General features: G+C 60.4%; 51 protein-coding genes and 1 tRNA gene (1 of these 52 running past the window's edge). 25 read left to right on the forward strand and 27 right to left on the reverse strand.

Going from position 1 to position 57,671, the window contains the following annotated elements; translation table 11 throughout:
* The 5 genes from RRB22_08505 to mnmG form a co-directional block, all read right to left on the reverse strand.
* A partial coding sequence (locus tag RRB22_08505; GenBank protein MDT8384442.1) for a ParB/RepB/Spo0J family partition protein occupies window positions 1–334 on the reverse strand: 334 nt, incomplete at its 3' end.
* A 117-nt stretch (window positions 335–451) separates the two neighbouring features.
* A complete protein-coding gene (locus tag RRB22_08510; GenBank protein MDT8384443.1) occupies window positions 452–1,249 on the reverse strand; it encodes an AAA family ATPase in 798 nt (265 codons plus the stop codon).
* Window positions 1,250–1,287: 38 nt separating this feature from the next.
* Window positions 1,288–1,971: a 16S rRNA (guanine(527)-N(7))-methyltransferase RsmG gene (gene rsmG / locus RRB22_08515; protein ID MDT8384444.1), complete on the reverse strand. Its 684-nt coding sequence runs from the start codon at window positions 1,969–1,971 to the stop codon at window positions 1,288–1,290.
* 30 nt (window positions 1,972–2,001) lie between these two features.
* Complete coding sequence (locus RRB22_08520) at window positions 2,002–2,478, reverse strand: DUF302 domain-containing protein (protein MDT8384445.1); 477 nt, start codon at window positions 2,476–2,478, stop codon at window positions 2,002–2,004.
* Window positions 2,479–2,506: 28 nt separating this feature from the next.
* Window positions 2,507–4,441: a tRNA uridine-5-carboxymethylaminomethyl(34) synthesis enzyme MnmG gene (mnmG, locus tag RRB22_08525; GenBank protein ID MDT8384446.1), complete on the reverse strand. Its 1,935-nt coding sequence runs from the start codon at window positions 4,439–4,441 to the stop codon at window positions 2,507–2,509.
* Between the two features lie 617 nt (window positions 4,442–5,058).
* Between mnmG and RRB22_08530 the strand changes: the two genes are divergently transcribed.
* A complete protein-coding gene (locus RRB22_08530) occupies window positions 5,059–6,327 on the forward strand; it encodes a (Fe-S)-binding protein (protein ID MDT8384447.1) in 1,269 nt (422 codons plus the stop codon).
* 148 nt (window positions 6,328–6,475) lie between these two features.
* On the opposite strand, the gene RRB22_08535 is transcribed toward RRB22_08530, so the two are convergent.
* Both RRB22_08535 and RRB22_08540 read right to left on the reverse strand, forming a co-directional pair.
* Entirely contained in the window at window positions 6,476–7,045 is a 570-nt protein-coding gene (locus RRB22_08535) for a DUF1415 domain-containing protein (GenBank protein ID MDT8384448.1), read from the reverse strand.
* A 1-nt stretch (window position 7,046) separates the two neighbouring features.
* A complete protein-coding gene (locus tag RRB22_08540) occupies window positions 7,047–7,622 on the reverse strand; it encodes an MOSC domain-containing protein (protein MDT8384449.1) in 576 nt (191 codons plus the stop codon).
* Window positions 7,623–7,858: 236 nt separating this feature from the next.
* Here RRB22_08540 and RRB22_08545 point away from each other — a divergent pair, with 236 nt between their 5' ends.
* The 4 genes from RRB22_08545 to RRB22_08560 all read left to right on the forward strand — a co-directional run bounded on the left by RRB22_08545 (window position 7,859) and on the right by RRB22_08560 (window position 12,407).
* Window positions 7,859–8,764, forward strand: a complete 906-nt coding sequence (locus tag RRB22_08545; protein MDT8384450.1) for a MoxR family ATPase — start codon at window positions 7,859–7,861, stop codon at window positions 8,762–8,764.
* A gap of 25 nt (window positions 8,765–8,789) precedes the next feature.
* Window positions 8,790–9,833, forward strand: a complete 1,044-nt coding sequence (locus RRB22_08550) for a DUF58 domain-containing protein (protein MDT8384451.1) — start codon at window positions 8,790–8,792, stop codon at window positions 9,831–9,833.
* The gene (locus RRB22_08555; protein MDT8384452.1) at window positions 9,830–11,875 is read left to right on the forward strand and encodes a DUF3488 and transglutaminase-like domain-containing protein; all 2,046 of its coding nucleotides are present in this window, start codon (window positions 9,830–9,832) and stop codon (window positions 11,873–11,875) included. Before RRB22_08550 ends, RRB22_08555 begins: the two co-directional genes overlap by 4 nt.
* An 88-nt stretch (window positions 11,876–11,963) precedes the next feature.
* The gene (locus tag RRB22_08560) at window positions 11,964–12,407 is read left to right on the forward strand and encodes a hypothetical protein (protein MDT8384453.1); all 444 of its coding nucleotides are present in this window, start codon (window positions 11,964–11,966) and stop codon (window positions 12,405–12,407) included.
* A gap of 507 nt (window positions 12,408–12,914) precedes the next feature.
* Here the strand turns inward: RRB22_08560 and hemW are convergent.
* Window positions 12,915–14,081, reverse strand: a complete 1,167-nt coding sequence (gene hemW / locus RRB22_08565; GenBank protein MDT8384454.1) for a radical SAM family heme chaperone HemW — start codon at window positions 14,079–14,081, stop codon at window positions 12,915–12,917.
* 97 nt (window positions 14,082–14,178) lie between these two features.
* On the opposite strand from hemW, the gene RRB22_08570 reads away from it, so the two are divergent.
* Complete coding sequence (locus tag RRB22_08570) at window positions 14,179–14,823, forward strand: ABC transporter ATP-binding protein (GenBank protein ID MDT8384455.1); 645 nt, start codon at window positions 14,179–14,181, stop codon at window positions 14,821–14,823.
* Complete coding sequence (fetB, locus tag RRB22_08575; GenBank protein ID MDT8384456.1) at window positions 14,820–15,611, forward strand: iron export ABC transporter permease subunit FetB; 792 nt, start codon at window positions 14,820–14,822, stop codon at window positions 15,609–15,611. The genes RRB22_08570 and fetB overlap by 4 nt, the downstream gene beginning before the upstream one ends.
* A gap of 76 nt (window positions 15,612–15,687) precedes the next feature.
* Here the strand turns inward: fetB and RRB22_08580 are convergent.
* Together RRB22_08580 and RRB22_08585 are read right to left on the reverse strand one after the other, a co-directional pair.
* Window positions 15,688–15,761: transfer RNA gene (locus RRB22_08580), tRNA-Gly, on the reverse strand.
* Window positions 15,762–15,863: 102 nt separating this feature from the next.
* Complete coding sequence (locus tag RRB22_08585; GenBank protein MDT8384457.1) at window positions 15,864–16,127, reverse strand: hypothetical protein; 264 nt, start codon at window positions 16,125–16,127, stop codon at window positions 15,864–15,866.
* A gap of 344 nt (window positions 16,128–16,471) precedes the next feature.
* Between RRB22_08585 and RRB22_08590 the strand changes: the two genes are divergently transcribed.
* Window positions 16,472–17,893, forward strand: coding sequence for a coproporphyrinogen-III oxidase family protein (locus RRB22_08590; protein ID MDT8384458.1), 1,422 nt, complete (start codon window positions 16,472–16,474; stop codon window positions 17,891–17,893).
* A 22-nt stretch (window positions 17,894–17,915) separates the two neighbouring features.
* Here the strand turns inward: RRB22_08590 and RRB22_08595 are convergent, their stop codons facing one another.
* The 4 genes from RRB22_08595 to RRB22_08610 form a co-directional block, all read right to left on the reverse strand.
* Window positions 17,916–18,587, reverse strand: coding sequence for an ABC transporter permease (locus tag RRB22_08595; GenBank protein ID MDT8384459.1), 672 nt, complete (start codon window positions 18,585–18,587; stop codon window positions 17,916–17,918).
* Between the two features lie 67 nt (window positions 18,588–18,654).
* Window positions 18,655–19,485 (reverse strand): ABC transporter ATP-binding protein, encoded by an 831-nt coding sequence (locus RRB22_08600; GenBank protein MDT8384460.1) that lies wholly within the window; start codon window positions 19,483–19,485, stop codon window positions 18,655–18,657.
* Window positions 19,485–20,492 carry an ABC transporter substrate-binding protein gene (locus tag RRB22_08605; protein MDT8384461.1) on the reverse strand — a complete coding sequence of 336 codons (1,008 nt, stop codon included), beginning with the start codon at window positions 20,490–20,492 and terminating at the stop codon, window positions 19,485–19,487. The genes RRB22_08600 and RRB22_08605 overlap by 1 nt, the downstream gene beginning before the upstream one ends.
* 75 nt (window positions 20,493–20,567) lie before the next feature.
* Window positions 20,568–21,524 carry a DMT family transporter gene (locus RRB22_08610; GenBank protein ID MDT8384462.1) on the reverse strand — a complete coding sequence of 319 codons (957 nt, stop codon included), beginning with the start codon at window positions 21,522–21,524 and terminating at the stop codon, window positions 20,568–20,570.
* Between the two features lie 216 nt (window positions 21,525–21,740).
* Between RRB22_08610 and RRB22_08615 the strand changes: the two genes are divergently transcribed.
* The 3 genes from RRB22_08615 to RRB22_08625 all read left to right on the forward strand — a co-directional run bounded on the left by RRB22_08615 (window position 21,741) and on the right by RRB22_08625 (window position 23,939).
* Window positions 21,741–22,736, forward strand: a complete 996-nt coding sequence (locus RRB22_08615) for a GGDEF domain-containing protein (GenBank protein ID MDT8384463.1) — start codon at window positions 21,741–21,743, stop codon at window positions 22,734–22,736.
* 86 nt (window positions 22,737–22,822) lie between these two features.
* Window positions 22,823–23,023, forward strand: a complete 201-nt coding sequence (gene thiS, locus RRB22_08620; protein ID MDT8384464.1) for a sulfur carrier protein ThiS — start codon at window positions 22,823–22,825, stop codon at window positions 23,021–23,023.
* A 115-nt stretch (window positions 23,024–23,138) separates the two neighbouring features.
* Window positions 23,139–23,939, forward strand: a complete 801-nt coding sequence (locus tag RRB22_08625) for a thiazole synthase (GenBank protein MDT8384465.1) — start codon at window positions 23,139–23,141, stop codon at window positions 23,937–23,939.
* Window positions 23,940–23,978: 39 nt separating this feature from the next.
* On the opposite strand, the gene RRB22_08630 is transcribed toward RRB22_08625, so the two are convergent.
* Window positions 23,979–24,164, reverse strand: coding sequence for a hypothetical protein (locus tag RRB22_08630; GenBank protein ID MDT8384466.1), 186 nt, complete (start codon window positions 24,162–24,164; stop codon window positions 23,979–23,981).
* Between the two features lie 122 nt (window positions 24,165–24,286).
* Here RRB22_08630 and RRB22_08635 point away from each other — a divergent pair, with 122 nt between their 5' ends.
* From RRB22_08635 to RRB22_08660, 6 genes are all read left to right on the forward strand, one after another.
* The gene (locus RRB22_08635) at window positions 24,287–25,876 is read left to right on the forward strand and encodes a methyl-accepting chemotaxis protein (GenBank protein ID MDT8384467.1); all 1,590 of its coding nucleotides are present in this window, start codon (window positions 24,287–24,289) and stop codon (window positions 25,874–25,876) included.
* Complete coding sequence (locus RRB22_08640) at window positions 25,873–27,021, forward strand: carbohydrate porin (GenBank protein ID MDT8384468.1); 1,149 nt, start codon at window positions 25,873–25,875, stop codon at window positions 27,019–27,021. The genes RRB22_08635 and RRB22_08640 overlap by 4 nt, the downstream gene beginning before the upstream one ends.
* A gap of 143 nt (window positions 27,022–27,164) precedes the next feature.
* A complete protein-coding gene (gene trmB / locus RRB22_08645) occupies window positions 27,165–27,899 on the forward strand; it encodes a tRNA (guanosine(46)-N7)-methyltransferase TrmB (GenBank protein ID MDT8384469.1) in 735 nt (244 codons plus the stop codon).
* Window positions 27,900–28,129: 230 nt separating this feature from the next.
* Window positions 28,130–30,088 carry an SLC13 family permease gene (locus RRB22_08650; protein ID MDT8384470.1) on the forward strand — a complete coding sequence of 653 codons (1,959 nt, stop codon included), beginning with the start codon at window positions 28,130–28,132 and terminating at the stop codon, window positions 30,086–30,088.
* Window positions 30,089–30,185: 97 nt separating this feature from the next.
* The gene (gene nhaD, locus RRB22_08655) at window positions 30,186–31,550 is read left to right on the forward strand and encodes a sodium:proton antiporter NhaD (GenBank protein MDT8384471.1); all 1,365 of its coding nucleotides are present in this window, start codon (window positions 30,186–30,188) and stop codon (window positions 31,548–31,550) included.
* A gap of 87 nt (window positions 31,551–31,637) precedes the next feature.
* The gene (locus tag RRB22_08660; GenBank protein MDT8384472.1) at window positions 31,638–33,413 is read left to right on the forward strand and encodes a SulP family inorganic anion transporter; all 1,776 of its coding nucleotides are present in this window, start codon (window positions 31,638–31,640) and stop codon (window positions 33,411–33,413) included.
* Window positions 33,414–33,517: 104 nt separating this feature from the next.
* Here the strand turns inward: RRB22_08660 and RRB22_08665 are convergent, their stop codons facing one another.
* From RRB22_08665 to RRB22_08695, 7 genes are all read right to left on the reverse strand, one after another.
* A complete protein-coding gene (locus RRB22_08665) occupies window positions 33,518–35,632 on the reverse strand; it encodes a hypothetical protein (protein ID MDT8384473.1) in 2,115 nt (704 codons plus the stop codon).
* 271 nt (window positions 35,633–35,903) lie between these two features.
* Window positions 35,904–36,941 (reverse strand): class II fructose-bisphosphate aldolase, encoded by a 1,038-nt coding sequence (gene fba, locus RRB22_08670; protein MDT8384474.1) that lies wholly within the window; start codon window positions 36,939–36,941, stop codon window positions 35,904–35,906.
* A 126-nt stretch (window positions 36,942–37,067) separates the two neighbouring features.
* Window positions 37,068–38,531, reverse strand: coding sequence for a pyruvate kinase (gene pyk, locus RRB22_08675; protein MDT8384475.1), 1,464 nt, complete (start codon window positions 38,529–38,531; stop codon window positions 37,068–37,070).
* 83 nt (window positions 38,532–38,614) lie between these two features.
* Window positions 38,615–39,799: a phosphoglycerate kinase gene (locus tag RRB22_08680; GenBank protein MDT8384476.1), complete on the reverse strand. Its 1,185-nt coding sequence runs from the start codon at window positions 39,797–39,799 to the stop codon at window positions 38,615–38,617.
* Between the two features lie 164 nt (window positions 39,800–39,963).
* Window positions 39,964–40,962, reverse strand: coding sequence for a type I glyceraldehyde-3-phosphate dehydrogenase (gap, locus tag RRB22_08685; protein ID MDT8384477.1), 999 nt, complete (start codon window positions 40,960–40,962; stop codon window positions 39,964–39,966).
* 67 nt (window positions 40,963–41,029) lie between these two features.
* Complete coding sequence (tkt, locus tag RRB22_08690) at window positions 41,030–43,000, reverse strand: transketolase (protein MDT8384478.1); 1,971 nt, start codon at window positions 42,998–43,000, stop codon at window positions 41,030–41,032.
* Between the two features lie 428 nt (window positions 43,001–43,428).
* Window positions 43,429–43,989 carry a thioredoxin family protein gene (locus RRB22_08695; protein ID MDT8384479.1) on the reverse strand — a complete coding sequence of 187 codons (561 nt, stop codon included), beginning with the start codon at window positions 43,987–43,989 and terminating at the stop codon, window positions 43,429–43,431.
* A gap of 238 nt (window positions 43,990–44,227) precedes the next feature.
* On the opposite strand from RRB22_08695, the gene yegQ reads away from it, so the two are divergent.
* From yegQ to RRB22_08710, 3 genes are all read left to right on the forward strand, one after another.
* On the forward strand, window positions 44,228–45,580 hold the full coding sequence (gene yegQ / locus RRB22_08700) for a tRNA 5-hydroxyuridine modification protein YegQ (protein ID MDT8384480.1): 1,353 nt from the start codon (window positions 44,228–44,230) through the stop codon (window positions 45,578–45,580).
* Between the two features lie 29 nt (window positions 45,581–45,609).
* Window positions 45,610–46,023 (forward strand): MbcA/ParS/Xre antitoxin family protein, encoded by a 414-nt coding sequence (locus RRB22_08705; protein ID MDT8384481.1) that lies wholly within the window; start codon window positions 45,610–45,612, stop codon window positions 46,021–46,023.
* Between the two features lie 179 nt (window positions 46,024–46,202).
* Entirely contained in the window at window positions 46,203–46,487 is a 285-nt protein-coding gene (locus RRB22_08710; protein ID MDT8384482.1) for an EF-hand domain-containing protein, read from the forward strand.
* Window positions 46,488–46,678: 191 nt separating this feature from the next.
* Here the strand turns inward: RRB22_08710 and RRB22_08715 are convergent, their stop codons facing one another.
* Window positions 46,679–47,536, reverse strand: coding sequence for a delta-class carbonic anhydrase (locus RRB22_08715; GenBank protein MDT8384483.1), 858 nt, complete (start codon window positions 47,534–47,536; stop codon window positions 46,679–46,681).
* A 286-nt stretch (window positions 47,537–47,822) separates the two neighbouring features.
* On the opposite strand from RRB22_08715, the gene RRB22_08720 reads away from it, so the two are divergent.
* From RRB22_08720 to RRB22_08740, 5 genes are all read left to right on the forward strand, one after another.
* Window positions 47,823–50,783, forward strand: coding sequence for a spermine synthase (locus RRB22_08720; protein ID MDT8384484.1), 2,961 nt, complete (start codon window positions 47,823–47,825; stop codon window positions 50,781–50,783).
* A 146-nt stretch (window positions 50,784–50,929) separates the two neighbouring features.
* Window positions 50,930–51,445, forward strand: coding sequence for a heme-binding protein (locus RRB22_08725; GenBank protein ID MDT8384485.1), 516 nt, complete (start codon window positions 50,930–50,932; stop codon window positions 51,443–51,445).
* Window positions 51,446–51,544: 99 nt separating this feature from the next.
* Entirely contained in the window at window positions 51,545–53,719 is a 2,175-nt protein-coding gene (uvrD, locus tag RRB22_08730) for a DNA helicase II (GenBank protein MDT8384486.1), read from the forward strand.
* Between the two features lie 324 nt (window positions 53,720–54,043).
* Window positions 54,044–55,144: a TRAP transporter substrate-binding protein gene (locus RRB22_08735; protein ID MDT8384487.1), complete on the forward strand. Its 1,101-nt coding sequence runs from the start codon at window positions 54,044–54,046 to the stop codon at window positions 55,142–55,144.
* Window positions 55,145–55,196: 52 nt separating this feature from the next.
* Window positions 55,197–55,679 (forward strand): peptidylprolyl isomerase, encoded by a 483-nt coding sequence (locus tag RRB22_08740; GenBank protein MDT8384488.1) that lies wholly within the window; start codon window positions 55,197–55,199, stop codon window positions 55,677–55,679.
* A gap of 214 nt (window positions 55,680–55,893) precedes the next feature.
* Here the strand turns inward: RRB22_08740 and RRB22_08745 are convergent, their stop codons facing one another.
* The 4 genes in view from RRB22_08745 to RRB22_08760 are tightly spaced (at most 27 nt apart) and all read right to left on the reverse strand, a layout consistent with a single transcriptional unit that may run on beyond the window.
* Window positions 55,894–56,508, reverse strand: a complete 615-nt coding sequence (locus RRB22_08745) for an outer membrane beta-barrel protein (GenBank protein MDT8384489.1) — start codon at window positions 56,506–56,508, stop codon at window positions 55,894–55,896.
* 27 nt (window positions 56,509–56,535) lie between these two features.
* Window positions 56,536–57,225 (reverse strand): DUF799 family lipoprotein, encoded by a 690-nt coding sequence (locus tag RRB22_08750; protein ID MDT8384490.1) that lies wholly within the window; start codon window positions 57,223–57,225, stop codon window positions 56,536–56,538.
* Window positions 57,226–57,251: 26 nt separating this feature from the next.
* Complete coding sequence (locus tag RRB22_08755) at window positions 57,252–57,602, reverse strand: DUF4810 domain-containing protein (GenBank protein MDT8384491.1); 351 nt, start codon at window positions 57,600–57,602, stop codon at window positions 57,252–57,254.
* Window positions 57,599–57,671 carry the final stretch of a hypothetical protein gene (locus RRB22_08760; protein ID MDT8384492.1) on the reverse strand. The gene runs 251 nt beyond the window's last position, so only the last 73 of its 324 coding nucleotides appear in the window; its start codon lies beyond the right edge, outside the window; it ends in the stop codon at window positions 57,599–57,601. Before RRB22_08760 ends, RRB22_08755 begins: the two co-directional genes overlap by 4 nt.

The following is a 57,671-nucleotide window of genomic DNA, read 5'->3' on the forward strand; positions in this document are numbered from 1 at the left end:
GCACATCGCGCACCACGGCGGGGATCTCATGCAGGCCGGCGATCTGCGCCGCGCGCCAGCGACGCTCGCCAGCGATGATCTCGTAACGCCCGCCACCGATGGGGCGGATCACAATCGGCTGCACCACGCCCTGCGCCCTGATGGAGTTGGCCAGCTCCTCCAGGCTCTCGGGGTGCATGTCCGTGCGAGGCTGATACTTGCCCGGCTGCAACAGGTCCACCGGCACCTCGCGCAGCTCGGTGCCCCCGACATCCGCGGCCTCGGTTGCCGACGCCATCGAACCCCCCAGCAAGGCATCCAGTCCGCGCCCCAATCCTCGTTTTTTTGCCGCCATGTTATCTACAACCCTTGTTTATCCGTTTATCTACCAAACTGTTTCACGGCCTGTTTCATGACCTGATTTGCAACCTGCTTCACGACCTGTTTTACGCCAAAAAGGGCCGCGCCCCCTTCAGGCATTGGCGGCCAGCACCTGTGCGCCCGCCGCCTTGTCACGCCGCAGCATCTCGCCCGCGAGGGCCAGATAGGCCTGGGCGCCGCGCGAGCTGCGGTCATACATCAGCGCCGGCAGGCCGTGGCTTGGCGCCTCGGCCAGGCGCACATTGCGCGGGATCACGGTGCGAAACAGCTTGTCGCCAAAATGCTTGTTGAGCTGCGCGGTCACATCGCCGGAGAGGCGGTTGCGCGGGTCGTACATGGTGCGCAGCAGGCCGTCGATCTGCAGGAAGGGGTTCAGTGAGCCCTTCACCTCCTCGATGGTGTTCACCAGGGCCGTCAGCCCCTCCAGCGCGTAATACTCGCACTGCATGGGGATCATCACCGACTGCGAGGCCACCAGGGCATTGAGGGTGAGCATGTTCAGCGAGGGTGGGCAGTCGATGAGGATATAGTCGTAGCGGCCGATCACCTCGATAAGGGCGTCGCGCAAACGGCGTTCGCGCTGCGGCTGCTGCAACAGCTCCACCTCGGCCGCGGTGAGATCGGCATTGGAGGGCAGCATGTCGAAGCCGGCCTCACCAGTGGACACCACGGCCTCGGCCACGGTCGCCCGTTTCATCAGCACATCATAACTGGACAGCTTCACCGCGTGCTTGTCGACGCCGCTGCCCATGGTGGCGTTGCCCTGCGGATCGAGATCCACCAGCAACACCTTGCGGTGTGTTGCCACCAGTGATGCCGCCAGATTGACGCTGGTGGTGGTTTTGCCCACGCCGCCCTTCTGGTTGGTTATCGCAATGATCTTTCCCATTTTCGCTTCCGCCTAGTGTTTATCCAGCCAACGGCCTGTCAGTGAGCCACGCCATCCGGGACCCGTCGCAAACATACCACATGTCGATCTTCATCCAGCCCCGGCACCGTCACACGCTGCACCTGTTGCAGCTCAAAACCGGCATCCAGACCCACCAGCTCGGCGGTGGGGTCCGCGCCCTTCATGGCGAGGATGATGCCCCCCGGCACGCAGTGCCGCCCCGCCCCGGCGAGCATGTCCGCCACCGAGGCGAAGGCCCGCGACACCACCGTGTCGAAGCCCTGCCCCGGCTCAACCACAAACGCCTCGGTGCGCGCCTGCACCACCTGCACCGTGCCCAGCCCCAGCTCCGTCACCGCCTGCTGCATGAAGCGGGTCTTTTTACTGTTGCTGTCCAGCAGGACAAAACGGCGCCGGGGAAAGGCCTGCGCGCTCACCAGCGCCAGCGGGATACCCGGCAGACCGGCGCCGGCCCCCACATCCAGAATCCGCTCGCCCTCCCGCTCGTTATTCAACTCCTTATTAAGGAAAGGCAGCACCGTGAGGCTGTCCAGCAGGTGGCGCGTTACCATCTCGACGGGGTCGCGTACCGCCGTCAGGTTGTAGACGCGGTTCCACTTGTCCAGCAGGCGCACATAATCCAGAAGCCGGGCCTGAACATCAAGCGGACAATCCAGATTGAGGGCCTTTATGCCGGCAGCCAGTACGCGTTCCAGGGCCATAATCTGCCTGCCAGCCTCCGCCCGTGCCGGTCAGGGCTTGGTGGCGGCGTCGCTCAGGCCGTCCAGCGCCTGGGTCATTTTCGCCACGGTCTCGGCGCGATCCTCGATGCCGTGTCGCCCGGCGATATAGGCCGGATCATTGTAGGTCAGCCACACCTGGCCCTTTTCATCTTCCCAGGCCAAGGCCTTCAGGGGCAGATCGATGCCGGCGGTCTGCTGGCTGGTGAACATGTGGGAACCCAGCTTGGGATTGCCGAACATGAGCAATTCGGTGGGACGCAATGGAATACCGACAGCGTCAGCCTTCTCACTGTGATTCCAGCGCAGCGCCACGCCGATGCCCTTCTTTTTCAGCACCGCCTCCAGGCGATCCAGGGTGTCTTTCACGCTGTGCGCGCTCTTCTTGCTGATCATGCCATTGGCGGTGTGGTCATCTGCGACAGCGATACTCGCACCCGCTACCCACAAGATCACCAGCGCCGAAAGAATGTGCTTCATTGAATTCATAAGAATCCCTCCTGTAAACATGCCCGTTTTATGATTGATTGGTGCGCCGCCCTGCGGCGGGATCGGTAGACCCGCCCGCCTGGGGCCGCGCCAGCCCCTGCTTTTTCAGATGTACCAGCAGCAGCGAAATCGCCGCCGGTGTCACGCCGGAAATTCGTGATGCCTGCCCGATGGTGGTCGGTCGTTGCGACGTGAGTTTCTGACAGACCTCGATGGAGAGGCCAGTGACCTGACTATAGTCCATGTCGTCGGCCAGGGGCATCCCCTGCTTCTGTAACTGGCGGGCGATCTCGTCCGTCTGGCGGGCGATATACCCGGAATACTTGACCTGGATCTCCACCTGCTCGGCGACAATCGGGTCGGCCACGGCCTGCCCGGCGCCGGCCAGGGTCATCAGCTCGGCGTAGCGGGTATCGGGCCGACGCAGCAGCTCGTCCAGGCGCGCCTCGCGGTTGAGGGCCTGACCCAGCACCCGCTCCGCCGCCAGCGCATCTACCGTCGCCGGGCGCAGCAGGGTATCACGCAATCGCTGACTCTCGCGCTCGATGGCCTCGCGCTTGGTCTCAAACGCCGCCCAGCGCGCGTCGTCCACCAGGCCCAGCTCACGGCCCACCGGGGTGAGACGCAGGTCGGCGTTGTCCTCGCGCAGCAGCAGGCGGTATTCGGCACGCGAGGTGAACATGCGATAGGGTTCCAGGGTGCCGCTGGTGATGAGGTCGTCCACCAGCACGCCCAGATAGGCCTCGTCGCGGCGCGGGCTCCAGGCCTCCTGCTGGCGTGCCTGGCGGGCCGCGTTGATGCCGGCCAACAGCCCCTGCGCCGCCGCCTCTTCATAGCCGGTGGTGCCATTGATCTGCCCGGCGAAAAACAGCCCCGGCAGGTGTTTGGTCTCCAGCGACGGCCGTAGATCGCGCGGGTCGAAGAAGTCGTATTCGATGGCGTAGCCCGGCCGCGTGATGTGCGCGTTCTCAAATCCCACCATGGAGCGCACCAGCGCGTACTGCACATCAAAGGGCAGGCTGGTGGAGATGCCGTTGGGGTAGACCTCGTGGGTGGTCAGCCCTTCCGGTTCGACGAAAATCTGGTGCGAGGTCTTGTCCGCAAAGCGCACGACCTTATCCTCGATGGAGGGGCAGTAGCGCGGCCCCACGCCCTCGATGACGCCGCTGTACATAGGCGAACGATCCAGCCCGGCGCGGATGATGTCGTGGGTCTGCTCATTGGTGTGGGTGATGTGACAGGGCACCTGGCGCGGGTGATCGGCCGCCGAACCCATGAAGGAAAACACCGGCCGCGGGTCGTCGCCCGGCTGCGCCTCCAACTGCGAATAGTCGATGGTGTTACCGTCGATGCGCGGCGGGGTGCCGGTCTTCAGCCGATCAACCCGGAACGGCAATTCACGCAACCGCTCAGACAGGGCATTGGCCGGTGGGTCACCGGCGCGGCCCCCGGCGTGACTCTGCAGGCCGATGTGAATGCGGCCGCCGAGAAAGGTGCCCACCGTCAGCACCACCGTGGGGGCCTGAAACTTGAGGCCCATCTGGGTCAGCACGCCGGTGACGTGGCCGTCCTCCACCAGCAGGTCATCCACCGCCTGCTGGAACAGGGTCAGGTTGGGCTGATTCTCCAGCACCGTGCGCACCGCAGCCCGATACAGCACACGATCGGCCTGCGCGCGGGTGGCGCGCACCGCCGGGCCCTTGCGGGCATTGAGGCGGCGAAACTGGATGCCCGCCTGATCCGCCGCCCTGGCCATCAGGCCACCCAGCGCATCCACCTCTTTCACCAGATGGCCCTTGCCGATGCCGCCGATGGCGGGGTTGCAGGACATCTGTCCCAGGGTCTCGAGATTGTGCGTCAGCAACACCGTACGCGCACCCGAGCGCGCCGCGGCCAGGGCTGCCTCGGTGCCGGCATGGCCGCCACCCACGACAATCACATCAAAACGATCCTGGAAGAACATGGTTTCTCTCTACACCAGGGCAGACCCGCATCGCCGGGGCCACCCAAAAACGAACCGCGTATTCTACTGCCTGGCGAAAAAGTATCCAATGGGTTTCGCCGGACCGTCCGGGCCAATGTTAGGGTCGAGTCAGAACCTGACTGCCCGCACGTCCTACCGCAGTGATGGACGATCCCCTACTACCCCATGACCTACCCCATTGGGCGCAATGGCTGGCGCAAGACGCCGATGGCAGTTGGTGGGCATTCGAAGCCGAGCCCAACGAATACGATTACGCCAGGTACGAAAACGAGGTGGGCCGCTGCCGGCGATTGGGGGATGGGGCGGCGAATCCCCGCTGGCGCGCGTACATTTCGGAATACATCTTGCAACAGACGGGAAGATTGTTTATGCGGGGATGTCACAATGCGAGAACTGACCCTCTCGCTCCTCTCGCTCCATATCCCAATACCCATTGTAGTAAACCCAACAAACCCACCCATAAGCAACCACGCCTACACCTATAACCCATTGAAATATCAATGCTCTCACCCCTGGCACACCCCTTGCACTCACTATAAATATAAAGAACCAACCAACACCTATACGTCGACCACTTGATACAGGCAATGTAGTTAATGTCTTATAGCTTTGATCTGAATGATTCCTTTGCGGGCTTTACACCGCCAACCCCGCCAGATGGCTGTACCCAGTGTGGGATCTGTCTCTCCAGCTGCCCCACCTTCGCCAAGAGCGAAGATATGGAACAGTCACCCATGGGCCGCATCCGGCTGATGCGGTCGCTGGAGAACGACAGCAGCGAGGGCATGGCCCCGGAAAAATTGGATAAGCTGGAGAGTTGCCTCGGCTGTTACAGCTGCGAGTCCGTCTGCCCCTCCAGGGTCAACTACGGCACGTTGCTGGATGAGTCGCTGGCGCGGCTGCGCGAGCAACGGCCTCTGCCGCGCATCACCCGCATGATGCTGTGGCTGGCGTACAAAACCTCGTTTATAAGGCCCATCGTGCAAGTTACCTGGCTCGCACAGGTCATGGGCCTGCGCACGCTGTTGGCAAAGCTGGGACTGCTCAAGCTCATGGGCATGCAACGGGCCAATGCCCTGCTGGGTGAAGTGGTTTATCCCACAAGGTTAACAAACCGCGTCCAGCAACCCGGTCAGCGCGTTGCCCTCTTTACCGGTTGCTTCAGCTCGGTGATGGAGCAGGAGATCCAGCAGGCGGCCATTGATGTGTTCAACGCTCTCGGCCTGGAAGTGGCCCTGCCCAAAGGACAGTGCTGTTGTGGTGCACTGCACCGCCACAACGGCGAGCCGGAGACCGCAGGGAAACTTGCGCGGAACAACATCAAGGCTTTCTCCGCCGACCAGGCCGACGCCATTATTACCACCAGTAGTGGTTGCGGTGCCAGCCTGAAAAAGTACGGCGAGTGGCTGGAAGGCGAAGAGCTGGCAACGCCGGTGATGGATGTGAGCCACTATCTCGCCAATGCCTTAAGGCAGCACAAGTTGGAGTTCGACCATCTGCCTTTGAAAGTCGCAGTGCATACCCCATGCACCTTGCGCCCGGGCGAGGATCAGGAAGAGGCCGTTGCCGAGCTGTTGCAGAAAATCCCGGGGCTGGAGATCGTACCGTTGTCGGGAGCGCCGCGTTGTTGCGGCGCTGGCGGCAGTCAGATACTGAGCCAACCGCAGATGGCCGATGCGCTACGCGACGATATCGTCGACGAGATCAGGGCGACGGGGGCCGAAATACTCATCAGTTCCAATCTGGGTTGTGCGATGCATCTCAGGGAAGGGCTGGCGCAGGCGGGAATCGATATTCCTCTGCAACACCCCGTGCAGCTCATTTCTCAAGCAATGGTCAGAGATGAATGTGTATGGACTAATTGAGAATTATTCTTGGGATTGACGTCACAGTCACTTGTTATTGCAAAGCGCAGCTGGCTGCGACATTTGCTGAAGCTGGCCTCGTTTTCACCCCATGTGTTTTTAAAAGGTTAAATCTATTCGTGCCGGGATTTTTAGAGTAATCGTACTGCTAAAAAAGATAACCAAACAAACGACGCTTTTCGTCCTCACTCAGCGCCTTCAGCTTCTCGATGTTGCGCGCCGGAATACCCTCCGGATCGGTGAAGTGTTCCAGCGCCGCCTCGATGCTCGCTTCACGAATGATGTGCAGTAACGGATAAGGCGCTCGATTGGTAAGGTTCTCCGGCGACTCGGGCGAGACTCCGGCAAAACAATACTGGGGATGAAAACTGGCGACCTGGTATTCCCCCGCCCATTCAAAATCATCCAGCAGGGCGTCCACCAGATCGAGAAACTGGTTGTAGTCATCAAAACTGGCCAGCAGGTTGGGAATCACCAGCACGGTGGTTTCGATGCCCGTGCCGGCATCCGTCACTGGGCTCTCATCAATTAACCGCAACTCGTCTTGCAGTGTCTCCAGCAAGGCCAGCTCCGTGTCCGCGTCGCAGACCTGAATACGTACCTGTTTTTCTCGATAGGGTTTGGCCGCGAACGGACACAGGTTGAGACCGATGACCACCTGTTCCAGCCATTGCTCAACCGCCTTGATTGGCGAAACCTCACTTTCTGTATTCACGATTTCAACAACCCTCATCTACTGAATCGACACTTAATTTGCGGATGCTGTCACCCACGCCCACCTCGCCCGCCGACACGATTCTGGCGTAGACGCCGCGCAGCCGGTGGCGGTCACCCAGCGGCGAATTCACCACCGCCAGGGCCTCGGGGCCGAAACGCTGCCGGAATTTACCACAGCCGCGATGCGGCTCGGCGGTGATCTCCAGCAGCGCGTCCCCCACCTGCAATTGCTCGCCCACTGCAAGGTTGCCCACACTCAAGTCGAAGTCCACAAACAACTGGTCACCGGCCAGTGGCCAACGCGATTTGTCCTGCGTCAGCACCTCGATCATCCGCGCGTTCATGATCGCCACCTGCACCTCCGGGTCGGGCCCGCCGTCGGGCAAGCTTTTCCAGCAACTTGTCAGCCAGTTGTCACCGACCACACCCTGCTGGAGTGAAAACATCGCCCTCTCAAGCGACTCGCGCCGGTCGGTCGCCGGTCGCACCACCAGGGCCTCGACCCGGCCGATATCCGCGGGCGCCGCCAGCACCCAGTCCAGGCGGGACTCTATGACCGATAATGTCTGGTATGTCATGGACTTCGGATTCCACTTTGTATAGGTTCTAGGCATCTCATGCCTGACTCATGCGCAGCTCAGGCTTTGGGCGGCACCCGCCGCTATCTTAGCAAGACAATCAGCATGACAATCGATGCCAGCGTTTTATTCAGCGGGTGTCTCTACAAACAGATATCTCAATCAACAACACCACACCGATGAAAACCATGCCCGATAGCACGCCTGCAAGCACGCCCAACGCCACCCCCAAGACCATGCTCGACGCCATCATTGCCCACGCCAGCCGGATTGTGCTGGGCAAGGAGCGAGAGATCCGCCTGGCCCTGGCCTGCCTGCTGGCGCGCGGCCATCTGCTGATCGAGGACCTGCCCGGCGTGGGCAAGACCACCCTGGCCCACGTGCTGGCGCAGACCCTGGGCCTGCACTATCAGCGCATCCAGTTTACCAGCGACCTGCTGCCCGCCGACATCCTCGGAGTCTCCATCTTCGATAAGTCTGACAGCGGTTTCCATTTTCATCCCGGGCCGATCTTCGCCCAGCTGATCCTCGCCGACGAGGTGAACCGGGCCACCCCCAAGGCGCAGAGCGCCCTGCTGGAGGCGATGGAAGAGGGCCAGGTGACCACCGAGGGCGAGACCCGGCCACTGCCGACGCCCTTTTTTGTCATCGCCACCCAGAACCCCACCTACCAGATCGGCACCTTTCCCCTGCCGGAGTCGCAGCTCGACCGCTTCCTGATGCGCATCTCGCTGGGCTATCCCGACGCCAGCGCCGAGCGCACCCTGCTCAGCGGACAGGACCGGCGCAGCCTGCTCAAGACCCTGCCGGCCTGCATTGACCCGGCACAACTGACCGGGCTGCAGCAGGCCGCCGATCAGGTGCATGCCTCGGAGGCCCTGCTCGACTACATCCAGGCCCTGCTGGCGTTCAGCCGCCAGTCCCCGCAGTTTGCCGCCGGCCTGTCGCCGCGCGCCGGGCTGGCCCTGCTGCACAGCGCCAAGGCCTGGGCCCTGCTGGCCGGCCGCCAGCATGCCCTGCCGGAAGACGTGCAGGCGATCCTGCCGCAGGTCGTCGGCCATCGCCTGCGCAGCGCGGTCGACGGCAACGACCCGCATTCCGACGGCCTCAGCGCTCTGCTGCAGGGCGTGGCGATTCCCTGAGCGTCCGCCCCCGCCGCACGCCGCCATGCCAGCACCTCAACGCCCCGTGCACACCGCCCCCTCCCAGCCACCCGGCCGCCTCAGTCTGCAACGCTTTTTGCGCGGCGAGGGCCCCGAGGCCGGACCCATCCACCTGGGCCAGCGGCGAGTCTATATCCTGCCCAGCAAGATGGGCGTCTACATTGGCGTGATGCTGCTGGTGATGTTGCTCGGGGCCGTCAACTACAACAACAATCTGGGCCTTGCGCTAACCTTCCTGCTGGCCAGCATCGGCATCGTTGGCATCCTGCACAGCTATCGCAACCTGCTGCACCTGCGCCTCGACGTGGGACCGGTGCCCAGCGCCTTTTGTGGCGAGACCCTCGGCGTGCCGGTGCACCTCGACAATCGGGGCCAGGCCGCACGCTATGCCCTCAAGTTCTATTTTCCCCAGCAGGTCGCCCGCCAGCACAGCCTGCCGGCCTCGACCCGCACCAACACCATCACCGACCTCGGCGCCGATCACTGGCAGCGCACCACCATCCCGCTCACCACCCGGCAGCGTGGCCTGCACCCCCTGCCGCGCTTGAGCCTGCGCAGCACCTTTCCACTTGGGCTGTTTCAGGTGTGGGCCCATGTGCACGGCGATGCGCAGCATCTCGTGTATCCCGCCCCGGACCGCGCACACGGCCTGTTCACCGCGCCCAGCTTTCATCTCAACCAGGACGGTGACCGCGGCCAGGGGGCAGACGACTTTGCCGGGCTGCGCAGCTATCACAGCGGCGATTCACTCCGCCACGTGCACTGGAAAACCGTGGCCCGCGAACAGGGCATGCACACCAAGCAGTTCGGTGGCGACCGGGCCGAAGAATTATGGTTAGACTGGGAGGCCCTGCCCGGGCTGGATACCGAGGCCCGCCTGTCACGCCTGTGTCGCTGGGTGCTGGATGCCGATGCCGCCGCACTCCGCTACGGCCTGCGCCTGCCCGGCACCCACATCGCACCCGACAGCGGCCCCGCTCATCGCCACCAGTGCCTCAAGGCATTGGCCCTGTATCTCCCGCCACCGCCCATGTCGGATCAGTCATGAGCCGCGCAACCACCGCCTCTCACCGCCCCGCCGACCGCCGCCTCTTCCGCCAGCGGGTACGTCAGGCCCGGGCGCAAAATCTGTGGCTGCTGGCCGGGCTCAGCCTGGCACTACTGCCCCACTTCATCCGCCTGCCGTTGTTGATAATGCTGCCCAGCCTCATCCTGCTGGGCTGGCGGCTGCTGTTCGAGCTGGAGTATTGTTCCCTGCCCGCCCGCTGGCTGCGCTGGCTATTGACCCTGATCGCGGTCTCCGCCACCTTCGCCTCTTTTCATACCCTGGTGGGCCGGCAGGCCGGTGTGGGACTACTGGTGGTGATGCTCTGCCTCAAACTGATGGAGATGAACAGCCTGCGCGACGTGGGGGTGGTGATCGGGCTGGGGTTCTTCACCATCATCACCGTGTTCCTGTTTGACCAGTCGCTGTTTATCGGCGTGTACATGCTGGGCGTCGTCAGTCTGTTCACCGCCGCCCTCATCGCCTTCAGCCGCGAGCAGTCCGCCGCCCCCCAGTGGCAGAATTTTCGCCAGGCGGGCCTCATCATCGCCCAGGCCGTGCCGCTCACCCTATTGCTGTTTCTATTATTTCCCCGCCTGCCCGGGCCCCTGTGGAGCCTGCCCGCGGATGGCGGCGGCGCCTCCACCGGGCTGTCCGATTCCATGAGCCCCGGCAACATCAGCCAGCTCAGCGACAATGACGCGGTGGCCTTTCGCGTGCAATTTGACGGCCCGCCCCCCGCCGTGGAAAGCCGCTACTGGCGCGGGCCGGTGCTGACCCACCTCGACGGCGCCACATGGTCGAACCCCCAAAACGCCACCACCCACCGCGCCGGCACGCCGCTGCGCTACCACGCCAGCGGTGAGGCGCTGCACTACAGCGTCACCCTCGAACCCCATCAGCAACACTGGCTGTTTGCCCTCGACCTGCCGGCCGAGCTGCCCCGCAACAGCCACCTCAGCCCGGATTTTGAACTGCTCAGCGCCCAGCCGGTGCAGCAACTGGTGCGTTACGCCATGAGCTCTCATCTCGAGTATGGCCTGGCCATCGACCGCGCCCCCGACCCCGTGCGCTACCTGCAACTTCCCACCGACCGCGCCCCCCGCGCCCGAGACCTGGCCCGGCAGTTTCGCCACGCCGCCGGCGATGACGCCCGGACCGTCAGCCTCGCCCTGCAATATTTGCGCGAGCAGGCCTTTTATTACTCCCGCCAGCCGCCGCTGCTAGGCGCCGATCCGGTGGACGAATTTCTGTTCGACACGCGGCGGGGCTTCTGCGAACACTACGCCTCGGCCTTTGTGTTCCTGATGCGCGCCGCCGGCATCCCCGCCCGCGTGGTCACCGGTTACCAGGGCGGGGAGATGAACCCGCAGAGCGATTATTTCATCGTCCGCCAGTCCGACGCCCACGCCTGGGCCGAGGTGTGGCTGCCGCAACAGGGCTGGCGGCGAATCGACCCCACCAGTGTGATCCCCGCCGCGCGCATCGAGCACCAGCAGGATCTGGCCCGCATCCTGCCCGCACTGGCGGGCCTGGGCGAGGCACCCGGCTGGGCCACCGCCGCCTGGCGTCAGCTGCGCTTCGGCTGGGACCGCGTCAACCACGCCTGGAATCAGTGGGTGATCAATTACAGTGACCAGCACCAGCGGAATCTGCTGGGCCGACTGTTCTCTTCGTTGGGCCTCGGTGAATTTGACTGGCGCAAGATGGTAAGCCTGCTGCTGGCCGGCATGGCCGTGGTGGTGCTGGGCATTGCCGTGTACACCCTGCGATCCCGGCCGCGCGGCTCGCAGGACCCGGTGGTCCGCGCCTACCAGCGCTTTTGTCGCCAGCTGGCGCGGCGCGGCATCCCCCGCAGCGCAGCGGAAGGCCCGCTGGACTTCTCCCGACGCGCACGCCAACAGCGACCCGACCTCGAGGCCGCCATCGCCCACATCACCTCGCTGTACCTGCGGCTGCGCTACGCCCCGCCCAGCGGCAGCGAGCAGATCCAGCAACGCCAGCTACAGCAACTCCAATCCGCAGTGCGCCGCTTCCGGGCCTGAAGCGTATCCGCCCCGGCAACCACGCCATCCACCATTCTGCACGGCGCCCCTCGTGACCTCCGCCGGAAAGCGTGTATCATTCCATCCCATGAAAACACACACCCAAGCCACCCCGACCTCCACCCCGCGCGGCCTCCTGCTCGGCCTCGGCCTCTGCCTGCTGCTCAGCCTCGGCGCCTGCACCACCACGCCGGTCGATTCAGCGGCGGATAACGCCGCCAACCTGCTGGAACGCCAGCAGCAACAATTCGCCCAGGGCAAGCAACTGTTTCTCGACAAACAATACCTCGAGGCCGCCAACCTGCTACTACCACTCGCGCAACAGGGACACATCGAGGCCCAATACACCATCGGCTACATGTATCACTACGGACACGGCCTACCGCGCAACGAAAAAGAATCCCTCCGCTGGATCACCACCGCCGCCGCCCGCGGCCACCCACTGGCCCAACAGGCGCTGGCAATCCTCGACGCCTCGCGGGAGGAAGACGCCGCAGCCATCGCACCCACCGCACCGGTGAGCAAACCCTAAGGCGGATGTCCTGTTCGGCACTGCTGTACAACATCAAGTAATCAGGCAGGATTGGCACGTCTTCTGTGCCCGCGCGGCATAGATGGATTGCTGAAGGTAATTCAACGCCGCCGGATTTTTGGTTCCAATGGTTTTATGCTTAAAGGGCTTTGACCCCTTTAACTTTCCTTTAACTGACCCCTTTAACACGAAGCAATGGTGGGCAATGGCCCACCCTACGAAAAATGCGTTGTAGGGCGCAATAACCGAAGGGCATTGCGCCGTATGCCAGTCGCCACGGAAAAAAAGAACAAAGGGGTCAGGTATGAATGGCACTTACTTAAGGCATGGGTCCGTATTTTTCGTCATTCCGGCGCATACCCTCGGGGCATAAAGGCTAGAATCCAGGGAAACCACCATTGATCCCTAGCGTGATTTTGTGGGCGTACTAAGTCGGCTTACTACGTACTCTAACTACGTACTAGTGGGTGTTATTAAAGAGACGGTTTGATCACCGAATTGTCTTGCTTAACTCTCAACAAACAGCGTTAACACGTCGTCCAGAAACCGCCGGCCCTTTTCGGTGGGACGGATCTGTTTCAGGTCGCGCTCGATCAGGCCGGTCTCTTCCGCTGTGCGCAGGGCGGGTTCGAGCAGCAGCAGTGGCTGGCCGGTGTGGGCGGCAAACAGCGCCGTCTCGAAGCCGGCATTCAGGCGCAGGGCGTTCATCATGAATTCCAGACCGACCTCGTTGCGGCTCAGTACCCGTTCGCTGTGGATGCCCTTTGGCGTGCCGGCGGTGTCCATGAATCGCTGGGGGTGGCGGAGCTTGGCGAGGCGGGTGATGTTCTGTTGCGCGGCGTCGGTGATCTTGGCATGGGCGCCGGCGCCGATACCGAGGTAGTCGCCAAACTGCCAGTAGTTGAGGTTGTGGGCGCACTGCCGTTGCGGCCGCGCATAAGCGGAGACCTCGTACTGCGCATAATCGGCCGTGGCCAGCTGCTCCTGCCCGGCCTGCTGCATCTGCCAGGCGAGATCGTTGTCGGGCAGCACGGGCGGCTGGGCGTGGAACAGGGTGTTGGGCTCTAACGTCAATTGGTAATAGGAGATGTGCGTGGGTTCGAGGTCGATGGCGGTGGTCACGTCTTCGGCCGCCTGCGCCGCAGTCTGGCTCGGCAGGGCGAACATCAGGTCGAGGTTGAAATTATCGAAGCCGGCGGCGTGGGCCATCTCGGCGGCACGTATCGCTTCATCACGCCCGTGGATTCTGCCGAGACGTTGCAGGGCATCGTTGTGAAAGCTCTGCACGCCGATGGACAGGCGATTGATGCCCAGCGCGCGGTAGTCGCGAAACTTTTGCTGTTCCGCGGTGCCGGGGTTGGCCTCCAGGGTGATCTCGGCATCGGCATTGATCACCAGCCGCGCGCGCAGGCCGGACAACAGCCGGTCCAGCGCCTCGGGTGAAAACAGGCTCGGCGTGCCGCCGCCGATAAACACGCTGATGATCCGCCGCCCCCAGATGCGCGGCAGGTCCTGTTCCAGGTCGCGCAACAGGGCCTCCACATAGGCCAGCTCGGGCAACTCGCCCTGCGCCTTTTGTTCGTGGGAATTAAAATCACAGTACGGACACTTACGCACACACCAGGGTAGGTGGATGTACAGGGACAGGGGCGGCAGGGTCGTAAACTGGAACATGCAATAATCAGACTGGGTGGCGGAGGGCGTGGTATTTTAACAGCCAATTCGACCCTGACCAGCAACATCGCCACAGACGCACAACGAACCGGAGCCCATGTCAGCCGATCCCCAATTCCCCGATGCTACCCGCGGCCTGCAGGTGATCGCTGTCCGCCCCCGCCAACGCGGTCCCTATTCCCTGCATATCGCGCCGGGTGAGTGCGCGAGCCTCCGCGGCCCGTCCGGCAGCGGCAAGTCCCTGTTGCTGCGCGCCATCGCCGATCTGGATCCCCATGAAGGTCAGGTGTGGCTCGACGGGGTACCCAGCAGCCAGATCCCCGCCCCCCGCTGGCGCCAGCAGGTCACCCTGGTGCCGGTCGAGAGCCAGTGGTGGTTTGACGAGGTGGGCGCCCACTTTCATGGCGACGCCAGCAGCTGGCTCGAGCCACTGGGTTTCGGCAGCGAAGCCCTGCAATGGCAGGTGAGCCGGCTCTCCAGCGGTGAAAAACAGCGCCTGGCCCTGGCCCGCGCGTTGCTCAACCGGCCCCGCGTACTGCTGCTGGACGAACCCACCGCCAGCCTCGACCCCGAGACCACCGCCCGGGTGGAGCGGCTGGTGGCCGACTATCGCCGCGACACCGATGCCGCGGTGCTGTGGGTCAGTCACGATGCGCAACAGGCGGCGCGGGTGGGGGATCGACAGTTACGACTGGACCCCACCGGCATCAGCGATGAGCCGCAACCAGGGGCCGGCGCATGATCACCCTCAGCAGTATGGATCTCGGGCTGGCCGCCCTGCTGGTGCTGGCGATGGCCGCACTCAGTTGGCGCATGCAGCTGGGTCTGACCGGCAGCCTGCTGATCGCGGCGACGCGTACCGTGATACAACTGCTGCTGGTCGGCCTGGTGCTGAAGACCCTGTTCGAGCACGTCGACCTGCTGTGGGTGGGCGGCATCGCCATGGTGATGCTACTGGCCGCCGGGCGCGAGGTGATGGCCCGCCAGCAGCGGCGCTTCAGCGGCTGGTGGGGATTCGGCATGGGTACAGGGGCGATGTTTGTCTCCTCCTTCGCCATCGCCGTGCTGACCCTGACCACCCTCATCGGCACCGATCCCTGGTACACGCCGCAGTACGCCGTGCCGCTGCTGGGCATGTTGCTGGGCAACACCATGAGCGGCATCGCCCTGGCGCTGGATCGGCTCACCCAGACGGCCTGGCAGCAGCGCGCGGTGATCGAACAACGGCTGATGCTGGGCGCCACCCGGCTGGAGGCGATCGCCGAGATCCGGCGCGAGGCGATGCGCAGCGGCATGATGCCGATCATCAACGCCATGGCCGCGGCCGGCCTGGTGAGTCTGCCGGGCATGATGACCGGCCAGATCCTCGCCGGCAGCCCGCCACTTGAGGCGGTGAAATACCAGATCCTGATCATGTTCCTGATCAGCGCCGGCACCGGCTTTGGCGTCACCGCGGCGCTGTGGCTGGCCTCCAAGCGCCTGTTCGATGAGCGCCACCGGCTGCGGCTGGACAAGCTCAGTGCGCCGTAAAATCGCTGTGGGATCCGCGCAGAAATTCCGCAGCTGATGTCTGGTCTGATGTCTGGCTGAAGGGCGAAGGCAGGAATGGAGCGGGTAGCGGGAGTCGAACCCGCCTCACTAGCTTGGGAAGCTAGGGTAATACCGATATACGATACCCGCTAAATATACGTGCAGTAGACGCAGCCCACTATTAAGAACCCACGTATGCAGTTTGGGAAGCTGCCGTTCTACCATTGAACTACACCCGCGAGGCCCTGCATTCTAGAGATGACCGCCTGCTTCTGGCAAGCGGTTATTCACATGTGTGGCAGGCACGTACGCCAGATGCGTATCGGGACGTAAAATCTTCCAACAAAAACTAACGTTGTTTTTCGTGCCCCCGGCAGAGTATCTCAACGGGTTGCTTTCGATACAGCCCCTCATAGTCTCCAGACACCAAGCCAAGCCGGCAATGATGATGTCGAATTTTTCTTCCGGCTTCATGCCATCAAACAGATCGCCTTTATGCGCGAATATTTCATCCACAGATTGTGAAATCCTGGGCACAACCCGTAAGCAAGGACAATACACCTGTTATTAACATGACAATGGTGCGCAGCCAGACATGACGCGAATGGTATTGAATATAACCATATTCATCGCGCTGACACTTCCTGTGTTTGATTGATGTTTGCATAAACATACAACGCGGTATTTTTTGTCCATCGATGACAGAACAGGTATGTTGATGCTGGCAAACCAAACCGGGTTATTGATAAAAACCGGCTTGAATGTAGGGTATACGCGCCGCCATTTGATATAGAAAAACAGCCAGGATTAACGCTATGATCAGGCGCACAGCAAAACCAGTTAAGCAGGAGCAATTGTAGATGAAGGCAAAGGATTGGATCGGCCTCGCACGCGAAGAGCTTGCCCTGCTGAGGGTGGACGAGGTGAAACAATCAGGTGTTTTGCCCGGTGGCGGCAAGCAGTTTTTCCCGGTGATAGGCTATCCACCGCTGACCATGTTCTCGGAAATGGACGACACCGCCCTGTTTGAGAATTTCAATCAGCGCCCGGCCAGTCCCACCATCGCCTACGGGCATATCCCATTTTGTCCGTCACGCTGTACCTTCTGCCACTGGATTACCAAAACCAAAACCAAGGCAGAAGAGGTGGATGTCTACCTCGATCACCTCGAACAGGAGATGTCACTCTACCGCAGCAAGATGGGGCTGGATGCAATACCGGCAAGCTCTGTTTTGATTGGCGGCGGCACGCCGACCTATTTATCACCCAGACAGATGGAGCGGTTTCTTGCCGCATTCACACGCCATTTCGATCTGAGCAATTGCACCCAGTTTTCGGTTGAGGCTGAACCCACCACGCTGCTCGGCAAGGATGGCCTGGAAAAGCTGGCCATCATGAAAGACTACAATGTGCAGCGTATCAGCCTCGGCGTGCAATCGTTTGACGATCCGGTGCTGGCTGCCATGGGCCGCACGCACACCAATGCAGATACGCTGGAGTCCATCAAACAGATGCGCCGCGCCGGCATCGAAAATATTTTCATCGACCTGATCTATGCCTATCCGGACCAGACCGTTGAGCAATGGGTGGAAAATATGCTCACCGCAATTAATCTGGATATCGAAGGCTATCAACTTTATCGTCTACGTATTCGGCCCCATGGCGATCGTGACGGCAACATCCTCAAGGTCCATAGCAAGGCGCCGGAGAAATTCCCGGAACCCGAAGACATCCAGCTGATGAAATACCTTGGCATCATGATGTCGGAGCGGCATGGATACGGAGAACATCAAACCCGAATCTTTGCCAAGAATGCCCGGGATATTTCCCATTACCTGCGTGACTGGGCCTGTGATCTTGCCGATGTGGTAGGCGTGGGCGTGTCATCCTGGTCGAATTTGCGCGGCGTGTTTTCCATGAACGTGGGGGATGCGAATCTGGAAAATTATTACCAGCTAGTGCGCCAGGGCAAGGTATCGGTAAACCGTGGCAAGATTCGCACCGAGGATGATGAACGCAGGCGTTGCTTTATCCTGCCATTGAAAAATTCGCGCGTTGACAAAAAAATATTTACCGCGCGCACCGGCCAAACCATTGAACAATGTTTTGGCAAGGGAATTAGTGCCTTCAAGGCGATGGGCCTGATCGATGAGAGCGACAGCCATGTATGGCTGACACACCGGGGTCGTTTTTTTGCCGACGAAATTGCCACGCAGTTCTTTGATCCGGACTATCTCCCCTTCCCGGAAGTGAGCCGCGCGGTTGACATGGCCTCTGCCTAGGCCCCTTCTCTATCTGCAAGGTTTATGTATGCAGCCAGGGAATCAGGCGCCGCTCCAGGTAATTCAGGACCAGCGCAAACGCCAGGCCGAATGCGCCAATCACGAAAATGCCGGCGTACATGGCCTTAATGGAGAAGGTTTCCCAGGACTGCCAGATCAAATAGCCGATGCCGGCGCTGGCTCCTGAAAATTCTGCGGCCACCACCATTACCAGACTATAACCAATGGCCAGCTTAAGGCCGGTGAAGATCGCCGGCAGTGAGCCCGGCAGAATGACCCGTCGTATGAAATTTATTTTCCTGATGCGGTAAACGCGGGCCACGTCGTGAAATATCTTGTCCACACTGTCCACGCCGTGCAAGGTATTGATCAACACCAGAAAAAAGCTGCCGATCGCGACAATCATGATTTTTGACATTTCGCCAATGCCAAAAATAAGCATGATAAGCGGCAGGATGGCAATTTTGGGAATTGGATACGTCAGTGCGATCAAGGGATATACTGCTGCACGCAGGGTATTGTTGAGACCCATGCTAACGCCTAACGCGATTCCGCTTGCACAACCCAGCAAATAACCCCAAAAGATGCGATTCATACTGGCGGCAATATCATTGAAAAGCCCTTCGCCAGGGCTAATGAAAATAAGGTAATAGAAGATGCTGCTGGGGGCGGGGAAAAATCTGGCGTCCAGCATGGCGCTACGCGTGGCAATCTCCCAAATACCCAGGGCGCACAGGGGCGACGCCCAGAACCATAACCTGCTATAGGTCTGCATGGCTTTCTGCCTGTGGCGCGCCTGCTGTTTCCAGACCTTCAAACTCGGCGCGCGACAGCTCAAGTATGTTGGCGACGTGCTGCTGATAGGCGGAAAGCTTTCGTGTGTTCAACACGTCACGCGGGCGCGGCAGGCCAATATCAATGATGGTCTTTATTTTTCCCGGGTGGGCATGCATAACAAGAATACGATCTGCCAGCAGCACCGCTTCTTCAATATCATGGGTGACAAACACAATCGTCTTGTGGCTGCGCTGCCAAATATTCAACAACAACGCTTGCAGATTCAACCGCGATTGATAATCCAGAAATACAAACGGCTCATCCATCAGCAAAATATCCGGCTCGTTGGCAAAGCTGCGGGCAATACTGACCCGTTGGCGCATGCCGCCCGAAAGCTGGTGCGGCAAGTAATCTGCAAACCCGGAAAGCCCGACCAGACCGATAGATTTGTCGGCAATCGCATCAATATCACGCCCGGCCAGCCGCGGGTTGTTTTCCAGCAGAAAGCGGATATTGTCGCGCACACTCATCCATGGAAACAGTCCGTGCTCCTGAAACACCATGCCAATATCCGCATGGCCGGAAGTCCGTGCTGGATGAATGACAAGCTCACCCTGCGTGGCGCGCTCCAGCCCCGCGATCGTCCGCAGCAGGGTGGTCTTTCCACAGCCGCTCGGGCCCAGCACACACACAAACTCACCTTCATTGATATGAAACGTCAGGTCTTCAAAAGCAACGGTGGTACGCCCTTTTGCGGAAAAGGTTTTGCCAAGATGTGAAACAGCGATTTGCACTGCCTGGATTGCCGCCGCCATTATTGGTAGGGACCCAGCTTCTCGACAGCCGTCTGTAGGTAGCCAAGATCAACGATGCTGTCGAGGTCAGGTTTTGATTTAAGATATCCGGCCTCGAAATACCACAGCGCGTCGTCCTTCAGGCTTTGTACATTAAGCTTTCCGTCGGGACTCAGGCCAACCGGCACCACGGCCTTGTATATGCCCCCATCCTTGATGCGTGTGTATTGTGTGAGGATACGAATAATTTCGTCCCTGCCTTTACCGTGCTCGAACGCATCATTGTAATCACGCAACCCGCGCACATAGGCGTTCAGAAAGCCCTGGGCCTGCTGCGGGTGCTTATTAATAAAAACCGGCGAGTAATAGATAACCGCGCTTTGCTGATCGGGATAGATTTCATCGTTACCGGCAACGCGTACGGCAAAGTCATTGTTGACGGCGGCAGCAACAAAAGGCTCGATCTGTACGGTGGCATCGATAGATTTATTGGCCATGGCGATATTCATGTCTGCATAGCCAAGGTGGACCAGTTTTATATCGTCAAAACCCAGGCCGGCCTTTTGCAGATATTTTTCGATGACGATCTGCTGGGAGACACCCTTGGCTGTGACGGCAAGCGTCATGCCTTTAAGGTCTTCAAGGCTGCGGTAACGCCCACTGTCAATATGGTCCTTGCGAACAATCAAGGCGAGATAGCCGTGTCCGGCAGTCACCGTGCCCTTATCCGCAACAATTTTGATCGGAATATCCTGGGCGATGGCATTGTACATGCCGGCATTAACATTGCCGCCGGCGACGAACAGCTGCCCCGTGGCCAGAAATGGCACCATTTTGGCGCCTGATGCCTTGAACGGATTGATAATGACGTTGATGCCTTGTTCGCGAAAATAGCCGCGCTCTTTGGCGATAAACACAGCCGCCGAACTCATTACCGGAGAAATGCCAACCGGCACATCCAGCAGATCTGCTTGCGATGATAGTGCCGGGACCATGAAGAAAATGAAAACAAGAATGTGGCGTGTCATTGTTGATTAAACCTCCCTATAAGCTTTCGCAAAAACATCCATCGGTTAGCGTTTGCGGCACCCATGATATCGCACCTAGAACGCGGTTAAACTGCCGAAATAGATACCGATGCCGGCAACCGCCGCAACGGCACCGGCCACTTCTTTCAGGCTGATACGTTCTTTTAGCCAGAACACGGCCAGGGGAAGAATAAACAAGGGGCTGGTCGAATTCAGTGTCGCCGCAATGGCGGCATGTGTGTATTTGAGTGCGATGATAGACAGCCATGTGCCGAGCATTGCGCCCACCAGGGATGCCGCCAACATTATTTTAAACAAGGCGCCATTGCGTAGCGGCCGTACCCACCCACCTAAATCGCGCACCATCAGCCCCCAAAAGGTCAACCCTGCAATCGCAAAAGCCTGACGAATGAATGTTGCCTCCAGCGCGGGCACATCACTTACCCCCACCTTGGTGGCAATAATGCCCAGGGCGTTGGCGGCAACAAACAACAATCCAAAAAACAGTCCGGAACGATGCCGCTGCTGGGCCTGCCGCTCTGTGGAGGCTGGCGTACGTTGCCATAATACGTAGGTGACGCCGGTGATGGTCAGTGTCATGCCCAGCCATGCGAGCGGGCCCACCGTTTCACCCAGAAAGCCTACTGCAATCAGCGCGGTGACTACCGGGATCAGTGCACCCAGCAAAAGCGTGCGTCGTGGCTCCAGACGGGCCAGTGCCAGAAAGTAAACGGTGTCGCCGAAACATATGCCCACAATGCCGCTCAGGGCCAGGGCGGTAAGGCTGTCTGCCTGGATTGGCGCAAAACCGGAATGGAGTCCGGGCAGCAACAGGATGCCCAGAAATAGCAGTGCCACGAGGCCCTTGGCCAGATTAATGCCGGTGGCCGGAACGCGATCCCCCAGCCGTCGAAACAGGATGGCCGCGATCGCCCAGCATAAGGCCGACGCCAGTGCGGCAACGCCGCCGAGCAGATGAGACTGGATTATGGCGATAGGAATGCGGCCCCGTCGATTTGATGATTGCCCCATAAACTAAGGGCGACTTGTTGGTAGTTAGGATCTTACCGTTATGATTCTTGCTGATGCTATCGTAATTTTCGCGGCCGCACACGACCCATACGTGTGATTGATTGTGTCACCAAAGCCGACCCGGGAATTTTAATACGGGTCAATAAAAAGCCTGGCCATGACCGATTAAACCTGTGTTAGTATCTTGGTCAAATTTTTAGCGACGAGTGATCCATAGTGTCTTTCCCGGACGGTCACCCACTGCTTGACGCCATCGTCAGGCTCTCCGCACAGCGCGATCAGGAAACGCTCGCGGACTCCCTCGTCGACGCTATTCTCTCCCTCACCAATGCCCGCTCGGCCAGTATCTATGCGCTGGGCGGCGAACTGGGGCACCTCTCGGCCAAGGTACTGGCCAGCAATTGCGAGCCGATCGGTAGCCACATCACCCCGCTTGATGCGCGGCCGGGACTGCGCGCCTGCATCGAGGGGCAGAGCACGGTCACCGTACCCACCGACTGCGGGCACCAGATGATCCATCCCGTGCTGGAGCAGGGCAACGTGGTGGGGCTGATGATCCGCGAGCACGCCCAGGCCTACGATCACCATAGCGACCTGCTCGAAGGCCTGATGGCCATCTATTCCAATCAGCAGTCCCTGCTCAACCATCAGCAACGTGACGGCCTCACCGGGCTGTACAACCGGGTCGCCCTGCAGAACTGGATGGGCAAGGCCCTGTCCAGCGACGCCCGCGCCGAGCGCCGTGCCAGCGACGATGCGCCGCTTGGCTGTTTTGCGATGTTTGATATCGACCTGTTCAAGCGCATCAACGACTCCAAGGGCCACCTGTACGGCGACGAGGTGCTGCTGGTGTTTGCCGACCTGATGCGCGAGTCGTTCCGCTTCAATGACCTGCTGTTCCGCTACGGCGGCGAGGAGTTCGCGGCCGTGCTCAGCGACACCGATCTCGACAATGCGCTGACCGTGCTGGAGCGTTTTCGCGAGACCGTGGCCCGGCACAAATTCGCCCAGCTCAACCAGGTCACCGTGACCATCGGCGTGACCCAGATCCACTCACACCTGCAGGCCGACAAGCTCATCGAGCGCGCCGACCGGGCCATGTACTACGGCAAGAATCACGGCCGCAATCAGGCTAATGCCTTTGAATGGCTGCAGCAGGGCGGCATTGCCCCCAGCGTCAACGAACACCCCCAAAGCTACAAACTCTTCTGAATGCCCGGCCTGCGCCGGCCACGCCAGTCTCGTCGAACGGCGCAGACGGTTGACCGTCCGCCGGTGCCCCGCTAGGCTTCGCCGCCATGAACATTCAACTCAACGGCGTCACCCACCCCCTGGCCGACAACAGCACCGCCCAGGATCTGGTCGAACAGCTGGGCCTGGTCGGCAAACGCCTGGCCATGGAGGTCAATCGCGAGATCGTGCCGCGCACCACCTATGCCCAGCACGTCCTGCATGAGGGTGACGAGGTCGAGATTGTGCACGCCATCGGCGGCGGTTGACGCCGGCCGGCCACGTGGCAGCGGCGGGCCGCTGAATGGTTAAAGCGCTGCCGGGCGGGTTATAATCCGCCGCCTGAGCTCCCACATAACCATCCACAGCCCAGCGGAATCTACCATGCCAGACATCACCAGCCCCTCGGACGACGGCTTCGTCATCGCCGGCAAAACCTACCACTCCCGACTGCTGGTCGGCTCGGGCAAATACCGGGATCTCGAAGAGACCCGGCTGGCCACCGAGGCCAGTGGCGCACAGATCATCACCGTCGCCATCCGCCGCACCAATATCGGCCAGCACCCGGGCGAACCCAACCTGCTGGACGTGGTGCCGCCGAGCCGCTACACCATCCTGCCCAATACCGCCGGCTGCTATACCGCCGAGGACGCGGTGCGCACCTGTCGCCTGGCGCGTGAGCTGCTGGACGGGCACCGGCTGGTGAAGCTGGAGGTGCTGGGTGACGAAAAGACCCTCTATCCCGATGTTACCGCCACCCTGGCGGCGGCGGAGATCCTGGTCAAGGACGGCTTCGACGTGATGGTCTACACCTCCGACGACCCCATCCTCGCCAAACGCCTGGAAGAGCTCGGCTGCTGCGCGGTGATGCCCCTGGCCGCGCCCATCGGCTCCGGGCTGGGCATCCAGAACAAATACAACCTGCGCACCATCATCGAAAACGCCAATGTACCGATTCTGGTGGATGCCGGGGTGGGCACCGCCTCGGATGCCGCCATCGCCATGGAGCTGGGCTGCGACGGCGTGCTGATGAACACCGCCATCGCCGGGGCGCAGCATCCGGTGCTGATGGCCTCGGCCATGAAGAAGGCCATCGAGGCCGGGCGCGAGGCCTATCGGGCCGGGCGCATTCCCCGCAAACGCTACGCCTCGGCCTCCTCGCCTATCGAGGGCAGCTTTTTCTAGACACCTGTCATTAAACGCGTCGTGTAGCAAGACGCCGGCTCAGGCCGGCTTGCGCCAGGCCAGCCCCTCCAAAATCTCCCAGTAACCCGCTACCGCGGGACGGGGTATTGCCTCGCGACGCCCCTCACTCCACTCCCTTTGCCCGCCAGCCAGGCCCTGCCCCCTGCCGTGCAGCCGCACGATTTCCCCGTCCAGCCCCGCCGTGCCCCGCAAAGAGAATTTCATCCCAAAACTCAACTATTCGCCGAAAGGGCCGATGACTGTGACGCCCTGTAGGCGAATTCCTACACGGCTTGCGCCTAAAATCCTTCGCAACTGCGATCCACGACCTGATCAGAGTGAGATTTATGACTCTAAAAAAACGCTTTCTGTTGCTCACCGGCCTGCTGGTCACCATCGTCATCATCCAGGGCGGGATCCTGCTGTCGGGTAACCAGGCGCTGGTGGAGCATGCCGCCAATTTTGCCGAACAGGATGTCCCCGTCCTCAACAAGGCCCACGAACTCAAGCTGACGGTGGTGCAGGTCCAGCAGTGGCTCACCGACATCAGCGCCACCCGCGGCCTCGATGGTCTCAACGACGGCTTTGATGAGGCCGAGGCGAACGCCCGGCGCTTCCGCGACCTGATCGGCGAACTGCAGACCCTGGACCGCGCCCAGGCGGGCCGTTACCAGGCCATGCTGCCGGTGTTCGAGGCCTACTACAGCACCGGCAAGCGCATGGCCCAGGCCTACATCGATGCCGGCCCGGACAGCGGCAACCGGCTGATGGGCGAGTTCGACACGGTGGCCGCGAACATGGCCACCGAGGTCGACAGCTTTCTCGCCGCCACGGTGCAGCGCGTCGAGACCTCGGTTACCGAGCAGACCCAGGCCGCAGCGGCGCTGCGTACCACCCTCATCATCGGCGCCCTGGCCATCCTCGGCGGCCTGACCCTGCTGTTTGTGATCATGTCGCGATCCCTGGCCTGGCTGCCGATCGTGGCCGCCAAACTCGCCAGCGGCGACCTGAACTTTGCCATCGATAACCAGCGTCGGGACGAGGTGGGGCAGATCATGAATGCCCTGCAGGCCGTGCGTGAGCGTCTGCTGGAGATGGTGTCGCAGCTGGCCAGCGCCACCTCGCGGCTGTCCGACACCGCCGCCAACATGACGGCCGTCTCCGCCCGCACCAACGACAGCGTGCAGCAGCTGCATTCGGAAACCGATCAGTCCTCCACGGCCATGAACCAGATGGCCTCTACGGTGCAGGAGGTGGCCAGCAACATCGCCCATACCGCCAGTGCCGCGCAGGAGGCCAATCAGGAGTCCGTCAACGGGCGTGAGGTGGTCGGGCAGACCATCAACCAGATCCGCTCGCTGGCCGACCACATCGATACCGCCGCCACCACCATCCAGCGGCTGGAACAGGACAGCGAGGCCATCTCCACCGTGGTGGACGTGATCAAGGGGGTGGCCGAGCAGACCAACCTGCTGGCCCTCAATGCCGCTATCGAGGCCGCCCGCGCGGGCGAACAGGGCCGTGGTTTTGCGGTGGTCGCGGATGAGGTGCGCACCCTGGCCAGTCGCACCCAGAAGTCCACCGACGAGATCAACCAGATGATCGAGCGCCTCCAGCAGGGCTCGCGCCAGGCGGTGCAGACCATGGAGCAGAGCCGCGAGCAGGCCCGTGCCGCGGTCGACCAGGCCACCCTGGCGGGCGAGTCGCTGGGCACCATCGCCGCCGCCGTGGCCCGTATCGACGACATGAGCGCCCAGATCGCCAGCGCCGCCGAGGAGCAGGGGGTGGTCGCCGATGAGGTCAATCGCAATATCGTCCGCATCAGCACCATGGCGGGACAAGCCGCCGAGGGCGCGCAGCATACCTCCGTCGCCAGCCGCGAACTGGAGGCCCTGGCCGCTGACCTGACCCGTATCGTTACCCATTTCAAGCTATGACACACACCGAACGTCTCCTCGCCCTGGCGGCGCTGGGGCTGAGCCTGGCCGTGCAGGCCGCAGATGCCCCGCCCCACATCGAAACCCGCCACGGCGCCATCGCCATGTCGGCCCAACCCATTGCCGTGGAGGGGGGCTTTACCGCCGTATTGCAGGCTGCGGATGACCGCGCCATCGAACCCGAGCTGGGCGCCTCGTTCGATCTGCTGACCACCCTCCCTGCCGGGGCGGGCAAGTGGGTGATCTATATCGAGGGCAACACCAGCCCCCGCAGCGATGGCGCATCCAGCCTGCTGGGCGAGACCAACGCCGATGCGGGCTCGGCCCTGGACCGGGATGGCAACGGCCGGCTGCAGGTCTCCGAGGCGCACTATTTCCACCCGCTGAATGGCGGCCTGCTGGTCTCGGGCCTGCTCGATGTCACCAGTTCACTGGACAGCAGTGAGGTGGCCAACGATGAGACCTCGCAGTTTCTCAGCAGCGCCCTGGTCAACAACCCCACCATCGGCTTCCCCGACTACAGCCTGGGTGTGGTCTACAACCGGGAGATCGGCGAGGATCGCGGCTATTCCCTGGCCCTGACCAGCTCCCACGGCCTGGCCGACAATCCCCACGCCTCCTATGCCCAGCTGCTGGATGTCGACGCCGACGGTAAAGGCCTGTTCGCCGCCGCCGAGGGCCAGTGGCCGCTGGACGGCACCCGACTGCACGCCGGCGCCTGGGTCAACACCGCCGACCACACGCGGCTCGATGGCGGCAGCGGTACACGACAAAACTATGGGCTGTACCTGACGGTGGACGGTCGCCTCGCCACCGGCCAGTGGAACCTGAGGGCGGGGCTGGCCAATGACCAGGTCTCCCCGGCCAGCCGGTTTCTGTCTGCTGCCCTGGAAACTCCGCTACGCCAGATCAACCGGGCGAGCCTGGGGCTGGGCGTCGCCTATACCGGGCTCTCCAGTGAGCTCGCCACGCCCGGGCAGGACGATACCCTGCACGCCGAGGCCTACCTGCGCCTGAGCCCCCGCGAGGATGTCACGCTCACCCCGGCGCTGCAGTGGCTGCGCAACAGCGGCTTTGACGCCTCCGGCGCCACGGTCGATGCGCAGCAGCTGCTGCTCAGCCTGCGGCTCAACTACACCTTTTAGCCAGGCACGTTAGGCACGCCTTTTATCACCGCTTCCGGGACCGCCCGGAAGCACATCCGCGCAGGTGGCTCGCGGCCTGCGCGTTGCATTTCCCCCCGCAACCGTGTCCTAATAGCGCCCCGTTTTCCGACCACACCCAGACCATGACCGACACCCCACACCGCCCCATCCGCAGTTTCGTGCGCCGCGAAGGCCGCCTGACCCGCGGCCAGCAACGCGCCCTGGCTGAGCTCTGGTCCCGGTTTGGCGTGGACAGCGCCGGCCCCGACACCCTGGAGCCGGTGCGTCTCGCCCAGCCGGAACCCCTGCTGGAGCTGGACGCGCTGTTTCACCGCGCGCCCGATTCCGGGCGGCCCAGCGTGCTGGAAATCGGCTTTGGCAACGGCGCCTCGCTGGCGGAGATGGCGGCCAGCCATCCGGATCATGACTACCTCGGCATCGAGGTGCATCGCCCCGGGGTTGGTAATCTGATGCGCCTGCTGGGTGAACGCGACCTGCACAATGTGCGCGTGATCTGCGACGATGCGGTACCGATCCTCCGCCACCGGCTGGCCGATGCCTGTCTCGATCGCGTGCAGCTGTTCTTCCCCGACCCCTGGCACAAAAAGCGTCACCACAAGCGGCGCATGGTCAGCCCCGAGTTTGTCGCCCTCATCGCGCAGAAACTGCGGCCCGGTGGGATATTCCACCTGGCCACGGACTGGGAGGACTATGCCGCACAGATGCTGGCCGTGCTGGAGGCCGCCCCCGACTTCCGCAATCTCGCGGCCCCGGGTGCCTATTCGCCGCGGCCCGAGTGGCGGCCGCTGACCAAGTTCGAGCAACGCGGCCAGCGCCTGGGCCATGGGGTCTGGGATCTGCTGTTCGAGCGCCGTTAGCATCCCCTGCCCACGACTGAGAGCCTTAATGCGCAGTGCGGATTAATCCCCCCATATATCTCTTGAATTGGGGCTAACGCTAAATCAGTGTATTATTATTTGGTTTTTTTCTGGCCAAAGCCGGCGGCTGGACCTTTTCGTAGAGGGTTTTAGCGCCTAAAGTCCGGGACACGATCTGTTTCCCGCTGTGCATTGAACGGCAAGACCCCCGATTTCTGGAGCGACATTCATTGAATGACCTAAGCAAATCCACCCTGATCAATCGACTCATCGCCGCCGCCCTCTTCACCCTGTTCGGCCTGTATCTCGCCAGCGTCGTCCCCAGCATCGAGATCGCCTGGGTGACGGGTATCCTGCTGCTGACCATCTATCTGTTTGCCTTTGAGATCGTCGGCGTCGATGTGGCCGCGGTCACCATCATGGTGCTGCTCGGGCTCACCGGCCTGATCGCGCCGGTCATGGGCCTCGACAAGGGCCTGGTGGATACCGAATTCCTGTTCAACGGCTTCTCCAGTAACGCCGTCATGTCCATTATCGCGGTGATGATCATCGGTGCCGGGCTGGACAAGACCGGGCTGATGGGTCAGGTGGCCGGCTTTATCCTCAGGATCGGCGGCACCAGCGAGAAACGCATCATCCCGATCATCTCCAGCACCGTGGGGTTTATCTCCTCCTTCATGCAGAATGTGGGGGCCGCGGCGCTGTTTCTGCCCGTGGTGTCGCGCATCTCGGCCCGCTCCGGCCTGCCCATGTCCCGCCTGCTGATGCCCATGGGCTTCTGCGCCATCCTCGGCGGCACCGTTACCATGGTCGGTTCCAGCCCGCTGATCCTGCTCAATGACCTGATCCTCACCTCCAACACCGCCCTGCCCGAGGCGCAGCAGATGGCCACCTGGTCACTGTTTTCGGTGACCCCCATCGGCCTGGCCCTGGTCGCCACCGGTATTCTCTATTTTGTGATCGCCGGGCGTTTTGTGCTGCCCAGCACGCCAAAGGAGGAGACCTCTTCCGCCACCAATACCATGGCCTATTTCCAGAACACCTACGGCCTGGACTATGCGCTGTTCGAGGTCTTCGTACCCGCGGAAAGCCCGCTGGTGGACCACATGCTGGACGATGTCGAGCACGCCTATAAAATCCGCGTGATCGCCTCGCAGCGTGGCGCCAGCGATCTGCGCATCGGCCCCGGCGGGCTGGCGCGGGACGTCGGCATCGAGGCCAACACGGTGCTGGGCATCCTTGCCTCGCCGGAGCATCTGCTGGCCTTTGTGGAAAAATTCGAGCTCAAACTGCGGCCCGACCTGCTGACCTTTTCCGAGTCCCTGGCCGCCACCAAGGCCGGTATCGCCGAGGTGGTCATCCCCCCCGGCTCCTCGCTGATCGGCAAGAGCGCGCGCGATGTGTGGATGCGCAAGACCTACGGCATCGCCATGGTGGCCCTGCACCGTAGTGGCGAAACCCTGCGCGAGGGTGACGGCATCCGTGACCTGACCCTGCAGGCCGGCGACACCCTGGTGGTCCATACCACCTGGGATGCCCTGGTGCGGCTGGAGCAGAACAAGGATTTCGTGGTGGTTACCACCGAATACCCGCACGAGGAGAGCCGGCCCCACAAGGTCAGCGCCGCGCTGTTTTTCTTCGCCATCGCCCTGATCCTGGTGCTGTTTACCGATCTGCGCCTGTCCATCGCCCTGCTGACCGGCGCGCTGGGCATGATCCTCTCCGGGGTGCTGAAAATCGAGGAGGCCTACAGCGCCGTCTCCTGGAAGACCGTGTTCCTGCTGGCCAGCCTGATCCCCCTGGGGCTGGCGGTGGAGACCACCGGCACCGCCAAATGGATCGCCGAGCAGACCCTGTACGTGGTCGGCGACATGCCCATCTGGGTGATCCAGGCCTCGGTCGCCGTGCTGGCCACCTTTTTTACCCTGGTGATGTCCAACGTCGGCGCCACGGTGTTGCTGGTGCCGCTGGCCGTGAATATCGCCATCGGCGCCGGCGCGGATCCGGCCCTGTTTGCGCTGACCGTGGCGATCGCCACCTCCAACTCCTTCCTGATCCCCACCCATCAGGTCAACGCCCTGATCATGGGGCCCGGCGGCTATCGCGTGCCCGATTTCATGCGGGCCGGTGGTATCATGACCGTGCTGTTTCTGGTGGTGATGATGCTGATGATGAACCTCATCTTTTAAACCACCGATGGTACAGCCTAGCCTTTTTGCACTACAGTCCCTGGCCAATACCCACTGAAAGGATGCCCCCGTGCGCACATTATTGACGGCGACGTTAATGCTCTTTATGCCGGGACTGGTGGCCGCCGCCGAGGGCGGCGCACCCCTCGACCTCACCACCCATACGGTGGGTTATGTCGCCCTTGCCCTGTTCGTGCTCGCCTACCTGCTGGTGGTGGCCGAGGAATTCACCCACCTGCGCAAATCCAAGCCGGTGATCCTCGTCGCCGGCATCATCTGGGCGATGATCGGCGTGGTCTATGCCAATAACGGCATGACCCACGCCGCCGAAGCGGCGGTGCGCCACAACCTCCTCGAATATTCGGAACTGATGCTGTTCCTGCTGGTGGCGATGACCTATATCAGCGCCATGAATGAACGCCAGGTGTTCGATGCCCTGCGTGCCTGGCTGATTCGCAAGGGTTTCAGCCTCCGCCAGCTGTTCTGGCTAACCGGCATCCTGGCCTTCTTCATCTCGCCGGTGGCGGACAATCTCACCACCGCCCTGCTGATGTGCGCGGTGGTGCTGGCCGTTGGCGGCACCAATACCCGCTTCGTCTCCGTCGCCTGCATCAATATCGTGGTCGCGGCCAATGCCGGCGGCGCCTTCAGCCCCTTCGGCGACATCACCACGCTCATGGTCTGGCAGAAGGGCATCGTCGACTTCTGGGCCTTCTTCGCCCTGTTTATCCCTGCGGCGGTGAATTTCCTGGTGCCGGCGGCGATCATGCATTTCGCCATCCCCAAGGAACAGCCCACAGCCGACAGCGAGGACATCCGCATGAAGCGCGGTGCACGACGCATCATCGTGCTGTTCCTGCTCACCATCATCACCGCCGTGAGCTTCCACAACTTCCTGTACCTGCCGCCGGTGATCGGCATGTTGACCGGCCTGGCCTACCTGCAGTTCTTTGGCTATTACCTCAAGAAGACCACCCACCTCGATACGCCAGAGCCCGACTCGTCGATGGGTGAGATCGTGCCCTTTGACGTCTTTAACAAGATCGCCCGGGCCGAATGGGACACCCTGCTGTTCTTCTACGGGGTGGTGCTGTGCGTGGGTGGGCTCGGCTTTATCGGCTACCTGTCGCTGGCCTCGGAACTGATGTATACCCAGTGGGGCGCCACCAGCGCCAACATTGCCGTGGGCGTGCTGTCGGCCATCGTCGATAACATCCCGGTGATGTTTGCGGTGCTGACCATGAACCCGGACATGCCGCTGGGCCAGTGGTTGCTGGTGACCCTCACCGCCGGTGTCGGCGGCAGCCTGCTGTCCATCGGCTCCGCCGCCGGGGTGGCCCTGATGGGTCAGGCCCGCGGCCAATATACCTTTTTCAGTCACCTCAAATGGACACCGGTGATCGCCCTGGGCTATGTGGCCAGTATTGCAATGCACCTGTGGATCAACGCCCACCTATTCTAGGTGATTGACGAAAATCGGGGGCTGCATCAGTCTTTTCGGCTAAATCCCCTTAACCCAACGACCGTTCACTGCCATTAGGAGCCCAATTTGATCAAGACCTGCCCTGTCTGGCTTAGCAGACTGTTTCCCGTTCTCCGCTGGTGGCCCATGGTCAACCGCGAGACCCTGCGCATGGACGCCATGGCCGGCCTGACCGGGGCGGTGGTGGTGCTGCCGCAGGGTGTGGCCTTTGCCGTGATCGCCGGCATGCCGCCGGAGTACGGGCTCTATACCGCGATGATCCCGGCGATTATCGCCGCCCTGTTCGGCTCCTCCTGGCACCTGGTCTCCGGCCCCACCACCGCCGCCTCGCTGGTGCTATTCGCCTCGCTCAGCGCCCTCGCTGAACCGACCACCGCCCAGTATGTTGCCCTGGCGATCACCCTCACCTTCATGGTGGGGGTCACCCAGCTGGTGATGGGCTACGCCAAGCTCGGCACCCTGGTGAACTTCATCTCCCATTCGGTGATCATCGGCTTTACCGCCGGCGCGGCGATCCTCATCGCCAGCAACCAGATCAAGCACTTCTTCGGCGTCGACATCGAGCGCGGCCTGCACTTCTATGAAATCTTGCTCGGCTTCGCCCGCCGGCTCGAGCAGATAAATCCCTATGTTGCGATCACCGGTCTCGCCACCCTGATCACCGGGATACTGATCAAGCGCTTCGCGCCCAAGGTCCCCTACATGATCGTCGCGATGATCGTCGGCAGCGTGGTCGGCTTCCTGCTGGACAGCCTCTACGGCAACGCCGTGACCCAGCTCAAGACCGTCGGCGCCCTGCCCGCCACCCTGCCGCCCCTGTCCATGCCCGACTTTTCCCCCGCCACCCTCAGGGAGCTCGCCCCGGCGGTGCTGGCGGTCACCCTGCTGGCGCTGACCGAGGCGATCTCCATCGGTCGCTCCATTGCGGTCAAGTCCGGCCAGCACATCGACGCCAATCAGGAGTTCATCGGTCAGGGGCTGTCCAACATCGTCGGCAGCTTCTTCTCCGCCTATGTGGCCACCGGCTCCTTTAATCGCAGCGGGGTGAATTACCAGGCGGGCGCCAGAACCCCCATCGCCGCCCTGCTCTCCGGCCTGCTGCTGATCGGTGTGGTGCTGGCCATCGCCCCGCTGGCGGCCTATCTGCCCAATGCCGCCATGGCCGGCATCCTGTTTCTGGTGGCCTGGGGGCTGATCGACTTTCATCACATCAAGAAGATCTTTCAGGCCAGTCGCTCGGACTTCACGATTCTACTGGTCACCTTCATCGCCACCCTTACCCTGGAATTGGAATTCGCCATCCTGCTCGGCGTGATTCTATCGCTGGTGGTCTACCTGTCACGCACCTCGCGCCCCAAGGTGCTGAGCCGCACGCCCGACCCCAGGCACCCCAAGCGCTCCTTCACCACCGACTCCAGCCTGCCCGAATGCCCCCAGCTCAAGCTGATGCGCATCGACGGCTCGCTGTTCTTTGGCGCCGTCAGCCACGTCGCCGAGAGCCTGCGCCGTTTTCGCCAACAGAACCCACAGCAGAAGTCCGCCCTGCTGGTGGCCTCCGGCATCAACTTTATCGACGTCGCCGGTGCCGAACTGCTGGTGCAGGAGGTCAAAAACTACCGCAAACTCGGCGGCAACCTCTATTTCTACCGCATCAAGGAGGGCGTCTGTGACCCGCTGCGCCGCGGGGGCTACATCCAGGAGATTGGGGAAGAGAATATGTTCAGCTCCAAGACCGAGGCCATTGCCGAGATCTTTGCCACGCTGGACAAGGACATCTGCGCACGCTGCGACAAACGCATCTTTAACGAGTGCCAGTCGATCCCGCCACCCACCAGTACATAACCCCCGCCTGGGGTGCGGCTCTTCGATGCAAAAAAAAGGGGTGGACATTGTATCCACCCCTTTTTTCATAGGCACCTGGCCGACCGCCATGGGTCATGGCCTGATCAGAAATCGGCTGCCTTAGTGCCCGCCGGTGTGAAGCTACCGATGCCCGCCGTGCCGCCCGCCCAGGTAATGGTGCCGACGAAACAGCTGTCTGTTGCTGTGTCAGTATCCATGTCTCCGCAGTTCACCTGACCCACCTCGGTGCCGAGAATGGAGATGGTCACAGTCACATCATTTTCCGTACCGCTATAGGCGTCCACATAGACCTTGTATTCTCCGTCCTGGGTGATCTGGTTCATCCAGATATTTTCGATGCCGTTACCGCAGGAAATACAGTCCACATCCAGCTTGGGATCGTCCTCCTCGTCCCCGGTACCCCAGGATATGTTGTTGATGCCGGTGCCATCCAGGCCCACCTTACAGTTGCCCCAGTTGCAGTCATCGGCACCGCCACCGCCGTTGCTATAGCTGCCGCCAGGGCGAACCAGGTGCAGGTCCATATCGGTCGAACCGTCCCAGGTCATCTGTGCCCGGAACAGGGCCAGATCCGTCAGCGAGGTAATGCTAATAGTCTGACTACAGCTGCTATTGTCCGCGTAGATACCGGACACGGTAATGTGATTCGCGCCGGCGAACAGGGGCAGATCGAGCGCGTAGCTTCCACCCGCGCCGAGGGCGAGGGCGATGGTATTGGACTGCTCACCCGCCGTGACCGTCAGATAGGCTGCAGTGGGCGTGCCCAGAATGGTGCCCGCGATACTGATTGCGGTATCCGTGGTGGTGGCGCCATCCGCCAGATTGCTGGCGTCTGCGGCCGTCGCGGCGATGCTGACGTTGGTACAGCTGGCCGTGGAGATCCGTACCCCACAGCTGGTAATGCCCAGATGATTGATGTTGTCGACAAAATCGGTGCCTACATCGAATAATCCATCCCTGTCGGTATCCACCACCACGTCGTAACAGGTCGTGCCACCCAGGCTGGCGAGGCTGGCAAAAGGCACCAATACCCAGGGGGCCAGGCTGTTATTGTCGTTTTGCACCGGGCTGCGCTTGGCGCCGCTGCCTACCGCAACCAGCGGGTCACCATTTGCCCATACGGCCTGATGGGCAACCAGGTAGGTGTCCACCGCACCGGCCGTGGTGAGCGCCGAACGCTCCGTTGGCATCAGAAAGGCCTGCAGATCACGGATCGCCGCCACATCGGCATTGGGGTCAAAGATCTCGCGTTTGTTGCCATTCTTGTCCGAGGCGATTTTCTGTACCGCACCGGCGCTGGGACCCTGCACCGCAAAGCAGGGCAGCAGGCGGCTGTGGCGCGAGATCAGATCAGTCCCCGGGTTAAAGTAACCATTGCCGTTCACATCCACCACCACGTCATAGCCGCCGATACCATAGGTGCTGGCCAGACCCAAATCGATCTGACCCGTGCCGCCAGTGACGGTGATGGTGGCCGGTGTGCCGCTGATCAGCCCGCCATTCGCCAGGGGTTTTTGTACGTCGGACAGGACATACACATCATAGCTGCCATCCGCCAGTGAACCGGTGTTTTTGTCCACTCTGGCGAAGACGTTGTCCCCGCTCAGGAAAGAGGCCTTGGCGACGCCCCCTGTATCCACACACTGCACACGGCTCAGGTCCGCCACGTTGTAGGTCAGGGTCTGCGGTGTTCCACCACCGCCCTCTTCCGCCACGGTTACCGTGTAATCACCCAGGAAAGCCCCGGGCAGCATATTCTGTACGACCGTGGCCTTGTTGATGGCGCCCGTACTGTCGGAGATGGCGATCAGGCCTCCCGTCGGGGTGATCTCTAACGGCACGGTATCTGTGTCCGCAATGGTAATGGTGTGTCGCGTATTGGCGGTCAGGCCGGTCAGCGACAGGGTTATGGGATCATGCAGGTCTATGGGGGTGGTGATGGCGACGCCACAGCCATCAACGATGCCGGTCTGGTCACTGTTACAGAGGGGGATCACCCGTGTAGTACCACCCACGGTGGGTACGCAATCCGGGCCGGCAAAGGGGCTGGAACAAGAGAGGCTGAAACTGCTGCCCTCTCCCGTTGCAAAACCTGAACCTGCCGGCTCTCCTCCGCAGGATGACAGCAGAAACAGGACGGCGGCAGAGAAGATACCGATGATTGAAATTCGATGAAAATCTGGCCCATTGACGCGCATATGCAATCCCTAAATAAGAAGAGGTCTCTAAACGATGGTAATGAAATCTATTCGCAAGGTCTAGAAGCGGCTGGCGGCTGTATTTCTGAAGTCTTTTGTTCTGTGACTGTGGTCACAGTAATCATCCGACTGACTGTACTGCGCCACAGCACTCCACCCGCCAGGCAATGGCCACCGTCTCCCTGACCCAGACGTGACCCAATAAAAGGGGTGCCTAAGCACCCCTTTTATACTACCTAATTGTTTGCTGCCGGGCGGCAGACAAGATGGCCTATTTGTAGAAGCCGATCATCTTCTCCAGCGATATTGGCTTGATCTTCGAGGCATGGCCGGCGCAGCCAAAGGCCTCGAAGCGGGCCTGGCAGATGGCCATCATGGCATCGGTGGAGGCCTTGAGGAACTTGCGGGGATCGAAGTTGGTGGGGTTTTCGGCCAGGTGCTTACGCACCGCACCGGTGGAGGCCATGCGCAGGTCGGTGTCGATATTGACCTTACGCACACCATTCTTGATGCCTTCCTGGATTTCTTCTACTGGCACGCCGTAGGTCTGGCCCATGTCGCCGCCGTAGGTGTTGATGATCTCCAACCAGTCCTGTGGCACCGAGGATGAACCGTGCATGACCAGATGGGTGTTGGGAAGTTTGGCGTGAATCTCGCGAATGCGGTCGATACGCAGGATATCGCCGGTGGGCTCCTTGGTGAACTTGTAGGCGCCGTGCGAGGTGCCGATGGCGATGGCCAGGGCATCCACGCCGGTTTGGGCAACAAAGTCGGCGGCTTCGTTGACGTCGGTCAGCAGCATGTCCATATCCAGCTTGCCCTCGGCACCGTGGCCGTCCTCTTCACCCATCTCACCGGTTTCCAGTGAACCCAGGCAGCCCAGCTCGCCTTCCACGGAGACGCCACCGGCATGCGCCATCTTCACGACCTCGGCAGTGGTGGCCACGTTGTATTCGAAGCTGGCGGGGGTCTTCATGTCGGCCATCAGCGAACCGTCCATCATCACCGAGCTGAAGCCGGACTGGATGGAGCGCAGACACACGGCGGGCTCGGAACCGTGATCCTGATGCATTACCACAGGGATATGCGGATACTGTTCGATGGCTGCGGCAATCAGGTGACGCAGGAAGGGTTCGCCTGCGTAGGAGCGCGCGCCGGCGGAGCCCTGCATGATCACCGGGCTATTGGCCGCATCGGCAGCCCGCATGATGGCCTGCACCTGCTCCAGGTTGTTGACGTTAAACGCCGGCATACCGAAATCGTTCTCGGCGGCGTAATCCAGTAGTTGACGTAGTGAAATAAGGGCCATGGGTTTCTCCTAAATGTTGCTATCTATAAAAGGGGTTCAAAAAATATCGTGGTTTAAATGCTATAGGGTCTAAACGCGCTGTACGCTGAGATTACACCTCGATCGAAAAGTGCCGTAGGCACGGCGTTATTCGACGGCCTCTTCACTGCCGTTGTTGAGTATCTCCTCACCGACGCGAACAATCTTCATGGCATTGGTACCACCCAGCACGCCCATCAGATCGCCCTTGGTCAGGATCACCAGATCACCGTCGCGCACCACGCCGCGGCGCTTCAGCTCGTCGACGGCCTCCCGATTCACCACCGCATGATCCTTGGACTTGGTATCGAAGCTGATGGGATAAACGCCGCGGTACAGGGTCACCTTGCGGCGGGTGCTGACATGGCTGGTCAGGGCATAAATGGGAATGCCGGAACTGATCCTCGACATCCACAGCGGGGTAGAGCCGGACTCGGTAAGACAGGCAATGGCCTTCACGCCGAGGTGGTTGGCGCTGTACATGGTGGCCATGGCGATGGCCTCGTCGACCCGCGTAAACAGGGTATCAATGCGGTGGTCTGAACGGGTCGCCACATCCTGTTTTTCCGCCTCGCGACAGACACGGTCCATCGCCGCCACCGCCAGTTGTGGGTATTTGCCCATCGCGGTTTCCGCCGACAGCATCACCGCGTCGGTGCCGTCGAGCACCGCGTTGGCGACGTCGAAAACCTCGGCACGGGTCGGGATCTGATTCTCGATCATCGACTCCATCATCTGGGTGGCGGTGATCACCACCCGATTCAGGCCGCGGGCGCGCTTGATCAGGTCTTTCTGCACCTGGGGCAGGGCGGCGTCACCGATCTCCACACCCAGGTCGCCACGCGCCACCATGATGGCGTCGGAGGCCAGGATGATCTCGTCGATCACCTCCAGCGCCTCGGTGCGTTCAATCTTGGCAATGATGCCGCAGGTGCCGCCGGCGGCCTTCACCAAGGCCCGCGCCAGCTCTACGTCGGCCGCGGAGCGGGGAAAGGAGATCGCCACATAGTCGGCCTTCAGTGCGGCGGCGGTGATGATGTCGGCCTTGTCCTTGTCGGTCAGGGCCGGCGCGGAAAGCCCACCGCCCTGACGGTTGATGCCCTTTTTGTCCGAGAGCTTGCCGCCCACCTTGACCTTGCAGTGAATCTCGGTGCCTTTGACTTCTTCCACCCACAGCACCAGACGTCCATCGTCGAGCAGCAGGTTATCGCCCCGTTTGACATCCTGCGGCAGTTCCTTGTAGGCGATGCCCACACGCTGCTGGGTGCCCGCGTGCGCGCCACAGGCGGCATCCAGAATAAAGGCATCACCCTCGGCCAGCTCAATCGGGCCATTTTTAAAACAGTCGATGCGGATCTTTGGTCCCTGCAGATCGGCCAGCACGCCCACCTGACGCCCGTGCGCGCGGGCACGATTGCGTACCGTCTTGGCGCGTGCGGTATGTTCCTCCGCCGAGCCATGCGAAAAATTGAGGCGCACCACATCGACACCCGCCTCGATGAGTTTATCCAGCGCCTTGGGGTCGTCGGTTGCGGGGCCCAGGGTGGCGACTATTTTGGTTCTTCTTTCCAATTGCGTTTTACTCCAGTGAAAACCGGGCATCTGTTATTGAATGAATATCTTGTGGTTAGGTGCGGTTCGCCTTGTGCCGGGATCTAGCCCTTGGCGCGCTCTTCAAGGATCGCGACCGCCGGCAGTTTTTTGCCCTCCAGGAATTCGAGGAAGGCGCCGCCGCCGGTGGAGATATAAGACACCCTGTCGGCGATCTTGTATTTATCCACCGCCGCCAGGGTGTCGCCACCGCCGGCAATGGAAAAGGCCTTGCTCTCGGCGATGGCCATGGCGATGGCCTTGGTGCCCTCGCCGAACTGGTCAAACTCAAACACGCCGACCGGGCCGTTCCACACAATCGTGCCCGCATTCTTCAGTGTATCCGCCAGGGCCGCCGCAGAATCGGGACCGATATCAAAGATCATATCGTCGTCCGTCACCTCGCTCACCGACTTCAGCGTGGCCTGCGCCGTTTCCGCAAACTCCTTGGCGCACACCACATCGGTCGGCACCGGGATGTCGCCACCGCGGGCCTTGGCGTCGGCGGTGAGTTTCCTGGCGGTGTCGACCAGGTCGGGCTCGTACAGGGATTTACCGACATTGTGGCCCTGCGCGGCGATAAAGGTGTTGGCGATACCGCCACCTACAATCAGTTGATCGACAATCTTCGACAGCGATTCCAGCACGGTGAGTTTGGTCGACACCTTGGAGCCACCCACAATTGCAACCATGGGGCGCGCCGGATTATCCAGCGCCTTGCCCAGGGCCTCCAGCTCACCCGCCAACAGCGGACCGGCACAGGCAATCGGTGCAAACTTGGCGACACCGTGGGTCGAGGCCTGGGCGCGATGCGCGGTGCCAAAGGCGTCCATGACGAAGACATCACACAGCGCGGCCATTTTTTTGGCCAACGCATCGTCATTCTTTTTCTCGCCGACATTGAAGCGCACATTTTCCAGCAGCACCACATCTCCGTCACGCATCGGGCCAACACCCTTTTCGACCCAGTCCTTCACCATTTCCACATTACGTCCCAGCAGGGCGGCCATGTGATCGCCCACCGGGATCATGGAGAATTCTTCGTTGTATTCCCCCTCGGTGGGTCGACCCAGATGCGACATCACCATCACCTTGGCGCCCGCCTTCATGCAGTGCTCAATGGTGGGCAGGGAGGCCAGGATGCGCTGATCACTGGTGACCTTGCCGTTTTTAATCGGCACGTTGAGATCCTGGCGAATCAATACGCGTTTGCCGGCCAGGTCCAGATCGGTCATTTTGATTACTGACATTCTAATTTCTCCTAATCTAAAAAGACTTAGGTCAAGGCCGACCTTCAGCTAAATCTTTTCTGACATTAAGAGGAAAGGGTAAAGAGAAAAGAGAAAGGGAATGTGGCGGGCTTGCGCCCGCCGCTTTTATTCCCTTTGCTCTTGAATCTTTTATCTTTCCTCTGCTATTGAGCGACGTGCTCCACAAAACGCAGCATGTTGCAGGTATAGCCATACTCATTGTCATACCAGGACACCAGCTTGACGAAGGTGCCGTCCAGGGCGATACCGGCGCCGGAGTCGAAGATGGAGGACTGGCTGCAACCGCGGAAGTCGGTGGAGACAACGCTTTCATCGGTGTAACCCAGGGTGCCTTTCATCTCGCCCTCGGAGGCTTTTTTCATGGCTGCACAGATGTCATCGTACGAAGCATCCTTGTTCAGCTCTACCGTCAGGTCGACCACTGACACGTCAGAGGTGGGCACGCGGAAGGCCATACCGGTCAGCTTGCCGTTCAGTTCTGGCAACACCACGCCCACAGCCTTGGCCGCACCGGTCGAAGAAGGAATGATGTTTTCCAGAATGCCGCGACCACCGCGCCAGTCTTTTGAGGAAGGGCCGTCCACGGTTTTCTGGGTGGCAGTTGCTGCATGCACGGTGGTCATCAGGCCGCGCTTGATACCCCAGTTGTCATTCAGCACCTTGGCGATCGGTGCCAGGCAGTTGGTGGTACAGGAGGCGGCGGACACAATCGCCTGGCCGCTGTAGCTGTTGTGGTTAACGCCATACACATACATGGGCGTGGCATCCTTGGAAGGTGCCGACATCACCACCTTCTTGGCGCCCGCATCGATGTGCTTCTGGCAGGTCTCTTCGGTGAGGAAGAAGCCGGTGCATTCGATCACCAACTCGGCACCGATCTCGCCCCACTTCAGGTTGGCGGGATCACGCTCCGCTGTCAGGCGAATGGTCTTGCCGTTCACTACCAGGTTGTTGCCTGAAACGGAAACGTCACCGTCGAAGTTGCCGTGCACGGAATCGTACTTGAGCATATAGGCCAGGTAGTCTGCCTCCAGCAGGTCATTGATACCGACCACCTCGATATCACCGAAGTCTTTTGCGATGGCGCGAAAGGCCATACGGCCGATACGGCCGAATCCGTTAATGCCGACTTTAATTGTCATATAACACTCTCCTTAAAGGTTTTATTTCTTGCTTCAATTAAAAATTTAAAAGGTCACCCGAATTCAGTTAGAGGAGCGATTCAACGGCTGCGACAACATTTTCCACCGTGAATCCAAATTCCTTGAACAGCTGATCGGCCGGGGCGGATTCGCCGAAGTGATCGATGCCAATCACCTTGTCGGCATACTTGTACCAGCCATCGGTCACCGCTGCCTCGACCGCCAGGGTGGGCACACCCTTGGGCAGGACCGAGGCCTTGTAGGCATCATCCTGCGCCTCAAAAATGTTGGTCGAGGGCATGGAGACCACGCGGATCTTCTTACCGCTTAACTGCTGGGCCGCACCCATGGCCAGCGCCACTTCGGAACCGGTGGCGATGATGATGGCATCCGGGCTATCGCATTCACCCAGGATGTAACCACCCTTGGTGATGTTGGCGATTTGCGCATCGGTACGGGTTTGATGCGGCAGGCCCTGGCGCGAGAAGATCAGGCAGCTTGGCCCCTCTTTGCGCTCAATGGCCTGCTGCCAGCTGACGGCGGATTCAACGGCGTCACAGGGGCGCCACACGGCCATGTTTGGAATCATGCGCAGCGTGGGAATCTGTTCGACCGGCTGATGCGTCGGGCCGTCTTCACCCAGACCGATGGAGTCATGGGTAAACACAAACAGACTGCGAATCTTCATCAAGGCGGCCATACGCAGCGCGTTGCGGGCATATTCCGAGAACATCAGGAAGGTGGCGCCAAACGGAATCAGGCCACCGTGCAGGGCGATGCCGTTCATGATCGCGGACATGCCGAATTCGCGCACACCGTAGTTGACGTAATTGGCCTCCACATTGCTGATCATCGGCTTATAGCCAGACCACTCGGTCAGATTGGAGCAACCGAGATCGGCCGATCCCCCGAACAGTTCCGGCAATAGCGGTGAATAGGCCTCGATCGCGGCAAGCGACGCCTGACGGGTGGCGGGGCTTTTGGCCTCGGCGTTGACGGCGGCAATATAGCTGGCCGACTTTGCTGCCCAGTCGGCCGGCAGATCGCCCGCCATGCGGCGCTCATATTCGGCCGCCAGTTCTGGATAGGCGGCCTTGTACGCGGCGAGCTTCTCGTTCCAGGCCTTCTCTGCGGCAGCGCCCTTTTCCTTGGCGTCCCAGCCGTGATAGATATCGGCCGGCACCTCAAAGGCGGGGTGATCCCAGCCCAGCGCGGCCTTGGTCAGGTTGATCTCTTCCTGACCCAGCGGCGCGCCGTGACAGGCATGACTACCGGCCTTGTTGGGCGAGCCAAAACCGATCGTGGTCTTGCAGCAGATCATGGTCGGCTTGTCGGTCATCGCCTTGGCGATTTCGATGGCCTTTTGAATGGCCTCGGGATCATGTCCGTCCACATCGGCCAGCACATGCCAGCCGTAGGACTCGAAACGCTTCGGGGTGTCATCAGTAAACCAGCCCTCAACGTGGCCGTCGATGGAGATGCCATTGTCATCCCAGAAGGCAATCAGCTTGCCCAGGCCCAGGGTACCGGCCAGCGAACAGGCCTCGTGGGAAATGCCTTCCATCAAACAGCCATCGCCCAGGAACACATAGGTATGGTGATCGACGATGTCGTGGCCCTTCTGATTGAACTGGCCGGCGAGGACCTTTTCCGCAATCGCCATGCCCACGGCATTGGTGATGCCCTGACCCAGCGGGCCGGTGGTGGTCTCCACGCCAGGCGCATAGCCGTATTCGGGGTGACCCGGGGTCCTGGAGTGCAGCTGACGGAATTGCTTGAGGTCTTCGATGCCCAGATCGTAACCGGTCAAATGCAGCAGGGAGTAGATCAACATGGAACCGTGGCCATTGGACAGCACAAAGCGATCCCGGTTAGACCAGTGGGGATTGCCCGGATTGTGTGTCATGTGGTCATTCCACAACACCTCGGCGATATCGGCCATGCCCATGGGTGCGCCGGGGTGACCGGAATTGGCCTTTTGTACCGCGTCCATGCTGAGGGCACGGATGGCGTTGGCAAGATTTTTGCGGTTTGACATGTGATTCTCCTAAAACAAGTTCAAAAAATGTAATCAATCTGTATTGCCGCAACTTCAAAAGAGCACGATGCGTTGCACAAACCTTTTGTCACTGACCTTCCGTCACAAACCTTCTGTCGCCGGAAAGCGGAAACCAATTCGCCGCGATGCGCGTTAACTCATTACGCAAGCCGTCACTGCCGGGGATACATGAACAAAACCTGCTGGCCGTTAACCCGTCCGGATTAACGGCAGAATGATAGTGCTGTTATTAACGCTCCCCCGGATCGGCGCGCCAGAAAATAGCCTCAACTCGGTCGCCAGACCCCACCGCAACTCCCGCCCGCCCGGACTGAACGCCAGCGGAACCTATAATTCTCCCCGATCGCGGTCATCAGAGCAAGAGCCAGCATCCGCCAATCACCCGTCACCGCCCGGAACCGGGGGACTTATTCGGGCTCCTGCTTCCACTTGATGGAGCATCCCATGCTGGGAATCTGCGCCTCCGGCCCCCTGCCCGTTTCCGCCACCTGCTTCATGGCTTCAAACAGGTCACGCCGCGCATCCGCCACCCGCTCCTTGCGACTCTCATCCAGCCGGCCCCGGTACTGCAACTGCAGATCCGCGTTGTAACCGAAAAAATCCGGGGTGCAGACCGCACCGTAGCGTTTGGCGATCTCCTGGGTCTCATCCAGCAGGTAGGGGAAGGGGAAATCAAACTCGCGGGCCACGGCCTGCATGTTTTCGAACGAATCTTCCGCATAATCCGTCGGATCGTTGGACATGATGGCCACCGCATTCACCCCCAGCGCCTTCAGCTCCCGCGCATCACGCACGATGCGTTCACGGATCGACTGCACATAGGGGCAGTGATTGCAGATAAACATTACCAGCAGACCCTTTTCACCCGCGCAGTCGGCCAGGGTCCAGGTCTTGCCGTCCACACCGGGCAGGGAAAAATCGATTGCGGGGGCGCCAAAATCACAGATCGGGGTTTCTGTTCTGACCATGGGTCTAATCTCCTTTAAATCGGTATGGATCAATCGTGCCTTATGAACGGGCCAGCCATCATACACGAGGGCGCCCGATGGGGCGCGACATGATACAATCTGCCACCTCGTCCGATCCACCACAGCCGTCCCGCACTCCCGGGCCACCAATATTGCCCAACCGTCGTTACTCAATAACCATTACCCAACCACCATTGCCCAACAACCATAGTCCAACGATGCGCCCATGGAACACCCCGTGAAAAAGACACCCGAACTGCTTTCCCCCGCCGGCACCCTGAAAAATATGCGCTATGCCCTGGCCTACGGCGCCGACGCGGTGTATGCCGGCCAGCCGCGCTACAGCCTGCGGGCGCGCAATAACGATTTTGACCTGGCCAATCTGCAAATCGGCATTGACGAGGCGCACGCCCTGGGCAAGAAGCTGTTCGTGGCCAGCAACATCTCGCCCCACAACGCCAAGATCGCCACCTATATGACGGACATGGCGCCGGTGATTGCGATGCGGCCCGATGCCCTGATCATGGCCGACCCCGGGCTGATCATGATGGTGCGCGAGCGCTGGCCGGAGATGCCCATCCATCTTTCCGTGCAGGCCAACACGGTCAACTATGCGACCGTGCGTTTCTGGCAATCACTGGGGATTGAGCGGGTGATCCTGTCGCGCGAGCTGTCCCTCAACGAGATCGCCGAGATTCGCCAGCAGTGCCCGGATACCGAGCTGGAGGTGTTTGTACACGGCGCGCTGTGTATCGCCTACTCCGGCCGCTGTCTGCTGTCCGGCTACTTCAATCACCGCGACCCCAACCAGGGCACCTGCACCAATTCCTGCCGCTGGGACTACAAGGTCTCTGCCGCCACCGAGGACGCCACCGGCAATCTCCAGCTCGCCACGCCGGTGACCGTTGTCCCCCAGACGGCGGCCTGTGGCGACACCAGCCGCCACCCGCACGCCGACCAGGCCGTGCTCATCGAGGAGCCCGGCCGCCCCGGCGAGCTGATGGCCATGGAGGAAGACGAGCACGGCACCTACATCATGAATTCCAAAGACCTGCGGGCGGTGGAACACGTCCAGCAGCTGGTGGACATGGGTATCGACTGCCTCAAGATCGAGGGCCGCACCAAGTCCCACTATTACGCCGCGCGCACCGCCCAGGTCTATCGCCAGGCCATCGATGACGCCGTCAGCGGCCAGGCGCTCGATCCGCAGTTGCTGGGGGTGCTGGAGGGCTTGGCGAATCGCGGCTACACCGACGGCTTCTATGAGCGCCACCACAGCCACGAGACCCAGAATTACCTGACCGGTCACTCACGCAGCAGCGAGCAGCAATTTGTCGGGGAGATCACCCGCATCGACGCGCAGCGTGGGCTCGCCGAGGTGGCGGTGAAGAACCGTTTTTCGGTCGGCGATCGGCTGCAACTGATCCACCCCGACGGTAACCGGGACGTGATCCTGTCGCACATGACCGATCTCAAACACCAGCCCATGGAGGTCGCCCCCGGCGGTGGCCACACCGTGCTGATCCCCTGGGAGATGGACGGCACCGATAACGGCGCAGGACTTGGCCTCATCGCCCGGTATCTCGGCTAATCCGCCCCACCGAGCCTGAGCACCGCAGCATGCCAGACCTCAACCATCAGCAACAAATCGACCTGACGATCCTCATCGTCACCCTGCTGGACGACTGGCAGGTCGGCAATGCCGACAAGATCACCCTGCTGGCCCTACCGGCAAAAACGCGCACGCGCGCCCTGCCACGCTACCTACAGGGCAACCCGCTGCCCTTCACGCCGCAAATCCTGCAACACATCGAACATCTATTGGGAATCGCCGACGCCCTACGGCTCGCCAACCCGCGCAACGCCCAGGCCGGCGCCCTGTGGCTGCGCCGCCCCCTGTCGCGCCTGCAGGGGCGAACGCCGCTGGAGATCATGCTCACCGAGGGCCTGCCCGGGATCATCACCGTACGCAAGCATCTCGACTGCTCCTACGACTGGCACACCGACGCGCAGTCACATAGGCCGATGAAATAGGGGGCGAGCCACCAGCCGGCCAGACGTCGGCGCGCCATTCTTCTCGCACTGCAAGCCTCCCCCCACCTTGACTACCGGCCTTTCGGGGCTAACTTCTCTGCACGGGCAGCGGCAATTTCCCGCCTGCCTCTCAACGCGCCTCTCGCGCCCCTCACCCCAACTCGCAAGGATGCCATGTCATGAAAACACTCTGCATTGTCAGCACAGGATTCTGTTTATCGCTCAGCGTAATGGCGGCGACGGCTGCCGCGCCGACATTTGACGGACTCGACCGCAACGCCGACGGCTACATCAGCAAAGATGAAGCCAAGGCTTACAAGGGCATGCATAAAAACTGGTCCAAGGTTGACACCAATAAGGACGGCCGCGTCAATATTGATGAATTCATCAAATTTGAATCCACCGGCCGCTTCGAGCCACCGCAAGACGCTGAAACCCCTGAACTCGGCGCGGCACCAATGTAATCTCGCCAGACGACTATCCGCCGATGCCCCTGAGCTGCGGCGATCGGGATCGACCGGCCGAAATTCAGGCACAAAAAAACCGCGCCCACTTTCGTGAGGCGCGGCTGCTCGCTCTGAGCTCCGTGTGCGCTATTTTGTGGCTAGCGCACCCCGGTGTTCCGCAGCTGTACTGTGTAGCTGCCAACCAATTGCTAGAACTTTGAAAGAAGGTCTGGATTGGTTACCAGGTTTCTTACACCATGCGCATGATCTTCATTAAAAACATTGCCTTTACACCAATCGCCTACCGTCTCAATGTTAACCTTAGCGACCTTGGGGCGAACGCTCCATGTCACCTGAAAAGGGGAGCCTTTTTCATTGTAACCAGGTCCTGTCGTTGATCCAGCGTACTGAACAGGCGTGCCCGTATTGTCAGGAATATTCGATGCTTGATGCAAACCATCCTTTAAGCCGTGCTGAGTCAATTTTCCAAAGTCCAAAGCACTTTTATCATTGACCAATACATATACCTGAGTCTCTACACGCAACTGCGGATTATTAATTGCATCACTCAGGCATGAACCCAAGGTTGGACCCGGCTGAACCTGCGCGGTTGAGTGCACGTAATGAACTTCGATCGTGTCTCCAGCAGAAAGGCTACCGTGTTCGCTCGGACAGACGCTGGCAGACGCCAGCTCTGCAGCACTCAGCTTTCCAGAATACTTGTAACCACTTTGGTAACCGTGGCCATCGCCGTTACCCGCATACTGGGTAAACTCACCGCCCTTATGTTCAGCGTTTTTGTGAAAATGGATATTACAGAGGCTCATCCCTGTAGAGTCAGGCGCGGCTCTGAAGATGCGTCCGTTATTGCCCCTACTTGAATCGATATCACGCGGAGACTGGGGCCCGAAACCTTTGCCCTTCGTGTTTGCTGCAAGCGCGTCACGCTGCTTAGCAACCACTTGATCAGCGACCTCACCGTGGGCATCCGCCCCCTTACTGCTTGCAATGGCACACACGGGTAGTAGCGCCGATATTGCACACATAATGACCGCTCTTTTCTTCATTGTTATTTTCTCCCTCATATTTATAGGCTCACGATTTATCATCGCGTCATTTGAATTGACGGCCTTGATTGACTGCTCAGGCGCGCTATTTCGCCTGCCTGATGTGGCAGGGCGCCATAAAATACATTTATCTGCATATCTGGTCAATGTATAACAGGCCCGATCCAAATCAGTCTTTCGCTGGACAAATGTGCCCTGCATTTCCTAATGACGCGCCCCTGGCACCCCATGGGGTATGATGCGGAGAAAATAGAAATTCCAGCAAATCCCGAGGCCCGCCACCACCATGTCAGCTTCCAGCACCACTGTTACCTCACACGATAACTCCCACAACGGCAAGCTCCCGCTGCTGGCCATCTACCTGCTGTTCACCCTGTCCGGCTTCGTCGCGCTGATTTACGAGGGCATCTGGGCCCGCTATCTGAAGCTTTTTCTGGGCCACTCCTCCTACGGCCAGATCCTCACCCTGTGCATCTTCATGGGCGGCATGGGCATCGGCGCCCTGCTGGCCGCCCGCTACACCCGCGTCATCAAGAATCCGTTTCTGACCTACGCCGCCATCGAGCTGCTGATCGGTGTCGGCGGCCTTTTCTATCACGACCTCTACCTCCTCAGCACCCAGGGCTTCTATCAAACTGTGGCGGGCCTGGGCCCCTTCACCGCCGAGGGGCTGAAGATCCTCATTGCGGTAGCGATCACCGCCCCCATGGCGATCCTGCTGGGCGCCACCTTTCCGCTGCTGGGGGTGGCGGTGATCCGGGTCAGCCGGGACGGGGGCCAGGCCGCCTTTCCCCTGCTCTACTTCACCAATTCCATCGGCGCCGCGGTGGGCATCCTGCTGGCCTCGTACCTGCTGATCCCCCGGCTGGGCACCGAGGGCTCCCTGCACCTGGCGGCGCTGGGCAACGGCCTGATCGCCCTCGGTTTTTTCTTCATCGGCAAGGCCCTGCAGGCTGAGCTGATTCGACCGGGCGAACGCTTCTGCGCGGTGGAGGCGCCGCCGACGGGACAGGCGCAAGGCCCCGGGGTGCTGGCCTTCTCCACCACCCTGTTCCTCGGCCTGAGCCTGCTCACCGGCTTCGCCTCCTTCGTCTACGAGATCGACTGGATACGCCTGCTGAGCCTGCTGCTCGGCGCCAGCACCCACTCCTTCGACATCATGGTCTCCGCCTTTGTCCTGGGCCTCGCCTGCGGCGGACTGGCGGCCAAGAAGCTGCTGCAAAAGACCCGCCACGTAATCATCCTGCTGGCCGTGGCGCAACTGGTGATGGGCGCCTTCGCCCTCACCAGCATCTATTTCTACGAATTCGCCTTCAGCACCATGGAGCACTCGCGGGACTACCTCGACAAGACCGAGCAGGGTTACTGGCTGTTCTCGCTGCTCAAATACGGCCTCAGCCTGTTCCTGATGTTCCCCACCACCTTCATCGCCGGCATGACCCTGCCCATCATCACCTTCTACCTGATGAATGTGACGCGCAGTGAAAAAACCGTCGGCGCGGTATATGGCTTCAACACCATCGGTGCGATCCTCGGTGCGATCATTGCCGGACTGGTGCTGATGCCCCTGCTGCAGCTGAAGATGACCATCGCCGTCGGCGCCTTCATCGACATTGGCATCGGCCTGAGCCTGCTGGCCCTGTACCGGCGCGCGCACCGGCACAGCCCGGGCCTGCTGGGCTCACCCATCCCCCTGGCCGCCGCCGTGGTGGTTGCGCTGCTGATGATCACCCCGCTGCTGTTTGTCAGCCTCAACCCCAAGATCATCGCCGCCGGCTGGTTCCGCCGCACCGCGTTTGTGATGCCCGACGAGCAGGTCACCGTACGCGACGGCAAAACCGCCACCATCTCCCTGCACGAGGTGGACGGCATCAAGATCATCAAGACCAACGGCAAGACCGATGCCTCGGTGGGCGGCACCAAGGGCGAGGACACCCAGGCGGCGCTCGCCTTCCTGCCCATGTCGATGCTTGACCAGCCCTACGAGGCGGCGATCATCGGCCTGGGCAGCGGCATGACCGCCCACTTTATGTTGGGCGACCCGCTGCTACAGCAGATGGATCTCATCGAGATCGAACAGGAGATGGTCAACCTGGCGCGGCGCATCATGCCGGCGAATCGCCGGGTCTATGAAGATCCGCGCGTCAAGCTGGTGATCGACGACGCCCGCACCTATTTCAGCGCCACGCAAAAAAAGTATGACGTGATTATTTCCGAGCCCTCCAATCCATGGGTCAGCGGCGTATCCAGCCTGTTCAGCAAGGAATTTTATCACCACAGCAAACGCTACCTGAAACCCGGCGGCATTCTGGTGCAATGGATGCATCTGCCGGAATTCAACAGCGAGCTGATGCTAACCATTATTAGCGCCCTTAATACCGCCTTTCCCCACGTCAAGGTCTACCACTCGCCGTACGTGGAAAATGATGTGTTGCTGGTGGCCAGCGAACAGGATTTTAATGCCGACAAATACACCCGCTTTTATGACAGCGAAACCATCGCCATGGATTTCCGGCAGATGCGCAAACCCGTCGGCTATTACTCTAACCGCAATTACATCGCCTCGATCGACACCCTTCGCCTGCTCTCCGAGAACAGCCAGCCAAACAGCGATTACATTCCGCTGATCGACTCCGGCGCGGAGCGCGCGTTTTATCTGCGCCAGACCGTCGACCTGTTTGATCCGCTGGCCAACAGCATCGTCTCCTACCAGGAACTCACCGAAGCCGCCTATTTCCAGAAAATGCTGCAGGAGCGTTACCGCTATTATGCAAACTATCGCCCGGATCAACGGCTGCTCGGACAGCTCGCCCTGCAGCTGCGCAACGCCGACCAGCGCAGCAACTGGGGGCAACTGGAGGCCATGCTCTATCAGTCCATGCCCGCCCCCATCCTGCGCGACCTGTGGCACAAACTGGATGTCGTTGGCCAGTTTCGCCAGCATGTCGATGCCGGCACCCCGCCGGAAAAGACCCGGCTGTTTTTCCAGTTTCTGGATAACGTCGCCCACAACCGCTTCACCGATAACGGGCCGATCATCCAGCGCATCGTGCAACAGCTCGGCGACCAAAAGCTGGGGCCGGTCATCGTCCGTGCACTGGCCATCAATGCCGCCATGCTGAAGGATGGGGCCCTGTACAACAGCGTGCTCTCCACCTATGTCACCGGCAACAGTGAGGTCAGTGACAGGGACAAGGCCTACCTGTCGGCGATACAGAAAAAATGGTTCCGGCCTGGCCGATCGTAATGCCCTGGCTCGCACATGGCGCCTGCACTGCGGCGCCGACGGCGAACTATTTGTGCGTATTGCCATCTATCATTAATACATCCTCGTGCGCACACGATCAGTCACACAACTCACCACCATTCACAAAAAACAACAGGAGATCATTTATGAAAACGTTTCGGGTGTTATCCCTTTTGCTGCCGGCCCTACTACTCACCGGCGTAATCTCCACCAGCCAGGCCGAGGAACAACCGGTGACGATCAACATCAAGCGCATGTCGCTGGATACCGCGCTGACGGCCACCAAGGCCACTATCGACGCCTGCCGCAAGGAGGGCGTGCAGATCACGGTGACGGTGATCGACCGTGGCGGCCACCCGCAGGCGATCCTGCGCGACGTGCTGGCGATGGACGTCTCCATTGCCATCAGCCGCGACAAGGCCTACACCGCGATGTCGTTTAACTCGCCCACCGGCAGCCTGGAAGGTCGCTTCGGCGGCAGCTATGGCGTACCCAAGACCCCCGGCCTGCTGATCGCCCGCGGCGGTCTGCCCATTGCCGCCGGCGGCACCATCTTCGGCGCCATCGGCGTCTCCGGTGCACCCTCGGGCGAGACCGACGAAAAATGCGCCCAGGCCGGGATCGACGCCATCATGGACGACCTGCAGATGTCTATCGAGTAGGCCCACACATGGCGACCCACCGCCTGCCTTCTCTCGCCTGACACCCTGGCCCGGCACATACCGCCGAATCCGACCGGGCAGTTCTGATAGAATACCCGGATGGACGTTTCCCACATTATCGATGACCTCAACGAGGCCCAGCGCGAGGCGGTGTGCGCCCCGCCCGAACACGTACTGGTGCTGGCCGGTGCCGGCAGCGGCAAGACCCGCGTGCTGGTGCACCGCATTGCCTGGCTGGTCGCCACCGAGGGCCTGTCGCCCTACGGCATCCTCGCGGTGACCTTCACCAACAAGGCCGCCGCCGAGATGCGCGGGCGCATCGAAGACCTGTTGCAGCTGCCGGTCGGCGGCATGTGGGTCGGCACCTTCCACTCACTGGCCCATCGCCTGCTGCGCACCCACTGGAAGGACGCCGGCCTGCCGCAGACCTTCCAGATTCTCGACAGCGAGGACCAGCAACGCGCCATCAAGCGGGTGATCCGCAGCCTCGACCTCGACGACACCCAGTGGCCCGCCAAACAATCGCAGTGGTTCATCAACGCCCGCAAGGACGAGGGCCAGCGCCCCGAGCACATCGAGCACTTCGGTGATCCCTACCAAAAGACCATGATCCGCATCTACCAGACCTATGAGGAGATGTGCCAGCGCTCCGGGCTGGTGGACTTCGCCGAGCTGCTGCTGCGCGCCCACGAACTGTGGCTGAAGAATCCGCACGTGCTGGCGCACTACCAGGAACGCTTCCGCCACATCCTGGTGGACGAATTCCAGGACACCAACAGCATCCAGTACGCCTGGGTGCGCATCCTCGCCGGCAACAAATCGCGTGTGTTTGCGGTGGGGGACGACGACCAGTCCATCTACGGCTGGCGCGGCGCGAAAATCGAAAACATCCAGCAATACACCCGTGATTTTCCCGGCACCCGCACCGTGAAACTGGAACAGAACTACCGTTCCACCGCCAACATCCTCAACGCCGCCAATGCGCTGATCGCCAACAACGACGACCGGCTCGGCAAAAACCTGTGGACCGCCGACGCAGACGGCGAGGCCATCCAGCTCTATTCCGCCTTCAACGAACGTGACGAGGCCCGCTTCATCGCCGACCAGATCCAGGACTGGGTGGATGACGGCAAGCCCTACAAGGACAACGCCATCCTGTATCGCTCCAACGCCCAGTCCCGCGTCATCGAAGAGGCGCTGATCCAGGCCGGTATCCCGTATCGCGTGTACGGCGGCATGCGCTTTTTCGAGCGCGCCGAGATCAAGGACGCCCTGGCCTATCTGCGGCTCATCGCCAACTGTCACGATGACGCGGCCTTTGAACGGGTGGTCAACACACCGACCCGCGGCATCGGCGACAAGACCGTCAGCGCCGCGCGCGATTACGCCCGCCAGCACAGCATCGCGCTGTGGGCGGCGGCCGAGGCGCTGGTCGAGCAAAAACAGCTGCCGGCGCGGGCCACCGCCGCGCTGGGCGCCTTTCTCGAACTGATCACCCGCCTGGCCAGCGATACCGACGGCATGGATCTTTACGAGCAGATGGAACACACCCTGCACCACAGCACCCTGCTCGAGCATTACAAAAAGGAACGCGGCGAAAAGGGCCAGGCGCGGGTGGAAAACCTGGAGGAACTGGTCAACGCCGCCAAGTACTTTGAGCAGGCCGAGACCCCGGAAGACGAAGAAGAGATGGACGAACTGTCCGCCTTTCTGTCTCACGCCGCACTGGAGGCTGGCGACAACCAGGCCGATGGCTCGCAGGACGGCGCACAGCTGATGACCCTGCACTCCGCCAAGGGTCTCGAATTCCCGCAGGTGTTTCTGGCCGGGGTGGAAGAGGGGCTGTTCCCGCATCAGATGTCGCTGGAGGAACCGGGCCGCCTCGCCGAGGAGCGCCGCCTCTGTTATGTAGGTATCACCCGCGCCCGCCAGCGCCTGTTCCTCACCCACGCCGAGACCCGGCGGCTGTACGGCAACGAAACCTATCCGCATCGCTCACGCTTCATCAGCGAGATCCCCGCCGAGCTGATGCAGGAGGTGCGATTGGGGGGCAGTGTCAGCTATGCCGCGCAAGGCACGGCGCGGTTTTCCTCCGTGCAGGACCCGTCCGTCAACGGCATGCGCCTCGGCCAGCGGGTGATCCACGCCAAGTTTGGCGATGGCGTGGTGCTCAACCTCGAGGGCCAGGGCGCCCAGGCCCGCGTGCAGGTTAACTTCGACGGCCTGGGCAGCAAGTGGCTGATGATGGAATACGCCAACCTGCAACCGGCCTGAGCCACAAATCCAGACCCCTGCACCCACACGTTTATTTGACCCCCCTGCACGACCTGGGGTTAAATCGGCGCACTAGTGTGGTGTTTCATATAAAACGCACACTTAGACGAGATAGACTTGAGGTGGGCCCTAAGGATTCTATCTCGCCCTACGGGAAGCCACTCAAGGCGCGATTGCCGCGTTGCAGACCTTGGAAAGGTAGCCGACATTCCCGGCGGTCTGCGCCTTGCACTCGCGCCTTGAGTGGCTTTCTAAATGCACGTTTTATATGAAACACCACACTAGCGGTCATATCCCCGCAAAAATCATATAAAGGACGGCACCATGCCCCGACACCTTCTATCCATTCTGAGCCTTTTCATCGCGCTGCTACTGACCGCCTGCAACCAGCCGCCCCAGCCCACCACGGCGGCGCCCGCCGCGGAGCCCGACAAGACCTATGACTGGAAACTGGTCACCACCTGGCCGCCCAACTTTCCCATCTTCCAGGAGGGTGTGGAGCGTTTTGCGCAGGAGGTGAAGACCCTCAGCAACGGCAAGCTCAACATCAAGGTCTACGCCGGCGGCGAACTGGTGCCACCGCTGCAGACCTTCGACGCCGTGTCGCAGGGCACGGTGGAGATGGGCCACGGCGCGGCCTATTACTGGGCGGGCAAGATCCCCGCCGCCCAGTTTTTCACCGCCGTACCCTTTGGCATGAACGCCCAGGGCATGAATGCCTGGCTGTACGCCGGCGGCGGGCTGGAGCTGTGGCGTGAACTGTACAAACCCCACAACCTGGTGCCCTTCCCCATGGGCAACACCGGCGTGCAGATGGGCGGCTGGTTCAACAAAAAGGTCGATACCATCGCCGACCTCAAGGGCCTGAAGATGCGCATCCCCGGCCTGGGCGGCAAGGTGTTTGCCAAGGCCGGCGGTACCCCGGTGTTGATGGCCGGCGGCGAGATCTACACCGCCCTGGATCGCGGCACCATCGACGCCACGGAATGGGTGGGCCCCTTCCACGACGAGCGCCTCGGGCTGTATCGCGCCGCCAAATACTACTACTACCCCGGCTGGCAGGAACCCGGCCCGGTGCTGGAACTGACCGTCAACGCCGAGGCCTGGGCGAGCCTCAGCCCGGACCTGCAAAAGGCCATCGAGACGGCCTCCACCGCCGCCAACACCTGGTGGCTGGCGCAGTTTGAGGCAAAGAATCTTGCCGCCCTTGCAAAACTCAAAAACGACCACCATGTACAGATTTACCCATTTCCGGACGAGGTGATTGGCGAACTGCGCAGCCTGTCGAAGGTGGTGCTGGAGGAAGAGGCCGAGAAAGATGCCGATTTCCGGCGCATCTACCAGGCCTACCAGGCCTTCTCCGACAACAACGACAGCTGGAACACCCTGTCCGAGTCCGCCTACGCCACGGCCCGTAAACCCTAGTCCGAAAATCACACACCCAAAACACACCTTCCATCAATCAAAGAGGATTCACATGACCATTGCCGAAAACAAGGTAGTCACCCTGCATTACACACTCACCGATGACGCCGGCACCGTTATCGACAAGTCCGACGACGGCAGCTTTCTGTACCTGCACGGCGCCAGCAACATCATTCCCGGCCTGGAGAACGCCCTGACCGGCAAGACTACCGGCGACGAGCTCAAGGTCACCGTGAAACCGGAAGAGGCCTACGGGGTGCGTGATGACGCCCGCCTCGAAAGCGTGCCCCGGGAGATGTTCCCCGAAGACACCGAGATCGAAGCCGGCATGCAATTCCACGCCGAAGGCCCCGAAGGCCAGACCATCACCGTGTCCGTGGTCGAGGTCACCGACGAGACCGTCACCGTGGACGGCAACCATCCGCTGGCCGGCGTGCAACTCAACTTCAACGTCAAGATCGTCGAGGTGCGCGACGCCTCCGCCGAAGAAATGGAGCACGGCCATGTGCACGGCCCACATGGTCATCATCACTAGATAATCGGTTATCTAACCGATATAAAAAGGCCTGCACTTTTAACCAGTGCAGGCCTTTTTTTGTGGTGCGGAAGGAAAAGTGAAGAAGTACAACAAGCTAAAAAACTGCTTGGCGGTCTGACTTCAACATATTTTGACCTGGAGAATGTTAAATGTAAGACCTGACGCTTTTCTTTTTGATCAAATAATTTTATAGACGGACATCTAGGGAAGATTAAAAATATTTCGACGCGGAAAAAATAGTAGATTGCGAATCATCGCTGGATGAGAAATGTAATCCAAGGGAGACATGCTTAGACATATAACCCTCGACACCCAAATTCAAACCTGTATCAGTTTCGCCGTCAAAAAAGGACTGATCAGCACCGACATTCAGCTCCAGCTTGTCACTCAACATCGTGCGAACACCTATCGATACTAATTGCCCGTCTTTATCATTCTTGGTGGCAGGAAAACCACCAACCTTTGCCTTTACCTCACCCAGAAGTAATGCAGCACCAAGTAAAACATCAGTTTTCTGGGAAACAGGTGCGTGAAAAAGGATGCCCAGCATTTTGGCATCTACATCCAATCCTACTTTGCTACCGGAAATATTCACGTCGCCGGCTGCATTCGCGATTCCAAAAGTCACGGCAAATTGCTTATTAGCATCAAAGGAAGCTGTTAAATCATATCCATCGGCCTTCAAATCATCGCTAATCCCGATCATCTCCACTGTAAAATCCGCATATCCGAGCGATATTTTATTGTAGTTAAACTTTGCCGCCTGGACCGAAGCTTGAGCTGACAGGAGAACAAGAAAAAGAATGCTGATGAGGTTGTTTTTCATTATTAATTTTCGTTGTATTCAACAAAATTACGGTTGTGCGACGGTAGAATTTGCAGGCGGCACAATCATTTGTTTGCTGTCCTTGCCATGAAGGTTGTGGTATCCGCCATAGGGAATATTATTCAGTGCGATGTAGTTCACATTGCGTGCTATGGGGACGTAGTCCTGAGTAGAGGTTTTAATTGCTGTAGCAATCAACGCACCGAGAAGACCCCCTCCATTATTACTATCGCCACTGGTATCCATCACCAGCTCATTGGCATAAGACCATATTTCGGCGCCAGTTTTGGTGGATTTGAGTTTGTAGCTAATACCCACTTTGACGTTACCGCCGATTACGTAATAATTTGTATCCCAGCGATCAATAGTCACATAAAGGACTGCATCGGCTCCAAATATTTTTGAAAACTTCTGCGGGGGGATGGATAACATTTGATCGCCTGTACTAAGGCCTTCATTACGCAAAAACTTTTGAGTAATTTCTGTGGATAATACATAAAAGCCGGAATTCGCTAATGGCTGCGCAATAGTTGAGGAATATAGATTTGGGGCATCAGCCGCCGTACTGTGATTAACAGCTGGCAATACCATTACCGTTTTGGGCATTTCTAGGTACATTTCAGGGTACACATCACCCTTCGGTATCCGATTGTTGACCGCGCAACCGGAAAGCACCAGCAGGGCGAAACACAACATGCTTACTATAAATGCTCTCATAATCAGCTTTACCTTTTTTGAATGAATCAGCTCTTTTTAAGAATTTGATTAACCATGGCCTTAGATTCTGGATAAACGCTCAGCTCCAGGTTGAAATATTGGTTTGCTTCCTTTTGCTTGCCGTCTTCCAAGGAATACATGCCCATTTCAGCATATAGACCTGGTGGAACTCGAAGATTCATTTCCTTTGATTTCGCAATCACTTCATTGATTTCGGCAATATGTTTAGCGCGAGCCTCCGCTCCTGGATTTTTTTTCAGCTCATACAGGGTGTGTGAATACTTTCCCCAGTAAAGACCAGATTGACTGACATTCATGGTTGCACAACCAGACAACCAGAGAACGCCCATTAATGCTACGAATAGTCTTTTATTCACAATCTCACCTCAAAGCTATTGCCGTTAGATACATAGAATTTACGATGAGCCTTTAACTCACCATTTTTG

The organism is Gammaproteobacteria bacterium (assembly GCA_032250735.1).
Taxonomy (GTDB): Bacteria; Pseudomonadota; Gammaproteobacteria; order SZUA-152; family SZUA-152; genus SZUA-152.

Excerpts from the sequence above, each read along its gene's own strand:
- RRB22_08510 (MDT8384443.1), bottom strand. The coding sequence starts at position 1,249 with ATGGGAAAGATCATTGCGATAACCAACCAGAAGGGCGGCGTGGGCAAA.
- rsmG (MDT8384444.1), bottom strand. The coding sequence starts at position 1,971 with ATGGCCCTGGAACGCGTACTGGCTGCCGGCATAAAGGCCCTCAATCTG.
- RRB22_08520 (MDT8384445.1), bottom strand. The coding sequence starts at position 2,478 with ATGAATTCAATGAAGCACATTCTTTCGGCGCTGGTGATCTTGTGGGTA.
- mnmG (MDT8384446.1), bottom strand. The coding sequence starts at position 4,441 with ATGTTCTTCCAGGATCGTTTTGATGTGATTGTCGTGGGTGGCGGCCAT.
- RRB22_08530 (MDT8384447.1), top strand. The coding sequence starts at position 5,059 with ATGTCTTATAGCTTTGATCTGAATGATTCCTTTGCGGGCTTTACACCG.
- RRB22_08540 (MDT8384449.1), bottom strand. The coding sequence starts at position 7,622 with ATGACATACCAGACATTATCGGTCATAGAGTCCCGCCTGGACTGGGTG.
- RRB22_08545 (MDT8384450.1), top strand. The coding sequence starts at position 7,859 with ATGCTCGACGCCATCATTGCCCACGCCAGCCGGATTGTGCTGGGCAAG.
- RRB22_08550 (MDT8384451.1), top strand. The coding sequence starts at position 8,790 with ATGCCAGCACCTCAACGCCCCGTGCACACCGCCCCCTCCCAGCCACCC.
- RRB22_08555 (MDT8384452.1), top strand. The coding sequence starts at position 9,830 with ATGAGCCGCGCAACCACCGCCTCTCACCGCCCCGCCGACCGCCGCCTC.
- RRB22_08560 (MDT8384453.1), top strand. The coding sequence starts at position 11,964 with ATGAAAACACACACCCAAGCCACCCCGACCTCCACCCCGCGCGGCCTC.
- hemW (MDT8384454.1), bottom strand. The coding sequence starts at position 14,081 with ATGTTCCAGTTTACGACCCTGCCGCCCCTGTCCCTGTACATCCACCTA.
- RRB22_08570 (MDT8384455.1), top strand. The coding sequence starts at position 14,179 with ATGTCAGCCGATCCCCAATTCCCCGATGCTACCCGCGGCCTGCAGGTG.
- fetB (MDT8384456.1), top strand. The coding sequence starts at position 14,820 with ATGATCACCCTCAGCAGTATGGATCTCGGGCTGGCCGCCCTGCTGGTG.
- RRB22_08590 (MDT8384458.1), top strand. The coding sequence starts at position 16,472 with ATGAAGGCAAAGGATTGGATCGGCCTCGCACGCGAAGAGCTTGCCCTG.
- RRB22_08595 (MDT8384459.1), bottom strand. The coding sequence starts at position 18,587 with ATGCTGGACGCCAGATTTTTCCCCGCCCCCAGCAGCATCTTCTATTAC.
- RRB22_08600 (MDT8384460.1), bottom strand. The coding sequence starts at position 19,485 with ATGGCGGCGGCAATCCAGGCAGTGCAAATCGCTGTTTCACATCTTGGC.
- RRB22_08605 (MDT8384461.1), bottom strand. The coding sequence starts at position 20,492 with ATGACACGCCACATTCTTGTTTTCATTTTCTTCATGGTCCCGGCACTA.
- RRB22_08610 (MDT8384462.1), bottom strand. The coding sequence starts at position 21,524 with ATGGGGCAATCATCAAATCGACGGGGCCGCATTCCTATCGCCATAATC.
- thiS (MDT8384464.1), top strand. The coding sequence starts at position 22,823 with ATGAACATTCAACTCAACGGCGTCACCCACCCCCTGGCCGACAACAGC.
- RRB22_08625 (MDT8384465.1), top strand. The coding sequence starts at position 23,139 with ATGCCAGACATCACCAGCCCCTCGGACGACGGCTTCGTCATCGCCGGC.
- RRB22_08630 (MDT8384466.1), bottom strand. The coding sequence starts at position 24,164 with ATGAAATTCTCTTTGCGGGGCACGGCGGGGCTGGACGGGGAAATCGTG.
- RRB22_08635 (MDT8384467.1), top strand. The coding sequence starts at position 24,287 with ATGACTCTAAAAAAACGCTTTCTGTTGCTCACCGGCCTGCTGGTCACC.
- RRB22_08640 (MDT8384468.1), top strand. The coding sequence starts at position 25,873 with ATGACACACACCGAACGTCTCCTCGCCCTGGCGGCGCTGGGGCTGAGC.
- trmB (MDT8384469.1), top strand. The coding sequence starts at position 27,165 with ATGACCGACACCCCACACCGCCCCATCCGCAGTTTCGTGCGCCGCGAA.
- nhaD (MDT8384471.1), top strand. The coding sequence starts at position 30,186 with ATGCTCTTTATGCCGGGACTGGTGGCCGCCGCCGAGGGCGGCGCACCC.
- RRB22_08665 (MDT8384473.1), bottom strand. The coding sequence starts at position 35,632 with ATGCGCGTCAATGGGCCAGATTTTCATCGAATTTCAATCATCGGTATC.
- fba (MDT8384474.1), bottom strand. The coding sequence starts at position 36,941 with ATGGCCCTTATTTCACTACGTCAACTACTGGATTACGCCGCCGAGAAC.
- RRB22_08680 (MDT8384476.1), bottom strand. The coding sequence starts at position 39,799 with ATGTCAGTAATCAAAATGACCGATCTGGACCTGGCCGGCAAACGCGTA.
- gap (MDT8384477.1), bottom strand. The coding sequence starts at position 40,962 with ATGACAATTAAAGTCGGCATTAACGGATTCGGCCGTATCGGCCGTATG.
- tkt (MDT8384478.1), bottom strand. The coding sequence starts at position 43,000 with ATGTCAAACCGCAAAAATCTTGCCAACGCCATCCGTGCCCTCAGCATG.
- RRB22_08695 (MDT8384479.1), bottom strand. The coding sequence starts at position 43,989 with ATGGTCAGAACAGAAACCCCGATCTGTGATTTTGGCGCCCCCGCAATC.
- RRB22_08705 (MDT8384481.1), top strand. The coding sequence starts at position 45,610 with ATGCCAGACCTCAACCATCAGCAACAAATCGACCTGACGATCCTCATC.
- RRB22_08710 (MDT8384482.1), top strand. The coding sequence starts at position 46,203 with ATGAAAACACTCTGCATTGTCAGCACAGGATTCTGTTTATCGCTCAGC.
- RRB22_08715 (MDT8384483.1), bottom strand. The coding sequence starts at position 47,536 with ATGAAGAAAAGAGCGGTCATTATGTGTGCAATATCGGCGCTACTACCC.
- RRB22_08720 (MDT8384484.1), top strand. The coding sequence starts at position 47,823 with ATGTCAGCTTCCAGCACCACTGTTACCTCACACGATAACTCCCACAAC.
- RRB22_08725 (MDT8384485.1), top strand. The coding sequence starts at position 50,930 with ATGAAAACGTTTCGGGTGTTATCCCTTTTGCTGCCGGCCCTACTACTC.
- uvrD (MDT8384486.1), top strand. The coding sequence starts at position 51,545 with ATGGACGTTTCCCACATTATCGATGACCTCAACGAGGCCCAGCGCGAG.
- RRB22_08735 (MDT8384487.1), top strand. The coding sequence starts at position 54,044 with ATGCCCCGACACCTTCTATCCATTCTGAGCCTTTTCATCGCGCTGCTA.
- RRB22_08740 (MDT8384488.1), top strand. The coding sequence starts at position 55,197 with ATGACCATTGCCGAAAACAAGGTAGTCACCCTGCATTACACACTCACC.
- RRB22_08745 (MDT8384489.1), bottom strand. The coding sequence starts at position 56,508 with ATGAAAAACAACCTCATCAGCATTCTTTTTCTTGTTCTCCTGTCAGCT.
- RRB22_08750 (MDT8384490.1), bottom strand. The coding sequence starts at position 57,225 with ATGAGAGCATTTATAGTAAGCATGTTGTGTTTCGCCCTGCTGGTGCTT.